We start from the raw sequence: 52,879 nt of genomic DNA on the forward strand, positions 1-52,879 counted from the left end.
TCCCACTGATGCGGCGGCGCTGCAATTGCCGGTCAAGGAGCAAGGCTTCACCTGTATCTACGCCTTCGATGGCGGCACCGGGCCCGAGCGCAAGTGGTATGGCTGCGGCTTTTTCGACAGTCGCGAACCGCCGCGCGCCGCTCAGGGAACGATGAACAACAAGAACGCCGCGCTGGCCTACGGCACTTGCGCGGAAGCCGGCGTGACCACCGCCGAGCAGTGGACCAACAAGTACACCGGGTTGATGAAAGGGCCGATCCAGTACGGCCAGTGTTCCTGGAACGCGGAAAAGCCCAGCGACTGGAATGCGATGATCCGCGTCCACGAATCGCGGGTGAACACCACCAACAAAGACCCCTTCGCCTTCAGTGCGCAGGTCAACGAATTCATGTTGAAGAACGCTTCGTCGACTAACGACGGCAGCGAGAATATGAAGTACATCGACGCCTTCATCTACAACGTCAACAGCACGCAGAACTTCGCCACCCGCGGCGATCAGGCGCCGCCGAAACCGGAAAACGGCTTGAACAGCGCGCGCAACTTCCAGAAGAAACTCCAGGCTCAGGGGTACAGCGTGCCGGTCCTGCGACTGGACTTCACCAAACCGCCGGAGCAGCGTTTCAGCTACGTTGCGGCGGATCAGGCGATTGATCTGACAGGCGCTGGCAACGGGCAAACCACGCCGGCTCCGGTGCCTCGCTACATTGCCTCGGCCAACTGGGTCGAACGTCACGACCCCGGCACGGGCAAGAAGGAGTGGACCCTGAACGTCACGCCCACCGCTCAGGGCAAAGCGATTCAGGCCAGCGATCAGGAGGCTCTGTACAAGGAATTGTTCGCGCTGCGCGGTGCCGACAGCCAGTGGCGCGACAACGAAAAATCCGCCGGCAGCATGCGTCAGCAACTGAGCTGCCTGGTGCAGAACTACCCCGGCAAGACCGAGTGGAATCTGGAGCCGTTTCGTCCCGTGGTCACCCCTCAGGAAGCGGCGAAAGCCGGTTGCAATCCGCTGCCGGTGAAGGCGCCGCAATACATCGCTTCCGCCGATTGGGTCAAACGTTACGACCCGGGCACCCGTCAGGACGAATGGACCTTGAGCATCGTGCCGACAGCCGCCGGACGTGCCTTGCCCAACGAACAGATCGACGCCTTGTACCAGCAGTTGTTCGCCCTTCGGGGTGCCGATGGCAACTGGCGCGACAACGAAAAATCCGTCGGCAGCATGCGCCAGCAATTGAACTGCGTACTGGTGAATTACCGCGCCAAGACGCCATGGAATCTTGAACCCTTCCGGCCTGCGCTCTCGGACAACGAGACACGCTCGGCAGGTTGCAACCCGGTTTCGCGTTAAGCCCGCCCGATGCAGCAGGACGTCGCATCGGGTTGAGCAGGGAAGGTCAGAAGCACCATCAGGGAGAAACACGTCATGAAAGAGCGCTGGAACAGGATCGTCCCGTTACTCGCGGTTCCATTGTTTCTGCACGCGACCTCGGCCAGTGCCGAGTCCTGTGAAGAAACCCTCAAACGCGTTGAAAGCTTGTACAACAAAACTGTTGCCAGTTGCGGAGGAGATCCGGCGTCGGACTGCTCGGGTCTGTTGATCCGGGGCACGCACCGGGCCGACCCGGCGAAAGGGCAGAAGTGGGATGTGTGGAACCCAAGCCCCAAAGCGGTCGAACTGGGCACGTTTGCCGCCTCCTACATGCGGGCTGATGGTATCAGCTACGAAGACCCCGGCATGAGCACCCAGAACGGGTACATCATCACCCCGGTCGATATGGTGCGCGATCCGGAAAATCCGGTGCATGTTTACTGCGCATTTCCCAACGATGCCTGGACCGATTTTCGCGACGATCGCGGCTGCGGCAACAACAAGAACACCAGCCCGACCGAAGCGGTCTGCCAGGCCATGGCGCCGCCGATCACCAACGTCAACGCGTGGGTCGCGCACTTCACCAAGTTCAACAACAACCGCCAGCAGGATCAGCTGCAATGCGGCTTCAACATGCGCAACCCGATGAGCAGCCAGGATCGGGTCAACGCGTTCCAGAACTTCATGGGCGCCCGGCGCGTCATCAACACCCGTGAGTTTCAGACCCAGACTGAGCTGCGCCTGGGCAATCCGAAGACCGATGAATTGCCGATCCTGGCGTTTTTCTACAGCGATTCCCGGGGCTTGAACGATGCGCTGGCCAACCAGCGCGATTACAAGAACAAGACCGGCAAGGACCGCAACATCGTCAAGATCGACTTCCCGAGAACCCCGACCGCCAAGGCCACGTTTTCATGCATGCAGACGGCAGCACCACCGGCGCAACAGTTCTGCGAGAAGTACATCGAGTCCAGCACCTGGGTTCAGCGTGACGACCCTAAACTCGGGCCGAAAACCTGGTCTCTGGAAGTCGTGCCGACCGCCTGCGGTCGCGCGATCAAGGACGACCAGACCGACCGCATGTTTGCCGAGCTGTACAACAAACACAAAAACGACGAGCAATGGCGCCAGTACAGCGTCAACGGCGGGTCATTGCGCCGGCAGCTGGTTTGTCATCTGGCAGCAACGTTTGATGGCAAGCCTGTGAGGAACAAGCCGGAGTGGAACCTTGAACCGGCGCGGCCGTATGTGGATCAGGCGACGGCGGTGGCGCAGCGGTGTAATCCGTACTGAGTTTTTTTTGCGATGAAGTCCGGTCTGCTGATGCCGTGGGTGTCGGCAGACCGTTCTGTTTTCCGCTGGTCAAACAGCGTATTGACATATCGAATAATCTCGATATTCTCGCGGCATGGACCTGATCGAAGTATTCAAAGCACTCTCAAACCCGGTACGGCTTGAAATCCTGAAAGGCTTGAAGGACCCCGTAAAGAACTTCCCCCCGCAGGACGAGGGCGACGTTCACACGGTGGGCGTGTGTGTGAGCAGTATTCAAGAGGGCATCGGACTCTCGCAGTCAACGGTGTCCGGTTATCTTGCAACGCTGCAGCGCGTGGGCCTGGTTGAAGTCAGGCGCATCGGTCAGTGGACCTACTACAAGCGCAATGAAGCCAACATCAGCGCTTTGGCCGAGGTCATAGGGAAAGAGCTGTAAAAAAATTTACCGCATGATATCGAGATATCTCGATATCCCTTATTGTCGATACGAGGATTCACCATGAAAGCGATGCTGCTTGAATCATTTGGCAACCCGGAATCGTTCACGCTCTGCGACGTGCCCAAACCCGTGCCGGAAGCGGGGCAAGTGTTGGTCCGGGTACACGCCACCTCGATCAATCCATTGGATTATCAAGTCCGACGCGGCGACTATCCCGACCTGGTGCAACTGCCTGCCATCACCGGACATGACGTCTCCGGCGTAGTCGAAGCGGTCGGCCCCGGCGTGACGGCTTTCGCCCCCGGAGACGAAGTCTGGTACACGCCGCAAATCTTCGACGGCCCCGGCAGCTATGCCGAGTACCACGTGGCGTCCGCCAGCATCATCGGCAAAAAGCCTTCCTCGCTGAGCCATCTCGAAGCGGCCAGCCTGAGCCTGGTCGGCGGGACGGCGTGGGAAGCGCTGATCGTGCGGGCGGCGCTCAGAGTGGGGGAGAGCATTCTGATCCACGGCGGCGCGGGAGGCGTCGGACATGTCGCTATTCAGCTCGCCAAGGCGATGGGTGCCAAAGTGTTCACCACTGCGCGCGAAGCAAACGCCGAGTTCGTCCGCCGCATGGGCGCCGATGTGATCATCGACTACGAAAAGGACGACTACGTCGACGCCATCCTGCGAGAAACCAATGGCCTCGGAGTGGACGTGGTATTCGACACCATCGGCGGCGACACACTCTCGCGCAGTCCCGACGCCCTCGCACAACTTGGCCGCGTGGTCTCGATCGTCGACATCGCCAAACCACAAAACCTCGTTCAGGCCTGGGGCAAGAACGCGAGCTATCACTTCGTCTTCACCCGCCAGAACCGCGGCAAGCTCGATGAATTGAGTGCCCTGGTGGAGCGCGGTCAACTGCGACCACATGTTGGCGCGGTGTATTCGCTTGCGGAGATTCCGCTGGCCCATGCTCGGTTGGAAAGTCCCAATAACGGTCTTCAAGGGAAGATTGCGATTGCGGTCGAGCCGGGGCTTCGGGCAGGTTCTGTGGGGGATGCGTCATGATTTATGAGATCGCTTTGTTGCCTGTTCACGCAGAACGTGTTGATGAGTTCCGGCGTGCATTTGCCGAGGTCGCGCCTTTGCTCCGCCGCGCGAATGGGTATGGCGGGCATATGCTTGCGCAGGGGATTGAAACGCCGGAGCGGTTCAATTTGATCGTGCGGTGGGAATCGCTTGAGGCTCATGCGGAGTTTGAGGCGGGGGAGGATCACAGGGTCTTTATGTTGGGGCTGGAGGAGTATTTTTCGGAGGAGCCGCAGGTTTATCACATTGAGGGGGCGGGTTTTAGTGCGGGTGAAGGTGATGGGGGGCTTTGGCCCGGAAACTGAAACAGGAGCCCTTCAGAAAAAGGGAGCAGATTCACTACCTGAATCTGCTCCCTTTTTTGTTCGTTAAGCTCAACCGTTGGCGTTTGCTCTCTTTTCCGCCGTCACGATGCAAGCCTTGTAGAAATTGGAATGGAAATCGCTGATCGCTTTCTGCTGCAAGCTCTCGCTTGAGTATTGAGGAATCTCGTACGCCTCGCGGATCAACGACTTGAACACCTCACCCACGTACTCGTTCTGCTTACCTGCCGCTTCGGCCAATTCCAACACCGAAGCCATGGGCACGCCTTGCTGCCTGGTTTTCATGACCTGTTTGGCCGAGTTTTCTATTCGTTGGCACTCTTCGAGCTCTTCCTGCGGTACGGGAGAGGCAAGAGCGGAAAAACTGATGGCGAAGGTTACTGCTGCTGCCAGACATTGTTTGTACACGATGTGTCGTCCCTGGTTTTGAGGCTGAACCTTATCATTCGTGGCTCGGCGCCACCATTGCAGGAAGGGAGAAAGAGCGCCAAGTGCTGGCACGCGGCCACGCCTTGCGTCCCCCGATTTCCGCTGTCACCCTTCGGCCCGTTCTTCAAGGATCAGAAGAAGGAATCAAGGATTGAGTGGCTACATTCCCAACCCGCCTAAAAACTATCGCAACAAAGGAACCGACCCCGTCGATATTCATGCCCAGCGTTGGGCGGAATACGAGAAACACGGGAAGGAACCTGCATCGGCTCGTGAAAAAATCGGCGTTGCCCTGCGGATCGGAGTGTTCTTCGATGGTACGGGGAATAATGCCAATAATGCTGCGGCCGGGCTTTTGTGTGGTGCTCATCATCCGATTGCGGCTCAAGATATCGATGCGAGTTGCAAGCCGTATATGAGTGATCCGGATAGTAGTTATGGCAATGATGTCAGCAATATCAAAAAGCTGAGTGAGCTGTATGACACGCCTGAGGCAGCCGAAGGTGAGGGCACGCGAAAACGTGCTTTTCGCATGGTGTATGTCGAAGGGATCGGCACCCTTTCAGGTGAAAAAGACAGCACCTTGGGAGCTGGTACTGGGCGTGGCGAAACCGGAGTTGCCGGTCGTGTTCAATCTTCGTTCGTATTGATCAAGCAGCGGATCAAGGAGGCGCTGGACGAAAATCCGGGCTGTGAAATTGTCTCCCTGACATTCGACACCTTCGGCTTCAGCCGTGGTGCGGCAGCCGCTCGGCATTTTGCAAATGAAGTCGTGCGCGGCAAACAGGGTCCTTTAGGAGAGATCCTTCGAAATAACGCAGCTTCCTTGAGTTCGACTTTCAGCGATCAATATAAAAGCGATATCAATATGGGATTTATAGGCCTGTTCGATACCGTTCCTTCCATTGCTGGCTGGTCCAATTTGGGCAACATCAAAAGCCCCGTTGCAACAGGTATCAAGCTTTATCTGGATCAACGCTATTTCACTGATGTCCTCCAATTGGTCGCGCGTGATGAGTGCAGGGGAAATTTCGCCCTCAGCTGTGTAACGCCAGATCACCAGGAGATTATTTTGCCCGGTGTTCATTCCGATATTGGTGGGGGCTACCTCGAGGAAGCGGATGAGTGCGTACTCGTCAGCCCGATGCAGACGCTTGAGGTGTCGCTTAACACTGATGTCGTAACCACCTCGATTTATCAAGATGCTTTAACTGTGAAAAATCAGTGGCTCGCCAATGGCTGGCCTTCAGAAATGCTGGAAATCGTCACGCCACCGCCACTCCTTATGCCGAATAGTCCACAGGATCGATCTAGTCCACAGATCAAGCGCGTCTATGCCGCCGTTCAGCTCAAACGCCCTGTGAGCGGGATGCTTTCCAGAGTGTGTTTACGCGTGATGCATCAACAGGCGAAAGCCAAGGGAGTTCGCTTCAACGATATTCCTGAGACTCCCGAGTTTTCTATTCCTGCGGAGCTTCAAGCTTTGTGTGATCGTTTTGTCTCTGGCGACTACAGCACCACCCCACAAGAGGAGCAAATCCTCAAACTCAAGTACATTCATACGTCAGCCAACTGGAACCACCCACTTGGCCGAAGGGATGGAAGTGGCGTGAAAGCGGTTTACATCAACGCTCCCACGTCAGATGCAATTCGAGTAAAACACCCGCACGTACCTGACTGGACGCTTTGGTAATGAAGCTACTTGTAACCCTGCTGTGCACACTGCTCACGACCGGTTGTTCCGCAGACCCGCTTTCAGCGAAAAACGACCCAAAATCCCCGTGGTGGGAGCTGGGTTTCACAGAGCCTCACTACATGAAGGTTTGGGTGGAAGATACTTCGGTAGAAGACATCAAAGGAAAAACGTTCCTACGCACCGGCGGGGGATCCGCCTCGGGCGGGCAACCAGAGGATGGCACAGAGTCAGCCCGAGGTTGGCATGGCGTAGGCGGCTCTGCAAAAGCAGTGGTAGGGGCCGATCTTCCCAAGCGTATCTTTGTTCGTTGGCAATCTATTGTGGAGCCTCAGACCTATCGTGTTTGGGTTGATATACCGGAAGAAGCCAGGCAGTTGATGCTGACATCTGTCAACCAGCGATGCGCGAAAACGCCGGAGGAAACGGCGACCTATATTTCTTCAGTTTATCTGGGGTTGGCGCCGGGCGGAGTTGTGCAAGTGTGGGTTAGGGACTCTTGTCATCACCCGGTCAAAGTGGCTAGGGCGCAAGCTGAGATTGAACCGCTGGGTCCAAGCCAAGGCAAAAACCAGGGACGTTACGCCTATCCGGTCAGTGAAAAATCCAAGCGTTATATCGAAAAATTCGGCATTCCTTATGGCAGTTGGTAATTCTTGGAAAACGGGGGTGAGTCGAAGAAGATAGGACGGATCTCTTGATAAATAGATGCGTCCTGTTTTTTGCATGTTTTTTTTGAAACGATCCTTCTACAGTGATCGAATACTGGATGCCACTTTGAAGATAATAAAAGCTACTCGCTTTGATGACGTCGACCACGACCTCGGGTATGAGTATCGTGGTTATAACTATGAAATACAGAGCGAAGAGGACATGTTTCTGATCAGGATTTACGATGACGAACCCGGACAGGCAACGGTAGTGCGCCCGACATCGATGTCTAAAAATAAAAAGCTCAGAACGCTAGTCGAGCTCTTACAATCCGAGCTGGGAGTGTCCAGGGTTTCGCTTTACCAGGGGGATATAGGGTGTTGAACCGAGATCGATCTTGAAAGTTTGACATTCCTTCCCGCCTGAAGCCGGCTGGAGGGATTGCCAAGCGTCTGTAGATACTTCTGGTAAAAATCAGTCAGAAAGTAATTTCGTCCCTGTTTGAAAGGTTGCGAAAAGTTGAAGGCGTCCAGCTGGATCAAACGGAATAACGAAAAAATTTGCAGGTTTATCTCTTGTTGAACATTTCATACACCAATTTAGCCAGCTCCTCTGGTGATGTTGTCTCTTTTCTCAACACTTCATAACCGCGATCTCGCGCAACGATAGCCAGTTTTCCTGAGTCGGAAATTTCAATATATGGCCCGCCAAACTCATCGGCTTCAGTAGTGAGCGGGAAGCTGTTGTACGGATTTCTCTGTTCAATCGCATATTTAAAAAAGCAATCGATTGTTTGTTCAAGCTTCATGGCCAGGTCCTCTTTTTACTTTGTTGGCGTCCGAGAGCAACGTCAGAGAGGAACTTACAGTTCGTCAGCAGTTGATATCAACCGCTGTACTCCCCAACCGCTCCCCATTAACCACCACATGCACCGCATGTATCCCCGCATAGTGCTTCCGCGTAGTGAAATCCTTAATCACCTGCCGCCGCGCAACAACCTCACTCCCAAACCCCGCCAACTCCAACATCTTCAACTTGAAAACCTTGGCCGATGTCCCGCCATTCGCCTTCACATAGTCAATCGCATAATCAATCACCAACCGCTGCTCCACTGGCACAAACGACTTCACCGTAAACGACAAGGTAATCGTCTCCCCAAGCCGCACAATCGCCGGTTCCACCTTCACATCCAGCAACTCAACCTCAGCCTTCGCCCCTGCGCCTATAACTGCTAGCGCCCGCAAATCCCCCTGTTTGATCAAACTCCGCAACGCATGCTTGGCAATCCACGCCGTTTGCTTGTTCTCCAGCGACCACCCCTCAACCGTATCCAGCACCCACTCCGGATGTTCTTTCGTCACGTCATTCAAATGATTCGCCACGGACTTGCGCACATACAAACTCTCATCCGCCTTCAACCGGTCGAGAATCCCGGCAGCCAACAGCGGATCAGCCTGCACCGATTCCAGTCGAAACGACCACGGCAGACGAGGGCGGCTGCCTTCGCTGGCAAGTCTTCGGACGTGGTGGTTTTCGTCTCGGGTCCAGTCGTGCATCAGTTCCAGCGAGCGTTCCAGGTCGCTGCGCAGGAAGTGGCGGATGGCGAATTCGGAGGAGCCGAAGGTGGTGAAGTACTTCAGGGCGTCCATCGATGTATCGAACGCGTGCGTGCCGTAGCTCGCGACGTAGTGCGGAAGGCACATGCTGACGAAGCCGCTGTTCAGGCGTGGGGCAAGTTCGCGTAGTACGTCGAGGGAATCTGCGTAATCCAGCGGGAGCACGTGATGCAGGCTTTCGCTGACGCGGGCCATGCGTTGCATGACGGAGAGATCGGCGAGGCCGTTATGGGCGTGTTTGAGAAATGCTTTGGCCTTGAACGCCGGGTACACGGCGCTCATTTCTGTGGCGATGTGTTGCAGGCGTTCGGCGTTGAAGATTTCTTTGAGGGCCGGGGCGGCGGTTTCGGTTGTGCTCATGGTCAGGTCATCGGGGTGCTGATGAACGCTTGGGTACTTTCGGCGTACGCGGTGTATTGGGCGATGCGCGGGAAGCGATCCGCGTCGATCTGGTCGGGGACGACGAGGCCGGTGAAGCTCCAGGCGACGGCGAGGGTGATGCCGTCCTGTTGGAGGGGGCCGTCGGTGGGCAGCGGGTGTTTTTCGAGTTCGTGTTCGAGGGCGGTGAAGGCGGCGGCGAGTTGGCCTTCGACGCGTTCGACCCACGGCTGGTACTGGATGTCGGTCGGGCGCAGGTTGCGTTCGTAGTAGAGCTGCACGGCTTTTTCGCAGGCGGCGAGACCGAGGCCGATCAGGCGCAGGGCTTTGACCCGTTGCGACAGGTCAGCGGGCAGCAGGGTTTTGCCGGACAGGGATTCGAGGTAGTCGAGGATCAGGGTCGAGTCGATCAGTACTTCGCCGTCATCGAGCACCAAAGTCGGGGCCTTGACCACCGGGTTGATCTGCTGGAAGCGCTCGAAATGGCGAAACACCGATACCGGGTCGTGTTCCAGTTCGACCCCCAGGCATTTGGCGGCAATCGCCACGCGGCGCACGTAAGGGGAGTCCAGCATGCCGATCAGTTTCATGACGCGTTCCTTCAAGTCGAACCGGGGAGGGCATAACGTAGCTGAGGTTGGGGGGATTTGTCAGTCTTTGCGAGGGGGCGGGTTTTGCGGTCTGCGACCGTAACGAATTGCGACAAAGCGCCGCTCGTCCGACGTTTGTCTTCTATATACAGCCGCTCGACTGAATTTCTTGCTATAAACGCACTCCGATGAGCGCTGTGAAGCCTGTGTCAGAGCAGTTTCCGGGCCTTGTCGGACAAATTCCCGGTATTTACAGTTGCTGAGGCCTCAAACGGGCCTTAGACTGCCGCCCCTTCGTAAATTGAGTGCCGGGTGGCGTTTGCAATAAACGATGCCTTTCCGATGACCGCAGGCGGTTCGCCGGAACGCTCCCTAATTCGCCTTAATGCACGTTTTTTATAGAGATATCAATGACAAAGGACAAGTTGCTGGCCATGCCGGCAGATGACTACATGAATGCCGAGCAACACGCTTTCTTTCAAGAGCTGTTGCAGAACATGAAAGTCGAAACCCATGAGCGCATTGAGCAGAACCGTATTGCCATCGAAAGCCTGGACACCCCGGCTGACCCGGCGGACGCCGCATCGGTGGAAGAAGAGCGCACCTGGCTGGTAAACGCGATCGATCGCGACCAGCGCATGCTGCCGCAACTCGAGCAGGCCCTTGAGCGTATCAAGGAAGACAGCTTTGGCTGGTGCGACGACAGCGGCGAGCCGATCGGCCTGAAACGCCTGCTGATCAGCCCGACCACCAAGTACTGCATCGAAGCTCAAGAGCGTCACGAGCAGATCGACAAGCACCAGCGTCAGGCCTGATTCCTGAGGCGACCCCTTCAATGCGGGTCGTCGCGAAAAGATCGCAGCCTTTTGCAGCTCCCCCGGGAACTGCAAAAGGCTGCGATCTTTGCTTTTTCTCGTCTGCCGGAAAGTCCCCGCACGATTCCATTGACCTGCCACAGACCCACGACTAACGGACCATGGATAATGGCGTTGTAGTGGCGTTTAATGCAGTCACAACAATGAGAACAAGCGTGGGGTAACGAAATGACGAGAGATGGATCTCTGGTTGCGGCTCTGCCTGCACCAGTTGTTTTGCCGAAGAATCGCTGGCTGACGCCGACCCTGCAAAGCATCGCCCTGATGCTGTTGCTGGCCGGGATGAGCCTGGGCGAATGGCCCTTGTACGTCGGCATGCCGCTGGCGGTACTGATTGTCTGGCTTCCGCGCCTGCGTTCCCGGGCGGTCCCCGATGCGCAACCTGTCGACAGCAGCAGCGCGATGTCCGAGCTGACTCGCGATCTTTCCTACACCACCAGCCATAACGCGCTGTCAGCTGCCGGCGTGGCATTTTCCGTCAAGGAATTGGCCGGCAAGCTGCAATCGCAACTCGACGCCGCCGCGCAGATCGTCAACAACGCTGAAGTCATGATCGCCACTGAGCAGGCCACTTCGCAGCTCAGCCGCGAGGCATTGGGCGCTGCCAGCGAAGCCCATCACAGCAGCGCAGCGGGGCGCACCGAACTGGTGGATTCGATCTCGCGCATGCATCAACTCAGCCAGCGCGCCAATGCCAGCCGCGAACTGATCGAAGCCTTGAGCCAGCGCAGTGATGACATTCAGCGCGTGACGCTGGTGATTCAATCCATCGCCAGCCAGACCAACCTCCTGGCATTGAACGCCGCCATCGAAGCGGCCCGGGCCGGTGAGCACGGTCGCGGTTTTGCGGTGGTGGCGGATGAAGTGCGCGGTCTGGCGGCCCGTACCGCGACGGCCACCGGCGAAGTGGGCGAGATGGTCGCCGACATCCAGCAACGCACGGCGCAGGTGGTGGAGCAGATTCGTCAGCTCTCCGAGGATTTGCACACGGGTGTCGAGCAGGTCGAACACACCGGTCAGCACCTGGAAAACATCGCGCGACTGGCGGCCGGGGTGGAAACCCAGGTCGGCGAAATCGCCCGAGGCGCAGAAACCAATCGTGAACAGCTCGACAGCCTGTTCACCGCCATCGAGCAGATGCGCAGCGATCTGGCGATCAGCGACCAACAGACCCGGCGCCTGGCCGAGGCGGCCGTGCAGATGGAAGGGCAGGCAGAAACCATCAGCGAACGTCTGGCTGAAGTCGGGCTGGATGACTATCACCAGCGCATCTACGACCTCGCCCGCGAAGGGGCCAGTCAGATTGCCGCGCGGTTCGAGGCCGATGTCGAGCAAGGGCGTATCAGCCTTGAAGACCTGTTCGACCGCCAGTATCAGCCGATTCCCGATACACAACCCGCGAAGTTCCAGACCCGTTTCGATCGCTACACCGATCAGGTGCTGCCGGCCATTCAGGAACCATTGTTGCCGCGCCACGAAGGTCTGGTGTTTGCCATCGCCTGTACGCAGCAGGGTTATGTGCCGACCCACAATCAGGCGTTCAGCCAGCCGCTGACCGGGGATGCACAGGTCGACACCGTCAACAATCGCACCAAACGCAAATTCGCCGACCGCACCGGCATCCGCTGCGGCAGCCATCAGCAACCGGTGTTGTTGCAGACTTACACCCGCGATACCGGCGAGCTGATGCATGATTTGTCGGTGCCGATCATGGTCAAGGGCCGGCATTGGGGCGGGTTGCGTCTGGGCTATAAACCCGAAAATCCGCGCTGAGGTATTGTTGCCGGAACTGCAATTAAGCTGTGCAGCGGCGTCGCTGTTTCCTCTTGATCCAAATCATTAACATGCCTACATAGTTAGGTTGCTAATGAAGTTGGGAGGTCAGCATGCAATGCAGAGTCGATGTCGCGGTGATGATCGGCAGCGGTGTTCCCGCCGGGCTGCGCGCGATGGGGCAAAGTGTCTGCTGGGTGGTGCTGCTCAATGGCGAGCAGCGCGGCACCGCTTTTGCCAGTCGCGACGAAGCCGAGGAGTGCAGGGCGGCGTGGCTCGCGCAATTGGGCGCCAGAGCCGGAGACAGCCTGCACTGATTGAAATCATTTGCCCCGGTGCAGGCGCACGTTAAGTTCATCGACCATCACCGCTTCTTCACCATCAGCACGCAGCCATTCCTTGAGCAATTGCGCCTGCTGCGGGCTCCAGAATTCGGCGTCGATCAGTTTGGTACCGGCTTCCAGCGGATGGGCTTCGATGAAGTCGTCGATCGCCGTTTCCTCCGAAGGCAGCCCTAATTGATCGAACAGGGTTGTCAGGTTGTAAGCAGGCAGTTCCATGGTGTGCTCCTTGAAGGATGGCGGGGTCTGTCACTCTCTTTATCTGAGGTGCTCGCTGGCCAGGAGTTCGATTCGCGATTCCAGTGAACGGGCGAGGGCGCAGGCGGCGTTGTGATTCTCGCGGAAACCTCTGACAAGCCCCGTCGACTTTTCCCTGATATGGAAAAAGCCGTTGCCCGCCGGGATCACCTGAAACAAAGGTGCCTGACCGCAAGACTCGATTGTAGGAACTGTCTCGAACACTGGAGCGTTCAAGGCAAAGGCGGGTTCGTGAGTCACGGCAAAATGCGTCATAGTGCACATATGAAGTCCTTTTCATGGATTGACCCGCATTTACAGGGTGTTGCGGGTAGTCGCGAACAGCATCGCTGCTCTAGAATCGCCAACACCTGTTGACGGCATGGCGCTATCTAAAGCAATTTTTTGCGTGCGATATGTCGGAAAAGTGATTTTCTTGGTGAGTTTTTTCCCTAAAGTTCGTAGTCAGTTTTCTCTGGCCGGCCGTGACGAGTTTTCCTTCAACATTTGGAGAACGTCTTTGCAGGTTTCGCGAGTGGCATTCCAGTAGTCTTGTGCAACTCGCGTTGAATGAGCACTCCGCTCGCTCAGGCGTATATTCGAGTCATCGCGCAACACCTTCGGCCAGGCCGACTTTTTCTGCCGTGCGCGCTTTTCGCGTACGGCACTCTTTTCAAGTGTGGGGATGTTTCTTTGGCAGTCAGTAACCTCGATATGCATGCTTTGTTCGTGCTGGGTGATTTGCGGGCAAAGCTGGTCAAGCAGTTTCAATCGCGTTTTGTTTACATCACCGAGCAGAACGCCGAAGGCATTTACGTTGCCGAGATCGACACCGAAAGTGCATTGGTGGTCGATGACAAACCTGGCCTCAAGCTCAAGGTCGGCGATCATTTCAGCGCATCGGTGCTGCCGAGCCGTGAAGGCGGCAAGATGGACATCCGCTTTCGCGAAATCAAAATGACCGTGTATGGTCTGGGCGACTACGCGTTTGTCACCACGGCCGACGGCCATGCCATCGTGTTCAAGGAAGGCCACAGCGCGGTCACCGTGTTTGCCGCCAACGAGCAGTTGCAGGAAGGCCTGACCAAGACCCTGAAAGCCGTCACCGCCAAAGCCGCCAAGTGGCGCAAGGGCGAACTGGTGACGTTCAAGGCCAGCGAGTGAGCCGCGCCGATTTCCATTTGCAGAACCTCGACAGCGCCCGTGAGGAAGCACGTCGATTGTTCACGGCAAAGGCTGAATTGAAGGGCGCCTGGCTGGGATGGGTCGCCTCGCAGATCTATGCCTTGCAGCCTGCGGAATACGCCAGCATGGTCAGACGCGAGCTGAAGAGCCTGCAGGAAATTTCTGAAAAGTAGCCTTGTCCGTGTCATGCCCCTGAAAAAGCAGGAACCTCGTCTACAGTCAGTTGACTGAGTATTCAGAGGCTTGCGGTCTTCTGTCAGGCCATCCTGCTATTGCTGTGAACAGCACGAGGTGCAAAAGCATGAACGGATTTCGACGGTTGCTGGCCGCTGGCATCACCACCTTCGGCTTGATGACGGCGGTGCCTGCGGTGAGCGCGGCGCAGGCGCCGATCCACTTTGCCGACCTGAACTGGGAAAGCGGAAGCCTGATCACCGATGTCCTGCGCATCATCGTCGAGAAGGGCTACGGCCTGCCGACCGACACCTTGCCGGGCACCACCATCACTCTTGAGACCGCACTGGCCAACAACGACATTCAGGTCATCGGCGAAGAATGGGCCGGACGCAGTCCGGTGTGGGTCAAGGCCGAGGCCGAAGGCAAGGTCGCCAGCCTGGGCGACACGGTCAAAGGCGCCACCGAAGGCTGGTGGGTACCGGAATACGTGATCAAGGGCGACCCGGCCAAGGGCATCAAGCCACTGGCGCCGGACCTGCGCAGTGTCAGCGATCTGAAGAAGTACAAGGACGTGTTCAAGGACCCGGAAACCCCGAGCAAGGGCCGGTTCCTCAACAGCCCGATCGGCTGGACGTCAGAGGTGGTGAACAAGCAGAAGCTCACGGCTTATGGCTTGCAGGACGATTTCGTCAATTTCCGCAGCGGCTCCGGTGCGGCACTCGATGCCGAAATCAGCTCATCGATCCGTCGGGGCAAACCGGTGCTGTTCTATTATTGGTCGCCGACGCCTTTGCTCGGCAAGTTCAAACTGGTTCAACTGGAAGAACCGCCGTTCGATGCCGAGGCCTGGAAGACCCTGACCGACGCCGATAATCCCAATCCGAAACCGACCCGTTCATTGGCCTCGAAGCTGTCGATCGGGGTGTCCACACCGTTCCAGAAGCAGTATCCGCAGATTGCCGAGTTCTTCAGCAAGGTCGATTTTCCGATTGATGACCTGAACAAGGCGCTGGCCGAAATGAGCGAGAAACACACGGCGCCCCGGGACGCAGCGGTGGCGTTCATGAAGGCGCATCCGGATGTGTGGCAGGCGTGGTTGCCGAAGGACGTGGCGCAGAAGGTCCAGGTAGGTTTGTAGCGGTGTGGCGAGGGCGTCAGGCCCTCGCCGAGTTGAATCAGAAGCGGGTTTGCACAGCCAGCTCCAAGGTGCGCGGTGTGCCGAGGTAATACGCCGGCGACACATGGGCGAACTCGGCATACACCTCATTCGTCAGGTTGCGTACCCGCCCGGTCACGGTGGTGTGCGAATCCACCTTGTAGCTGAGGAAGCTGCCAAACAGCGTGTACGACGGCACGGTCATGGTGTTGGCATTGTCGGCGAACACCGACGCCACGTACCGTGCATCGACCCCGCCTTGCCATTGCGGCGAGAAATCGTAGGTCAGCCACAGATTGCCGACCCGGTCCGGCACGTTGGTCGGTGTATTGCCCTTGCGGGAAACCACTACGCCCGCAGCGTTCTTCTCGTTGAACTCATCGTATTGCGCATCGACCCAGGCGAAGTTGCCTTCGGCCAGCAACTTGTCGGTGATCCGCAAGGAACTGGCAATCTCGATGCCCTTCGAAGTCTGCTGGCCGACCGGAATGCTGCTGGTCGGGTCCAGTGGATCCGTCACCGCGAAGTCCTTGCGCTCGATGGTGTAGGCGGCCACCGTCGTCGAACCGCGTCCGTTCAGGTAGTCGAACTTGCTGCCGATTTCCCATTGCTTGCCGGTCGAGACATCGAAGTCCTGGGTGCCATTGGGTTGCTCGGCGGCGGTGCTGTATTGCACGTACACATTGGCTGACGGAATGAACTGATACGTCAGGCCGGCGCGCCCGGTGACCGGCTCCCAACTGCGTTTGAGATGGCGCGGGTTGCTCGCGGTCACCGTGCGATGGTTGGTCACGTCGAGGTCGATATCGTCGTAGCGCAGGCCGGTGAGCAACGAAAGCTTGTCGGTCAGTGCCAGGCGGTTTTCGGCAAACAGCGCTTTGGTCGTGACTTCGTTGGTCTTGTCGCTGACAAAACCCGGCATCGTTCCGGGGATGTCATAGAAATGCCCCGGTCGGTAGTTGTTCGGGTCCACCGCGCTGGCGCCTTTGACGTTCAGCGGCGAGTTGGTGGTCTGATTGACCTTGTACTCGAAACCGCCGGACCAGGTGGTGTCGAGGCCGAACAGGGTGTTGTCGTGGCGCAGTTCGAACTGGTTGCCGTTCTGCTCGCCCTGGTGTCGAACCTGATACGCAGTGGAGCGGTTCACCGCACTGTTGTCGGCGTTGTATTGATAGGTTTCCAGGTTGCGGTAATCGCGCTGGCTGTCGAGGTGATAGAGGGTGTTGCGCAGGGTGGTGCTGTCGTTGATCCGGTAGTCGATGATCGAGCGCACCCAGATCGTCCGCTGCTCGTAGCGGCCGTCCTCGACGTTGTAGTTGTTGAAGCGGTTGTGCTTGTCGATCTTCAACTCGCCGGCCTTGGGGTTTAGCACCGGGGTGCCCCAGTAAGGGCTGTCTTCGTGTTCATCCTGATATTCCAGGGCCAGGGTGTGCGACAGGTTTGGCGTCAGGTCGCTGAGCAAGGAGAACGCCACGCTCCAGGCATCGCGTTCCTGGCGGTCGATGTAGCCGTTGCTGGTGTTGTGACTGACGTCGAGACGCGCGTAATGCTGCATGTCGGCGCCGGGGTCGGTCAGCGCGTGGTTGAGGCCGAACGCGGTTTCGGTTGTGTCGTAGGTGCCGTAGCTGACCCGACCTTCTGCGGCCTGCTCGTCGCGGGTGGCCAGTTTGGTCACGTAGTTCAGCGAGCCACCGACCGAGCCGGCGCCGTTGATCAGCGATGACGGGCCGCCGACCAGTTCCACCCGGTCATAAATCCACGAATCCACGGGGCGCGCCAGTCCGCCGGAAACGTTGACACCGTTGAACATCTGGGTGATCTGGCTGCTGGTGAAACCGCGATAGGAGACGAATCCGCCAAAGCCTGGCGGGGCACTGGCGTTCACCCCCGGCAAGGTGTTGGCAGCGTCCTGGAAGTTTTGCGAACCGTGACGTTCGATGTCATTGCGGTTGGCTATCGCCACCGAGGCCGGAGTGTCGCGCACGCTGAGGCCAAGGCGCGAGGCCATGCCGCTGGACTGGTCGAGGCTCAGGCCCGGTTCGGCGCCGGACTCGCCGTCAATGGTGATCGGCGCCAGATCCACGGTGGATTGCGCCCAGACGTTGACGGACAGGCAGCCGCACAGGCTCGCCAGCAAGGTAAGTTGTTTCATCGATTGAATCCTGAATGCTTGTCTAGGAGTCAGCGCACAGGCGAACGCCGCGCGTTGGCGCAGTGGGCTGACAAATCAAAAAGGCAAGGACACTCAGGCGAGCGGTGGGGCGCGAGGATTGGCCGAAGGCCAGATGAAGCGGGCAGGGAGGTCGGCGCTGACGATGACCGGCAGCGGCGGACTGTGTTGTTCCGGCAGGATCGCCAGGGTCAGACTGGAGTTGAACGCCGGGCCCATGCCGCCGGTGGAGCACAGCGGGCATCCGAAGGCCTTGGCCAGGGTCGGCAGTTTTTCTTCGGCGGGATTCGAGGCGAGCGGCGCCTGGGTGCTCGGGTCGACGGCGCAGAACTGGCCGCCGATACCGTTGAGCTGCATGCCGACCATTTGTCCGTGACCGATGCTGCAGGCGAACACGTTGAACAGGACGCAGCAATAGAGCATCCAGGCCAGCAGTGAGCGATCGGTACGGGTGAATTTCATGGGGCGGCACTTTACCGCACCGCCGACCGGTCGTGCACATGGAAAAATGCCGACTAGGATGTTTTGTTCAAATCCCTTTAAAGGATTCTCGACCATGACCTTTGTGTTGGCTCAATGGCTGGTGACGATATTTGCGGTGATCAGCCTGATGCATGTGTACTGGGCGATGGGTGGACAGTGGGCGGCTGTGGCGGTGGTGCCGCAGGTTCCGGTGGACAACGGCGGGCTGACGCTCAGGCCGGCGTTCAAGCCGTCAGGCTGGATCACGCTGGTGGTGGCGGCAGCCCTGCTAGTGATTGCCGCACTGGTGTGCATGCGAGTGGGGTGGTGGCTGCCCGCCGTGCATCACTGGGCGCTGCAATGGGTGATCAGCGCGATTGCGCTGCTGATGTTTGCGCGGGCGATCGGCGATTCGGAGCTGGTGGGGTTTTTCAAGGAAGTGAAGGGATCGCGGTTCGCCCGGCTCGACACTTGGGTTTACTCGCCGTTGTGTCTGATATTGGGAGCCGGGCTGTTGGCTGTTGCCTGGATCTAGCTGCCGGTTTCAGTACGCCGGCTGCTGACCTCGGCCGGCACATCATCCCCGGCCATACGCTTGCGGAACAACGCTGCCCGCGCCAATAGCAAGGTGGTCACCGGTACGGTGATCGACAGCAGAATCGGGATCAGCCATGCGTGCAGCACCGGCCCGGACTTGAGCGCGGAAAAACAGATGATCGACGCCAGTGCCACGCACCACGCGCCCAGCGTCGAGGCCAGCGCCGGAGGGTGCATGCGCTGGAAGTAATCCTTCATCCGCAGCAGGCCGGTTGCGCCGATCAGGGCGAAAATCCCGCTGAGGACCAGCAGGATCGCCACCGGGATTTCCACCCAGAGAGACAGTTCAGCGTTCATTCGATCACCTCGCCACGCAGGAGGAATTTCGCCAGGGCAAACGAGCCGACGAAGCCGAACAGTGCGATCAGCAGCGCCGCTTCGAAGTAGGTGTCACTGGAATAACGAATCCCCAGGGTCAGCATCATCAGCATGGCGACGATGTACAGGTAATCCAGCGCCAGTACCCGGTCCTGCGCCGACGGGCCTTTGAACAGGCGCACCAGCGTGAGGACCATGGCCAGGGAAAACAGGAACAGCGTCAGCAGAATCGCGTTCGACAGCAGCGGGCTCATTCGAAAATCTCCATCAACGGCCGCTCGTAAGTGACCTTGAAGTGCTGGATGAACTGCGCCTCGTCATCCAGATCCCAGACGTGCAGCAACAGAATGCTGCGATCCAGCGCCAGTTCCGACCACACCGTGCCGGGCACGACCGTACAGATCATCGACAGCGCCGCCAGACCGTTGGCATCGCGCAGGTCCAGCGGCACCTTGATGAAGCGTGAACGAAGCGGGCGACGCCCGGCGTTGAGTACGCCCCAGGCCACCTGCAGGTTCGAGACGATCACGTCACGCCCGACCAGCAGAAACAATCGCAGGATCGTGCCCGGGCGGCGGATGTGAATTTGTTGCGGGCGCAGTTTGCGCATCATCAGCGGGGCACAGAAACCGAGTACGGCACCCAACAGCAGATTGCCCGGGCTGACCGACAGGTTCAGCACCAGCCACAGCAACCACAGCGCAAGCGACAACCACGGAGCAGGAAACAGACGCTTCATGGTTGCACCTCCAGCAGCGCAGCCTTGGCTTCCGGGCTCGGCACGGCGCGGGTGCCGAGCACCGCCATCACGTATTGCTGCGGATTGTTCAGGGCATCGGCCGCTGCCTGGGTGTAACGCAGCAGCGGTTCAGCCTTGAAGGTCAGCGCGATGCTCAGGCCGAGCAGCAGGAAAATCGGCGTGCATTCCAGTTTGCGCAGCAGCGGCGATGGTCGCTCCTCTGGCGACCAGAAGCGCTGGATCCCCAGACGCGAGAACGCCATCAGCGAGCCGAGCCCGGTAAGGATCAGCAAGGCCAGCAACGCCCAGGCAGCATTCGAGATCGGTTCGCCCGCGCCGAGGCCCAGCGGGTTGAGCAGGGCGCCGATCAGGCTCAGCTTGCCGATGAAACCGGACAGTGGTGGCATGCCAATGATCAGCAGCGCGCAGGCAATGAAGCTCAGACCGAGGAACGCCATGGTCCATGGAATCACCTGACCGACCACGGCTTTCTGATCGTCGTCGAGGTTGATGCCCTTGACCGGACGCTGCCATTCCTGCGGACGTGGCAGCAGTTCGTTTTCATCTTCCAGCGGTACTTCGATGGCGGTGCGCGAACGCTCGATCAACTCGGCCAGCAGGAACAGCGCGCTCAACGCCAGGGTCGAGCTGACCAGATAGAACAGTGCGGCGCCGATCAGGTTCGGCTGGGCGAAACCCACGGCCGACAGCAGAATCCCCGCGGACACCAGAATGCTCAGGCTGGCCATGCGTTCCAGACGTTGCGCGGCAATGATCGCCACGCCTGCGCCGGCCATGGTGGCCATGCCGCCGTAGATCAGCCAGTCACCACCAAAATACGCCGAAGCACCGGCCTGGCCCGAGAACAGCAGCGTCCACAGACGTAAAAGGGTGTAGACGCCGACCTTGGTCATGATCGCGAACATCGCCGCCACCGGCGCGCTGGCCGACGAGTAGGCCGGCACCAGCCAGAAATTCAGCGGCCACATGCCGGCCTTGGCCAGGAACGCCACGGCCAGAATCCCCGCGCCGGCGTGCAACAGGCCACGGTCTGCTTCCGGCACCAGCGGGATCTTCAGGGCCAGATCTGCCATGTTCAGGGTGCCGGTCACACCGTAGATCAACGCCGCGCCAATCAGGAACAGCGACGACGCCAGCAGGTTGATCGAGATGTAATGCAGCCCCGACGACACCCGCGCCCGGCCCGAGCCATGAAGCAACAGGCCGTAGGACGCGGCCAGCAATACCTCGAAGAACACGAACAGGTTGAACAGGTCCGCCGTCAGGAACGCGCCGTACAGGCCCATCAACTGAATCTGGAACAATGCGTGGAAGCTCGACCCGGCGCCGTCCCAGCGAGCCATGGCGAACAGCAGGGCGCTGACGCCGATGATCCCGGTCAGCACCAGCATCAATGCCGACAGGCGATCGACCACCAGCACGATGCCGAACGGCACTTGCCAGTTGCCCGGCAGATAAACGCCGATGGAGCCGGGCACGCCGGTGGTCTGGGTCCATTGCAGCAGCATCACCGAGATGCCGAGGCCCAGGAGGCTGGAGAACAGGTTGATTTTCGCCTTCAGCGGTCGGTGCTTCTCGCCGAGCATCAGCATGATGGCGGCGGTCAGCAGCGGCAGCAGGATCGGTGCGGCGATCAGGTGAGTCATCGCCGTCATTCCTTGGGCTCCCTTCCGTCAACGTGGTCGGTGCCGGTCAGGCCCCGTGAGGCCAGCAACACCACCAGAAACAATGCGGTCATGGCGAAGCTGATGACGATGGCCGTCAGCACCAGCGCCTGGGGCAGCGGGTCGGTGTAGTTGAGCAGATCCTGCGGCACGCCGTCCTTGATGATCGGCTCCTTGCCGATGAACAGGCTGCCCATGCTGAAGATGAACAGATTGACGCCGTAGGACAGCAGGCACAGGCCCATCACTACCTGGAATGTCCGTGGCCGCAGGATCAGCCAGACCCCGGACGCGGCGAGTACGCCGATGGCGATTGCGATGACTTCTTCCATCAGACGGCTCCTTTGGCGGCAGCGGTTTTGTGGCCCCGGACCGATTGGTGGGCGAGGGCGGTGAGGATCAGCAAGGTCGAGCCGACCACCACGGCGTAGACGCCGATATCGAAGAACAGCGCGCTGGCGATATGGATGTCACCCAGCAGTGGCAAGCTGAAATGCCAGGTGTGGGTGGTGAGGAACGGATAGCCTACCGCCATCGCCCCGAGGCCGGTGACGGTGGCGAACAGCAGGCCGGTGCCCATCCAGCGCAGCGGTCGCAGGCTCATTTGCGCCTCGACCCACTGGGTGCCGGCGACCATGTATTGCAGGATGAACGCCACCGACATCACCAGGCCGGCGACGAATCCGCCACCCGGCTGGTTATGCCCGCGCATGAACAGGTAGAACGACACCACCAGCGCAATCGGCAGCAGCAGGCGCACCAGCACCGCCGGCACCATCATGAAGCCGAGCGCGGTGTCGCTGGCCGAGCGCGGGTTGACCAGATCGGTGACCACGTCGGGGGCGAGCAAGCGCTGCTGGGCCGGCAGTTGCAGGCTTTCTTTCGGCGGGCGGAAGCGACGCAGCAGGGCGAACACAGTCAGGGCTACGGCAGCGAGCACGGTGATTTCGCCAAGGGTGTCGAAACCACGGAAATCCACCAGCATCACGTTGACCACGTTGCTGCCACCGCCCTCGGGCAGGGCACGGCTCAGGTAGAACGAGGAAATATCGTTCGGCGTTTGCCGGGTCAGCATGGCGTAGGACAGCAGCGCCATGCCGCCGCCGACGGCAATCGACAGCAGCAAGTCGCGCAGACGCCGTACCCGCGCCTTGCGCAGGCTGCTAGGCAACGGTGAAACCTCTTCGATCCGCCGTGGCAGCCAGCGCAGACCGAGCAGGATCAGCACCGTGGTCACCACTTCGACCACCAGTTGCGTCAGGGCCAGATCCGGTGCCGAGAACCAGACGAAGGTCACGCATGTCATTAGCCCGCAGACGCTGACCATGGTCAGGGCGGCGAGACGGTGATACTTGGCCTGCCACGCGGCGCCGAGGGCGCAGGCGATTGCCAGCAGCCACAGGGTCACGAACACGATCGAGCCAGGAATCTTCGGCCGATCGCCCCAGCTCAGACTGCTGTGCAGCATCGGGATCAGGCCGGCCAGCACTGCCGCCAACACCATCAGGAACAGCTGGGCTTGCAGACGCTTGGTGCCGATCCGCCGCTCCACCCGCCGGGCCAGACGCATCATCGCAACCAGACTGCGCTCGAACATTCGCTTGCCGTTGAGGCGGCCCGCCAGCGGCGGATACTTGAAGCGGCCGCGCTTGAGCTGGTTGCGCAGTAGCAGATACAGCACGATGCCGCCGGACATGGCGATCAGGCTCATGATCATCGGTGCATTGAGGCCGTGCCAGATCGCCAGGCTGTACTCCGGCAGCACGCCACCCACCACCGGCAACGCGGCAGCGGCCAGCAACGGGCCTACAACCTGGGCCGGGAAAATCCCCACCAGCAAACAGGTGAACACCAGCAACTCAACCGGTGCACGCATCCAGCGCGGCGGTTCGTGCGGGGTGTGCGGCAGGTCGGTGGCAGTCGGGCCGAAGAACACGTCGACGGTGAAGCGCAGCGAGTAGGCCACGCTGAACGTGCCGGCGATGGTTGCCACGATTGGCAGTGCGGCTTCCACCCAGGCGGTGGCGTTGATGAATACGGTTTCGGCGAAGAACATTTCTTTCGACAGGAAACCGTTGAGCAGCGGTACGCCGGCCATGGACGCACTGGCGACCATCGCCAGGGTGGCGGTGAACGGAATCAGTTTGAACAGGCCGTTGAGCTTGCGGATGTCGCGGGTGCCGCTTTCGTGGTCGATGATCCCGGCGGCCATGAACAGCGAGGCTTTGAAGGTCGCGTGGTTGAGAATGTGGAACACCGCCGCCACAGCGGCCAGCGGACTGTTCAGGCCCAGCAGCAGCGTGATCAGGCCGAGATGGCTGATGGTCGAGTAGGCCAGCAGTCCCTTGAGATCGTTCTGGAACATTGCGCAGTACGCGCCGAGCAATAGCGTGGCGGCACCGGCGCCGCTGACGATGTAGAACCATTCTTCGCTGCCGGACAGCGACGGCCACAGCCGGGCCAGCAGGAAAACCCCGGCCTTGACCATGGTCGCCGAGTGCAGGTACGCCGAAACCGGTGTGGGCGCCGCCATTGCGTGGGGCAGCCAGAAGTGGAAGGGGAACTGGGCGCTTTTGCTAAGAGCGCCGATAAGAATGAGGGGAAGCAGGATGGGGTAGAGGGCATGTGCGCGAATCAGATCGCCGGCGGCCAGGACCTTGTCCAGGTCATAGCTGCCGACGACATGGCCGAGGATCATGACCCCCGCCAGCAGGCACAATCCCCCCGCACCGGTGACCATTAACGCCATATACGCACCACGGCGCGCGTCGTGGCGGTGGTGCCAGTAGCCGATCAACAGGAACGAGAAAAGGCTGGTCAGCTCCCAGAAGAACACGATCTGGATCAGGTTGCCGGAGATCACCAGCCCGAGCATGGCGCCCATGAACGCCAGAAAGAACGCGAAGAAACGCGGCACCGGATCGTCCGGCGACATGTAATAACGGGCATATAAAGAGACGAGGGTGCCGATGCCCAGCACCAGCATCGAGAACAGCCAGGCGAAGCCGTCCATGCGCAGGACGAAGTTCAGGCCCAGGCTGGGCAGCCACGTGAACTCTTCGCGAATCACGCCGCCGTGGGCGATCTGCGGGTACAGCAGCGCGACCGAGACAGTGCCGATCAGTGCGACCAGACCTGCCAGCAGGGATTCGGCGTTACGTGCGTTGTGCGGCAGCACGGCTGCCAGACAGCTGCCCAGAAAAGGCAGAAGCAGTAGAACTATCAGGGACATAGGCTTCTAATCTGCGGAAGTTTGTGAAGCATCATACGTGCCAGCTCCCGGATCGCCAAACGCGAGGATGTCTCTGAATCCTACAAAGTAGCCGTAAAACCCGCGTTTAGCCTTCGGTCTCGTGCTCCAATTCTTCCGTGACCGTTTGTGTCTCTTTGCCTTTGGTCTTCAATTCACTGACGATCACCGCCGCCACGATCAGTCCTGCGCCCACCAGTGCAATCGCTGGGAGACGCTCTCCTGCGATACGACCGACGATCCCGGCCCAGACTGGTTCACCGGCGTAGATCAAGGTCGCGCGGGTCGGCGAAACACTTTTCTGCGCCCAGTTCATCGCCACCTGAATCGCCGCACTCATCGCGCCCAGGCCCAGGGCAGTGCTCAGCAACAGCCACGAGAAATCCGGAATTGCCTCACCAGTCGGCACCACCATCAAAAACGACAGCACCGAAGTCGTCGCCAGCTGCACCACGGTTACGCGGCGCACATCGACTTGCCCGGCATAGTTACTGATCAGGATGATTTCGGCCGCTATCGCGATGGCGCTGATCAGCGTGGCGATTTCACCGGGGCTGAAATTCAGCGAAGCACCGGACGGCCCGGACAGCAGCATCAGCCCGGTGAACGCCAGCATGATGCCAATGCTCGGCATCAAACCCGGGCGCCGACCGAGGACCAGCCATTGCAGCAGTGGCACAAACGGCACGTACAGCGCGGTGATGAACGCCGACTGACTGCTGGGAATGCTCTGCAAACCGACAGTCTGCAAGCCATAACCGAGCAGGATCGCCACGCCGATAAAGGCGCCGGCCTTGAGTTCGAACAGGGTCAGTTCCCGCAGGTGTTTCCAGGAGAACAGCGCAACAATGCCAGCTGCGGCGGCAAAGCGCAGGCCGACGAAAAACATCGGACCGCTGACGGTCATCGCGTGCTGCACCAGCAGAAAAGTACCGCCCCAGAGCATGGTGATCAGCACCAGCACGCACTCGGCTTTGCTGAACCGGGAAAACCGCAGGGGAGTTTGGGGGGAGTTGGCTGACGTCATGACCTTGCGCACTTTTAAGGTGGAGACGCACAATGCGCCAAATGTTGCGCAGTATACTGCCCAACCCCAGCCAGTGAGCAATATAGTGCACAAAGATTCTGTACAACGGGCTTCGGTCCTGCAACACGTCAGCCAGAACGTCCGGCGCCTGCGCCATGCCGCCGACATGAGCCAGACGGCCCTCGCGGAAAAGTCCGGGGTCAGCCGGCGAATGCTGGTGGCCATCGAGGCTGGCGAAAAGAACGTCAGCCTGACCACCCTCGATCGCGTCGCCGAAGCTCTCGAAGTGGCCTTCAGCGATCTGATCCAGGCGCCTGACAACCGCGATCCCGGCCGTATCAACGAACTGGCCTGGGCTGGCAGCATCCCCGGCAGCAAAGCCGTTTTACTGTCCAAGGCCAACGCCACCCGTGCGGTTGAACAGTGGGAATGGTGCCTGCAACCGGGCGAGGTCTATCCCTCGCAACCGGACGCCGAAGGCTGGAGCGAGCAGATTTTCGTGTTCGAGGGCTGCCTGACGCTGATGCTCGGCGATCAACCCCAGCGCATCGCGGCCGGGGAGTTTTTCATGTTCGCCAGCAACCAGCCGCACACCTATCGCAATGACGGGGAAGTGGCCGCGCGCTTCGTGCGCAACGTGGTGATCTGACTGTTGCAGGGCCGACAGCGGATAAACAGTTTGCTCCATCCTGCGTGCAGACTGCTTTAGGTTGTTATCTCAATATATTGATAAATAAAGAAAATATATTCAGGCATGACTCCTGCTATGGGTTCTGGATCCTCATCCGGAAACCACGGAGTCGCCTCACATGACCGCTTCAAATCACACCTCCAAACGCCTCCTGCAAAACAGGAGTGCCATTTGATGACCCGCGAAATCCGTCTCAACGCCTTCGACATGAACTGCGTCGGTCACCAGTCGCCGGGCCTGTGGGCTCACCCTCGGGATCGTTCCTGGCAGTACAAGGATCTGGAGTACTGGACCGATCTGGCGAAAATTCTCGAGCGTGGCAAGTTCGACGGCTTGTTCATCGCCGACGTGCTGGGCATCTACGACGTGTACAACGGCAATGGCGAAGCAGCCATCCGGCAGGCGGCGCAGGTGCCGGTCAACGATCCGTTGCAACTGATCCCGCCGATGGCGCTGGTCACCGAACACCTGGGTTTCGGCCTGACCGCGTCGTTATCCTTCGAACATCCGTATCCATTCGCCCGACGCCTGTCGACCCTCGATCACCTGACCAAGGGCCGCGCCGGCTGGAACATCGTCACCTCTTATCTGGAGAGCGGCGCAAAGAACATCGGCCAGCAAGCTCAGACCGAACACGACGCGCGCTACGACTTCGCCGAGGAATACCTGGAGGTCTGCTACAAACTCTGGGAAGGCAGTTGGGAAGAGGGTGCGATTCTGCGGGATCGCGAGCGGCGGATTTTCAGTGACCCGAGCAAGATCCACGAGATCCGCCACCACGGGAAACACTTCCAGGTGCCAGGCATTCACCTCTGTGAGCCGTCGCCGCAACGCACGCCGGTTCTCTATCAGGCCGGCGCGTCGAGCCGAGGCAAGCAGTTTGCCGCCGAGCACGCCGAGTGCGTTTTTGTCGCTGCCCCGTCGAAAGTGCTGCTGAAGAAAACCGTGGCCGACATTCGCCGCCGCGCCGCCGAGGCCGGGCGCGATCCGTCGAAGATCCTGATCTTCAACCTGCAAACCGTGATCCTCGGCGAGACCGACGCCAAGGCCAAAGCCAAGTTCGAAGAATACAAATCCTGGGTCAGCTACGAAGGCGCGATGGCGTTGATTTCCGGCTGGACCGGCATCGATTTCAGCCGTTTCAAACCGGACGAACCCCTGAAGCACGTGCACACCAACGCCATTCAATCGGCGGTCGAGGCGTTTTCCACGGCGGATCCGAACAAGGTCTGGACCCCCAACGAACTGGCTGACTGGGTCGGCATCGGCGGCTTCGGCCCGTTGTTCGTCGGCAGCCCGGAAACGGTGGCGGACCTGTTGCAGGAATGGGTCGACGAAACCGACGTCGACGGCTTCAACCTGGCCTACGCGCTGACCCACGAAACCTTCATCGATGCCGTCGAATTGCTGGTGCCGGAGTTGCAGAAGCGCGGTGTCTACAAGACCGAGTACGCGCCGGGGACCTTGCGCGAGAAGCTGTTTGGCGAAGGGCCGAGACTGCCGGAGATTCACCCGGGCAGCGGCTATCGAAACCTCGGCGAGCTGCATCGGCAGGAGAAAAAAGTCGCGTCCGTCTAGACGCCTTCGCGGCGTCTGAATGACACTGGCCCGAGCATATCCTCAGCTGTGAGAACGGCATGACTCAAACCGATACGACCGCACTGCGTCACGCCGACATCCTGATTGTCGGCGGCGGCCTCAGCGGCACGATGCTGGCGGTGCAATTGCTGCGTTTGCCGGGGCGCAGAAAGATTCTGGTGATCGAGCCCCGGGCCGAACTGGGCCGGGGCGAAGCGTACAGCGCGGTGGAGCTGGGCCACACGCTCAATGGCAACGCAGCGCGGATGAGCGTTGACCCGGACAATGCCGATGACCTGACCCAGTGGCTGACCGATCACATTGCCGGTGGCGGCTGGCCGGAGTCGGATCAGCAACATGTGCCGGTCAGCGAACTGTTCCCACCACGCGGGTTGTTCGGCGTCTACGTGCAGCAGCGCCTGGCCGAAGCGCAGCAGGTGGGCGCGCAGCACGGTTCGACGGTCGAGCATGTGCGCGCCGAAGTGGTCGATGTTCAGACCTCCATCGATTCCGTGCAGCTCACCTTAAGTGACGGCCAGCAATTGCAGGGCGCTCATGCAGTGCTTGCAACCGGGATGTTCCCGGCTGCCCGCACCCCGCAAAAAGAATCCAGCGGCCTCAACGCGGCGGCACTCGATCCGTGGGATGTCGCGGCCATGCGCCAGCTCGATCCGCAATCAACGGTGCTGATCATCGGCTCCGGCCTGACCATGGTCGATGCCGTGGTGTCGCTGGAGCAGGCCGGGCATCGCGGGCCGATCGAGGTGTTTTCCCGGCACGGGCTGTTGCCTCATGTGCGTCGGCAGCCGCCCGCGTGGGTGGACTTCCTCGCCGAAGATCACGGCATCCGCACACCACGCCAGTTACTGCACGAATTGCGCCGACATTGTCGCGACGCCATCGCTCAAGGCATTGACTGGCAGGCGCCGCTCGACACCGTGCGTGCGCACATCGGCCGGTTATGGAGTCAGGCCAGCGATGTGCAGCGCCGGCAATTCGTGCGGCATGTCCGGCCGTGGTGGGAAAGTCATCACCATCGTTCGCCACCGCTGAGCGCTGAATTGGTCGAGCGTCTGCATCGAGAAGGACGATTGCGCATTCATGCTGCGTCTTACAAGGGACTTGAGCCGGTATCGGGCGAGGGCGTGAGTATCCGCATTCGTCCTCGCGGTGAGGCCAAAACCTGCGTGGTGCAGGGCGCGGCGTTGATCAATTCCAGCGGCATCGAATACGACTGGCGCCGGGTCGCGCGACCTTTGCCACAGCAATTGCTGGCGCGCGGTCTGGTTCGTCCGGGGCCATTGGCGCTGGGCATCGCGGCCGCGGTAGACGGCGCTGTACTGGATGAAGAGGGCTGCGTCTCGACCCGCCTGTTCGCCATGGGCCCGCCGTTGCGTGGCATGTGGTGGGAGAGCACCGCCGTCACCGATGTGGCGTCGCAGGCCAAGGCACTGGCCGCGCGATTGGTTCGCTGATACCCAAATGCAGGAAACCCCGCTTCGGCGGGGTTTCCTGTTTCTGGCAGCTCAAACCTATCACTCAGTAGCGCTGATATTTGGAACCGAATTCCGGGCGGTTTTCTGCGACGTACAGCTTGGCCTGTTCAGCGTTTTGTTGCAGGTTGAGGTTGCCCTTGTGTTCGGCATCGATGCTGACGGTGTCGACGTTCAGGGTGCCCGACTGGCCAACGGTCGCCGACGCGACAACCGGGGTGCTGGCGTGTGGGGCTGCTATGGCGGAGGTGGCGCCGATCAGGGAAACGATGAAGCCGAGTGCGATGATGTCTTTCATGATGTTGCTCCAGAGAGTGGGGAGAAGATGGAGCCCACTCTAGTGCTGGAGGGTTTTGATGTGAAAACACCCTTGCGCATAGTCGTTATCGAAGGCGTTGATGCCTGATCAGCGCGGTAGGGTATTGCTCAGCCAGCGCTGGCGCAGCTGCTCCAGACGGCCGTCGGCCCGCAATGTATCCAGCGCCTGCTGCCAGCGTGCGACCTGTTTCGGATCGGTCTGCGGCGAAAAGGCAATGTAGGTGTTCTGTTTCATCAACGGGATCTGGTACTGCAAGCGTCCCGGCTCCATGCCTTGCTCGCGGGCAAGGGCGGCCTTGGACCAGGTATCGGAGACCACGAAATCGGTACGCCCCAGGCTGAACAGTCGCATCATCTGCTCCGGGGTTTCGACGCCGTAGAGGTTGTTCAGGTCTTGCCCTTGCAGGTAGCTGTAGACCAGCCATTTGCGCGGCACGGTGATCCGGCCCAGGTGATCGGCTTCACGCAGGCTGTGCACGGGAGGCTGGAGATTGTCGCGGGCGTACAGCGCGGTTTCGACTTCGATCAGCGGCCCGACCCATTGATAGCGATCGTCGCGGTCGTCGGTACGCAGCACGGTGAATACGCCGGTGTCGGGCGTGTCGCTGGCCATGCGCAGGGCTCGCAGCAGCGGGACTTGTTGCAGATGGATGCGGTCGCCGGTCTGGGTCGCCAGGGCCTGCACCACGTCAACACCGAATCCTGCGAGCTGATTACCTTGCATGAAATGCAGGGGCGGATGGTTGTCGGTGAGCAGTTGCAGATCCGCCGCGGTGGCCGTCAGGGCCAGCATGGACAGCAGACAGGCGGCAAATCGTTTCATGGATCGTCCCTGAACAAATCAATCGCGCAGCTTAGTACGAGCCATGACGGCTGTCGTGGGGAAACAGCGGGGCTTTTGTGTCAGAGAACAAGGCTTATCGGTAGTGAACGCTGCGGGGGCAGAGCGCCCCCGGCAGGAATCGACAACGGCGGGTACATACGATCAGTAGCGCTGGTACTTCGAACCGAACTCGGGACGGTTCTCGGCGACCAGTACGCTGCGGGCCGAACGCTCGCGCAGTTCCTGCAAGCGGTCGGCGCCACCTTCAGCGACGCGTTCGCGCAACTCTTGCAAACGGTCAGCACCGCCTTCGGCTACGCGTTCACGCAGTTCCTGCAAGCGGTCGGCACCGCCTTCAGCGACGCGTTCACGCAGTTCCTGCAAGCGATCCGCGCCACCTTCGGCAACGCGATCCTTCTGCAGGTTTTCCGAGCCGTATTCGGCAACCAGCGGTTGGGAGCTGGCGGATGCCAGGTCGGCCAGGGCCAGGCCGCTGAGCAGGCTGATTGCGAGTACCAGGGATTTCGAGGACTTGAACATGGTGCTTCTCCTTGCGTTTGAGATGAATGAACCAGTGCTTTCTGGTGGGTTCATTCAAACGCGAGGGTGTATCGCTGATATGTGGTGTTACGGCCCGAAAACACGGGTTACGTATCTGCGCGGCGAATTTATACAGAGTGATACAAATCCGTCAGGATTCGGCGAGCATCTCCACGGCGAAGGAGAAAACATAACCCTCGTTGCGCACGGTCTTGATGTAGGTCGGCTCGCGAGAGTCGTCCAGCAGACGTTGACGCAGGCGACTGACCAGCAAATCGATGGAGCGGTCGAACAGGTCGGCGTCGCGACCCTGAGTCAGATTGAGCAACTGGTCGCGGCTGAGCACCCGTTGCGGATGATCGAGAAATACCCGGAGCAGGCGATACTCGGCGCCACTGAGAGCGACCATGGTGTCGTCTTCATCGAGCAGGTGGCGGGCGGTGGTGTCCAGGCGCCAGCGGCCGAACGCGAGCAGGCGCCCGGTTTCGGTGATCAGCAGATTGGGTGGCAGCATTCGCGTGCGGCGCAGCACGGCGTTGATCCGCGCCAGCAATTCGCGGGCAGCGAAGGGTTTGGTCAGGTAATCGTCGGCACCCATTTCCAGGCCGAGGATGCGGTCGGTCTGGTCGTCGCGGGCGGTGAGCATCAGGATCGGGATCGCCTTGTGCTTGCCGGCGCGCAGTTCGCGGCACAGCACCAGCCCGTCATCGCCGGGGAGCATGATGTCGAGCACGATCAGGTCGACCGTGTTGGCTTCCAGAAAACTGCGCATCTGCCGGCCATCGGCGACCACGGTGCTGCGCAGGCCGTTCTTGGTCAGGTAATTGCCGACCAGCTCGCGGATCTCGCGGTCATCGTCGACGATCAGGATGTGGTTGATGTGATCCATGGTTCGCTCTTTTTATAAGGAGTGCCCGAAGCGTTGCGCTTCGGGCTGGTCGCTTCGGGTCAGGACACCACGCGATAGCACGGCACATACGCCGCGCCGCCCGGCAGTTTCATCCGGTGCTGGGCGACGAAGGCTTTGAGCAGCAGATCGAGCGGCTGCATGATCGCGGCGTCGCCACGGATCTGGTACGGCCCGTGTTCCTCGATCAGGCGAATGCCCTTGTCCTTGACGTTGCCGGCGACGATCCCGGAGAACGCGCGGCGCAGGTTGGCCGCCAGTTCATGAGGTGGCTGGTCGCGGTGCAGCTTGAGGTTGGCCATGTTTTCGTGGGTCGGATCGAACGGGCGCTGGAAGCCTTCGTCGATCTTCAGCAGCCAGTTGAAGTGGAACGCGTCGGCGCGTTCGCGGCGGAACTGCTTCACGGCCTTCAGGCCCGCGGTCATCTGCCTCGCCACTTCGGCCGGGTCGTCGATGATGATTTCGTAGTGCTTTTTCGCCGCTTCGCCGAGGGTGGCGGTGACGAAGGCGTCCAGTTGTTCCAGGTATGGCGCGGCATGTTTCGGCCCGGTCAAAATCACCGGGAACGGCAGGCCGGCGTTGTCCGGGTGCATCAGGATGCCCAGCAGGTACAGGAATTCTTCGGCGGTGCCGGCGCCGCCCGGGAAGATGATGATGCCGTGGCCGACGCGGACGAAGGCTTCCAAGCGTTTTTCGATGTCCGGCAGGATCACCAGCTCGTTGACGATCGGGTTCGGCGCTTCGGCGGCGATGATGCCCGGTTCGGTCAGACCGAGGTAACGGCCACCGTGAATCCGCTGTTTGGCGTGGGCGATGGTCGCGCCTTTCATCGGGCCTTTCATCACGCCGGGACCGCAACCGGTGCAGATGTCGAGGCTGCGCAGGCCCAGTTCGTGGCCGACTTTCTTGGTGTATTTGTATTCTTCGGTGTTGATCGAGTGGCCGCCCCAGCACACGACGATTTTCGGCTCGACGCCCGGGCGCAGGGTGCGCGCGTTGCGCAGCAGGTGGAAGACGTAGTCGCTGATGCCCTGGGAGGTGCTGAGGTCGATGCTCAGGGCGTCGAGTTCGTTTTCGGTGTAGACGATGTCGCGCAGGGCGCTGAACAGCATTTCCCGGGTGCTGGCGATCATTTCGCCGTCGACGAAGGCGTCGGCCGGGGCGTTCAGCAGTTCCAGGCGCACGCCGCGATCCTGCTGGTGGATGCGGATTTCGAAGTCCTTGTAGGCTTCCAGAATGGTTTTCGCGTTGTCGACATGGGCGCCGGTATTGAGGATGGCCAGGGCGCACTGGCGAAAGAGGGTGTAGGTGCTGCCGGTTCCGGCCTGGCTCAGTTGCTGAACTTCACGTTGGGAAAGGGTTTCGAGGCTGCCTTTTGGGCTGACCGAGGCATTGATTACGTGTCGTTGGGTCATGCAGTGATCCTTAAAACGATGTCATTGCCGGCATGGCCAATGGCATCCGAATAGTGTGTATCCATGAATGAAGATGGCACGATCTGCGTGGTATCGCCATGTCCCCGTTGGACTTTGAAAAGATGAAAAGGCGCTCCAGCATAGCTAAATCCGCCTCAGAGGCGATAATGCGCCGGCCTCTTTTTATTTCAAGCCATGGAAGCCTGTCGCGATGTTCGAGATTCAACCGATCGATGCCATCACTTATCGCCAGCAGACCCGGCGCAGCACGCTGATCATCGCGGTGCTGTTTCTGGTGCTGGCGATGGCGTTTTCGACGGCGGCGGTGGCGCTGTTCGGCGAGCCGGGCGGGGATAACCTGCGGTTCAATGTCGGCGGGGTGTTTGGCGCATTTCTGCTGACAGCGGCGTTGCTGCGCGGGCGTTTCTGGAACCAGACCTGGATGGCCCCGGCGGTGTACGGCTGGCGGCTCAAGCGCAGCCTGATGAGCGTCACCAACGTGATGCATCAGGTGACGGCAGCGGTGGAGAAGGGTGATCCGGTGGCGATGAAGGTGCTGCGTTTCTATCACCTGGGGCTGACCCAGATGCATGAACTGGACGGTAACTCCAGCGATCACGCGCAATTGCACCGGGAAGTCGAAACACACAAGACGCGGATGAAGGCGCTCGGTCTGGATACCGATCAGACGCGCCTCGATCCGGCCTGGCTGGAAACCTTGAAAGCGCGCTAAAACGGAATGCGTGCGGCGCGCCGGAGTTTCCAGCGACGGATCAGGCGCCCGTAGACCAGCAGGTTGACCACCAGCACCACGCTGCCCAGCACCAGCTGAATCTGCGGGGTCAGCCCCGCCGGGTAGATGATCGGCCAGATGTAATGTTCGATGAATCCGCCGGCGTATTCGGTCTGCCCGGCGGCGTGGCGCATCAGGTTTTCCCAATAGGTCAGCGGACAGGTCAGGTGCAACACCTCGACCGCCACGCCCCAGGCCGCCGCCGGCAAATGCAGCCACATCAGCCGCGGCCACTTGAGCACCAGCAGCCCGCCGAACAGCACGAATAGAATGAACAGCAAATGAAACAGCACCAGCCCGTCGGCGGCTATTCGATACAGCATGTCGTCTCCCTGACGCGTGTGTGAATGGTTGCCATGTTACGCCGGTAAACGACTGACGGAAGGAAGGATTTGCGCCAACTGCGCAAGATTGTTCAAGCCACCCACGGGCGTTTGCTGGCAGAGTCCGGGGTCTTGTCTCACGGTTGAAGCGTGTTATGTCCGACTCATTAATGCCGCGCAGTGCTTTTCTTCGCGGAGCCGCGGCGATCATGCCGTTATCCCTGGCGACCGCGCCGTGGGGGCTGCTGGCCGGCTCCATGGCGATTGAAGCCAACCTCACGCCGCTGCAAGGGCAGGGCCTGTCGAGCATCGTGTTTGCCGGCGCTGCGCAGTTGGTGGCGATCGGCATGCTCAAGGGCGGCGCCGGGATTTTCTCGATTCTGCTGACCACGCTGTTGCTGACCTCGCAACATTTGCTTTATGGAATGAGCATGCGCCACGTGATTTCGCCGTTGCCGGGGCGTTGGCGCATCGGTCTGGGCTTTTTGCTCACCGATGAACTGTTCGCCCTGACCAGTCAGCATGATCGCCAGCAGTTCAACCGCTGGTACGCGTTGGGCGTGGGTCTGACGTTTTACATCGCCTGGAACCTCTTCACCCTGGCCGGCATCGTGCTCGGCAGCAGCATTCCGGGGCTTGAGCACCTGGGGCTGGACTTCTCGATTGCCGCCACCTTCATCGCATTGATCACCCCGGTGGTGCGCAATGTGCCGACGGTGGTCTGCGTGGCGGTGTCGCTGTTCTGCTCGGTGCTGTTCAGTTACTGGCAATGGGGTTCGGCGCTGGTGTTGTCGGGGCTGGCTGGCATGACCGCCGGGTTTATCTGCAACAAGCTGTATCGGGAGCGTACATGATGGTCTGGGCAGTGATTATCGGCATGGGGATTCTGGTGTTCCTCAACCGTTACGTGTTTCTCGAACCGCGCCTGCCGGTGCGTCTGAGCAGCAACGCGCGGCAATTTCTCGGTTTTGCCGTGCCGGGCATGTTGACCGCGATTTGCGGGCCGATTGTATTCATGCCGGACAAACAACTGAATCTGCAGTGGGATAACCCTTATCTGCTGAGTTCACTAGTCGCAATCGGCCTGGTGATCTACACGCGTAATACATTGCTTAGCATGCTATTGAGCATGGCGTTCTTCTTTCTATTGCGCTGGTGGCTTTAAGTTCTACGCTTAATGGGTGAATTCCATTAGCGAGGTGAACATGGCAACCGAGCAGAAACGTCCCGAAGAAGATGACGAACCGAGTGAAGAAGAGCTCGAGCGGGAGAAACACAAGGAGCAGACCTGGAAGCATGACGACAGCCGCGAGTTGTCCGACCGTGATCAGGAACGCCCGCTGAAACCCTGAACGCCACAACGAAAAGCCCCGCGATTGCGGGGCTTTTCGTTCATCAAAGATCGTCCAACTGCGTGAAATCGGGGTGGGAGGCCCGATAACCCAAGGTCTTGTCGATCCAGGCATTCAGCTCGTTGACCATCACCGGCGGGTGGCAGGGATAGTTTTCGAGGGTGGCGCGCAGGATGCGGTCGATATCGGGTACGTCACGCAGGTTTCGAGTCTTTATGTAGTGGCCGATAAAACAGTCGAGTTGAAAGCGTTCTGTCGTGGACAGATGAATACACTCCAGGCCTGTGACCTGTTTGATTGCAAAATCGTCGCGCAACTTAATTCTCTGCAAGGCTTGTTAAGTTTGTGGGGTATTCCTGGTTTTGCTGACTCTTTGGTCAACTGGTATGCCAAAAGGAAATGCGGCGCGCATGCTATCCGTAGTGTTTGTAAATGTATGTATGACGGTTGAAATGTCAGACAGGCGGTTAGTTCAATCAAACGACTGTTTATGTTGAATGTTTCGCGTTTGAAACACCGGGTGTAACGCGCAGGATTCAATTCGTGGATTCCTGCCCTTGATAACGCACCACGCCGGCATTTATTTACGTCACCGCTTCAATCAATTCCGCACCCTGATTGCGGGAGTTGCCCACCGCTTTGCCGACTTTGTGCCATTGGAACGCTTCGCTGGGTTCGGCTTCGAACAGCAGCATCTGCTCGGCGCGTTCGGTGGGCGTGGCGGGATCGAGCCATTCGTGCACCCGATCGGCGCACAGCACGATCGGGCGCCGGTCATGCACATCGAGCAAGCCGCCTTCGCTGTTGGCGGTGATGATGACGAAGCCGTCGTCTTCCCGTGGAGGTTCGCCGGGTGTCGGAAATTGGCCGATGGCGGCGCAGAAAACCGGTTGATGATCGGCGCGACGAATCAGCCAGGGCTGTCGGCTTTTGTCGGGGGCATCGACCCACTCGAACCAGTTGTCGACCGGCACGATCAGCCGATGACGCCAGATCGCTCGAAAGAACGGCCCGTGTGCGACTTTTTCCAGCCGCGCGTTGATCGGTGCGGCGCGATCCTTGGCCCAGTGCGGACGCCAGCCCCAGCGCAGATTGTCGGCGTATAGCCGTTGTTCGTGTTGATGGAGGATCGCCAGCGACGTCGTGGGTGCAGCGTTGTAATGCGCCAGCGGTGCGTCGCCGACGTGATTGATCAGCGCATCGGGAATGCTCAGCACCGCGACGAAATCGTGGATGCCCCGGTATTGCGACAGTCTTCCGCACATTGGCCGACCCTCCGGCGAACAGCTGCCTGAAGGTTTGAGCTTAGTTGCACGGTTCAATCCTTGCTGCCCTGGCCGGTGAACGCGTCGCGCCAGACCAGCCAGCGGCGTTCCAGTATGGCCAGCAGGCCGTCGCTGAGTTTGCCCAGCAGCGCCAGGACGATGATCGCGGCCAGCACGATGTCCGGCCGCGACGTTTCGCGACCGTCACTGAGCAGGTAACCCAGACCTTTGGTCGCGGCGATCAGTTCGGCCGCCACCAGAAACATCCACGACAGGCTCATGCCGCTGCGCAATCCTGTGAACAGGCCGGGCAGGGCGGCGGGCAGCAGAATCCGTCGCACCAGTTGCAGCGGACTGAAACCATAGATGTGCCCGACCTCTACCAGTTTGCGGTCGATGTTGCGGATCGCCGCGACCACGTTGACGTAAACCGGGAAGAACGCGCCGATGGCGATCAGGACGATTTTCGAGGTCTCGTCGATCCCCAGCCACAGCAGCAACAGCGGCACCCAGGCCAGGCTGGGAATCGAACGCAGCGCGGCGAAGGTCGGTTCCAGATAGGCCTCGGCTTCGCGGCTGAGGCCGACCCACGCGGCAAACACCAGCGCCAGACTCGCGCCGATGGCAAACCCCAGCAGCACGCGAATCAGGCTGGCACCGATGTGTTTCCACAAGGCGCCTTCGGCCAGATCGGTGAGGGTCAGGGCGATCTCGCTCGGCGCGGGCATCTGGTAGGACGGCAGCCAGCCAATGCGTACGATAAATTCCAGGGCGATCACGATCAGCATTGGCAGCGCCAGGCCTTTAAGGCGCCGGCGCCAGAGTGGATTCAACGGCAAGGGTTTTCGGCGTGGGGCCGACAAGGCGAGGCGGGCGGGAAAGTCGTTGCTCATGGACGGTTCTCCGCTCACGACAAATCCGCGACGGGCGCGGATTTGTTATGAGCCTGATCGGTTACTGGGCGGCGGCGACTTGCTGGAAACCGGTGTCGATCAACTGATCGATGACCTGATCGACATTCACCCCACGGCGCACCAGTTCTTCGGAGACCAGAATCGGCGCGGCGGCTTTCGACGCCAGCACATCCTTGGCGGTCAGTTGCGGGCTGCTCAGGTCGGTGCGCGACAGTTGCAGCTTGGCCACATCCAGCGGCAGACCGGATTCGCTGGCGAGCAACTTGGCCAGTTCTTCGGGGTTCTTCACCGACCACTCGCGGGCCTGCTCATAGGCCTTGATCACGGTGTCGATGGTTTGCGGGTGCTGCCTGGCGTATTGCTCGGTAACGCTGACCACGCCGTAGCTGTTGAAGTCGCGATTGCGGTACAGCAGGCGCGAACCGGCCTGCACCTGACTGGCGGCCATGTGCGGATCGAGGCCGGCCCAAGCGTCGACATCGCCTTTCTCCAGGGCGGTGCGGCCGTCCGGATGTTGCAGGTGCACCAGTTCCACGTCGTCCTTTTTCAGCCCGGCCTGTTGCAGGGTGCGCAGGGTGAACAGGTACGGATCGGTGCCTTTGGTGGCGGCGATTTTCTTGCCCTTGAGGTCGCCGACGGACTGGATCGGCGAGTCCTTGCGCACCACCAGCGCGGTCCATTCGGCGCGGCTGTAAACGTAGACCGATTTGATCGGGCTGCCATTGGCCCGGCTGAGCACGGCAGCGAGGCTGGCCGACGAGGCGAAATCCACGCCGCCGCTGTTGAGGTATTCCAGCGAGCGGTTGCTGCCCTGGCTCAGCACCCAGCTGACTTTGCTCTGGGGCAGGGCTTTTTCCAGGTAGCCCAGGTGTTTGAGCGCCAGGCTGACCGGCGAGTAATAGGCGTAATCCAGATGCACTTCGGCCGGCGGCGCTTCGGCAGCGTGGGCGAGCGGTTGCAGGCTCAGGGCTACTGCGCAGGCCGCGAGCAGCGTTTTGACGCGGGAAAACGGTAAGAGGGATTTCATGGGCACGCTCCGGCAAGGCAACAGATTCTTATGTCCAAAAAGATATTTTTATCGAATGCTTCCTGCATGAATGGAATATTGCAGGCTCTGTGCCATGTGCGCCTTGTCCCGTATTTACGGGGTCTAACGCCGGTTTTGCAGGTTTGAAGTGTTGCAGGGAGAACACTGTGCCGAGCCACTGTTGCTCGGCCAACAGTGCGGCGGGAAGGTGCTGAGCTTATGCGCTAATCGAATTTCAAATCTGATTTGTAAGAGCGTTATGGTCTATAAAAATCCCTTCTGCAGGACTCGCCATGAAGCTCTCACGTTTCCTACGCGCCGCGTTGACCAGCGCACTGTTTGCCACGCCATTGACCTACGCCGCCGAACCCTTGGTCCTGCACGTCGGTGACCAGAATTACTACAACATCCGCGCGTCCATAGAAGCGTCCGGCGTGTTGAAGGACGCGCCTTACACGGTCGACTGGAAACACTTCCAGGCCGCCGCGCCATTGGCCGAGGCGTTGCAGACCGGGTCGCTGGATCTGGGTTTTCTGGGGGATTCGGGATTTTTGTTCCTGGCTGCCAAACAGGCGCCGGTGAAACTGATCGGTGTGTCGCGACAGAACCCGGACACCATCGCCCTGTTGGTGCCCAAGGATTCTCCGGTGAAAACCATTGAGGACCTGAAGGGCAAGAAGGTCGCCTACTGGCCGGGTGCCTGGAGTCAGCAGTTGACCTTGCGGGCGCTGGAGCAGGGCGGTTTGCCGGAGAATTACGTCGACTTCGTCAAATTGATGCCGATTGATGCAGCTGCCGCGCTACCGCAAGGCAGCATCGATGCGTTCCCGGTCTGGGAACCGTACATTTCCCAGCAGATCGTGTTCTCGGGTGCGCGGCCGATTCTCACGGCGAAAAACCTGATGCCGGGCTTGAGCGCCATTGCGGCCTCGGCGCCGTCCATCGACAGCAAGCGCGAAGCGATCGCCGATTTCCTCGGGCGCCTGAAGCAGGCCCGGGCCTGGGTTGACAGTCACACCGACGAATACGCCGACCTGTGGGCGAAGAAGGCCAACCTCGATCAACAGGTTTCGCGGCACTGGTTGCGCCAGGCGCACATGACGGTCGGCCCGGTCGATCAACAGGCTGCCGCCGATCTGCAAAGCACCGCCGACTTTCTGTTCAAGGTCAAGGCGCTGCCGGCTCCGCTGGCCACGGCGGGGATCATCGACAGCTCGTTTCAACAGGCACTGGCACGCTGAGCGAGCGCCGGAACCAAACCCTGTGTATCTTTATCCAACCTCGGCCCATCTCAATGGGTCGCAGGGAGGCAGCAGCGGCGAAGGAGTTTTGCCAATCGACAACATGACCGCAACGGTCGGGCTCAAGGCAAAACATGACACAGTGGTTCAAGCTTTTCTGCGCGATGGCGGTGGCCGTCGGGCTGGCCGGATGCATCGCCGCTCCCATCGAAATGACCGCACAGACCGAAGCCCGGCTCAAAGAGCAGGCGCCTGTGCGCTTTCTGTTGACCTTCGATGACGGGCCCAGCGCTTCCAGTTTTTTCAACCCGACCGACACTGTGCTCGACAGCCTCAAGGACAACCCGCTGCAATCGGGGATCAAAGCGGTGTTTTTCGTGCAGACCCGCGCGCCACGAGCGGGCAACAGTGAGATCGGCCGGCGGGTGATGCGCCGCGAGCACGCTGAAGGGCACATTCTGGGCTTTCACACTGCGACCCATTGGCACACCAATCATCGATTGCTCGACCCGGATGAGCTCGAAACCACGTTGACCAACGGCTCGGCGGACATCGCGGCGATCACCGGCGCGCCGCCGACATTGCTGCGTCCGCCGTTCTGGAACTACGACAAACGCACCTTCGCCGCCTATCAGCAGCACCACATGCAGGTGTTGCTGACCGACCTGAGCGCCAACGACGGCAAGATCTGGGGTTTCAACGCCAGCCCCCGGCGGCGGGCAAACATGCTGCGTCAGCTGTCTGAGGTCCGGGAACGGATTGCCCTTGGCGAATTGCCGACGGTGGACGGGGTGATTCCGGTGGTGGTGACCTTCCATGACCTCAACCGCTACACAGCCCGCCACACCCGCGAGTACTTGCAGATTCTGCTCGACAGCGCCGCCGCCACCGGCGTGCGACTGGCAGACAAACCGTTCTATGAGGATCGCACGGCGCTGGAAAAAGCCGCGCTGGCGCGCACGGTGGGCGAGTCGTCGAAACCGGTGAACCTGCCGGGAATCTGGAACTGGATCTGGGACCATGACGCCCATTGAGAGCGGCGACTTGAAGATGTGAAGCGGTTGGCAAATTTTGCGGGTGTCGGTGAGAGCAAGGCGACAAAAGCTCATCTATGCTGATCGGGTCGCCCGAGCCTGCGCCTGTGAGGCGTGCCCCCATGATTGCCATTACCGACATTTGCCGCATCGTCGAATCCGGCTTTTCGCCGCTGTATTGCGATTGCACCGAAACGGCGCAGGGACTCTTGCAGATCAAGGTTTACGAACCCGACAGCGGGCGGGTCAACCTGTTGCTCAACGGGGTTTCGCCGGAGCATCTGGTCACCATTCGTGACATCTCCAATTTCATCGGTGAATTGCGCACCGAGATGAGCGCCGGTCGCCGGGCATTCGCCGGTTGAGGGTTAAAGACGTCGCTGAAAGGCGCGGACGATGCTCAGCGTGGCGTCACTGACGTTCAGATTCTGCACCGCATCCAGCGGGTGCCAGAGACAGTCGACGATTTCATTCAGCGGGCGAACCTGATCAATGTTCAGCACCGAAGCCTCGTAGACGTGGTGGCGGGTGCTGCCGTTCTGCAATTCCATCAGATAGAGCATGTCATCGCTGTCCAGCCCGGTTTCCTCCTTTAGTTCTCGGACGGCGGCTTGCGCGCGGGTTTCTCCCGGTTCGACGGTGCCCCCCGGAAGCGTCCAGCGGCACCTTGGTTTGCGCACCAGGAGAATGTGTCGATCCTGCTCGCAGATGACGGTTGCTCGTACTTTCATGTGTTACCCGATTGCCGGTTGTCATAAATCTGTCATGAATTAGCAATATTTGGGCCGCTACCGGTTTAGAGCTTCTGAGTGCCTGGCAGCGGCAAAAGTGCCGGAGACTTGACGCGGCTGCGGTGCGACGTTCGGTCGGCACGTCAGAGTGTTGCGGGTGTAAGGTGGAAAAGTTCGTTACCAGACAGGAGGTGCCTATGAGCATGGCGATGCTGAACAAAATGCACATGAATGGCTACGACGTACTCAGCGTGAACAATGGCCCATGGCGGGTCTGCACGCAGGGCGACCGGCTTGCTTCGTTTGCCAGTCGCGAGGAAGCGCTGGCGTATGCCGCCGCGCTGCCGGGGTACAAAAGCCGCGCACGCGGTCGCAAGACAGACTGAAGGTCTGTGAAGAAAAAGCCCCGGTTGACCGGGGCTTTTTGCTGTGGGCAGGGTGAGGTTCAGTGGACTTTGGTTCGGCTGATGGCGCGGGCTTTCACTTCCCGGGCGTAAAGTTGCAGGCGTTCTTCATCGCTTTGCAGCACCTCGCAGGATCGCAGTACCGCCTGGGCGTCCGCCTCGTTGCCCGACTGGCGCAGTTGCTCGGCGATGCGCTTGAGGTCCACCGCCGACCATCTCAGGTCCGATGCCACGCTTTGCAGGTCACGCTGAAGTTCGTGTTCGTATTCATTGAGCCGCATGATCACCTCCGGAACATTCTCGGTAAAACAGAGTAGCCGCATTTTTCCGGTGTGGGGCAAGGTCTTCTGTCGGTGAGCTGAATGGCCCGGTTTTCGGGGAATACAGGCAGAGCGCTACGATGGATGTCCGAACAGTTACAGGGTACATTCGCGTTTTTTCAGAAGAAGGAATCACCATGCGGATGTTGATCGGGGGGATGCTGATGGCGGCATTGGCCGGTTGTTCGCTGCCTGCGTCACTGGTGCCGGGCGAGCCGAATGTCAGCAAGATCAGCGGCAAGACTCCCAAGGACTACGCCGCGTGTGTATTGCCGCTGTGGCAGCAGGACGTTGCCAAGACGTCCCAGACAGCGATTTCCAATGGCTACCGGATCACCGCGCCGAGCATCGTCACCGCCGACGAGATTCTCGATGTGGTCAAGTACAAGGACGGCAGCCGCGTTTCCCTGTACCAGGGGCCGCCGTGGGCGAAGTCCGGGTCGTTGCGCAAAGCGGTGCGCGACTGCCTGTAAGGTCGAATAAAAAAAGCAGAAACCGGTGATCGGTTTCTGCTTTTTTTTGCCTGCTGATCGAGCTCAGTCCGAGATGTCGGTAAGCGGAATGCCGGCGCCGCCGGTCTTCTTTTCCCGACGATCCTGCATCCAGTCTTCCACCTGGCTGTTGAAGCCCGCCGGCGCCTTGCGCCCGACCTTTCTGGCGATGTCGAGGATGGTCTGCTGGGCGAGGGCTTCTTCCATGCGCTTTTGCGCGGTCATCATCGCGGCGTGAATCGAGCAGGTGCCGTCCAGCGCCCAGTCCGGCGGCGAGCCATCGAACAGTGCGCAGCGTCCGCGAATGTCCCGGCATTCGAAAATGTTCTTGGGACCATCGATGGCATTGACGATATCGAGCAGGGTGATTTCATCCGCCGGACGCGCCAGGGTGAAGCCGCCGCGCACACCGCCGGTGGATTCCACCAGTTTGCCTTTGGCCAGTTTGGTGAAGATCTTCGCCAGGTAATCCAGTGGCACCCCTTGCAGCTCTGCCAGGTCGCGCACGCTGGCTTCACGACTGTCACCGCCGCTGCCCACCAGAAAGGCCAGGCAGTGAATGCCGTACTCGACCCCCGCACTGTAAAGCGACATAACTATCTCCGACTGTATTTGTCGCCGATGTTATCAGGGTTGTTCGTGGCAAACAAATCGGGAACGCCTTGGGTTTTTGGCTCTGAGGATCCCGTTTTTCTTGGTTTTCAGCTAAATCAATGAGTTGTGGAGGGCGGATACGCTCAATCTGAGCTATCGAAGTTTTCGATGCTAATCATCACAAAATCTGACTTGTCGGATTTAAAGGCGACCAATACAGTCGCCGTTATCCGGTGAGCAGCCTTCCGCGTTCTTGAAAAATACAGACGTGTCCGCTCCCGATGATGTGAATCCTTCAACCTCATTCAGTGACTTGGCTTCGTGCCTGGAGAGAACAATGAAACAGCACATTCTGGTAATCGGCGCAGGTTTCGGTGGCATGTGGACGGCATTGAGCGCCACGCGTCTGGTCGACATTCACAATCGGGACAACATCGAAGTGACCGTGTTGGCGCCGCAGGCCGAGCTGCGCGTTCGTCCGCGTTTCTACGAGCCGAATGCCCACACGCTGGCGGCGCCGCTGGGCGATCTGTTCGATGCGGTTGGCGTCAACTTCATCAAAGGCGCGGCGAACACCATCGACGTGCAGGCGAAAACCGTGGGCTACACCGATGCAGCCGGTGCGCAGCAGGTGTTCAACTACGACAAACTGGTGCTGGCCTCCGGCAGCGGCCTGGCCCTGCCAGACACCCCGGGCGTGGCGCAATACGCGTTTGATGTCGATCAGATCGAAGCTGCGATCCGCCTGGAAAACCACCTGGATTCCCTGATCGGCCAGCCTGAAAGCCAGGCACGCAACACGGTGGTCGTCGCCGGCGGCGGTTTCACCGGTATCGAAACCGCCACTGAAATGCCGGCGCGTCTGCGCGCTGTGCTGGGCGCTGATGCCAAGGTTCAAGTGATCATCGTTGACCGTGCGCAGAAAGTCGGCGCTTCCATGGGCGAAGCCATCAGTGTGTCGATTGCCGAAGCGAGCGAAGAGTTGGGCGTTGAATGGCGACTGGGTGTGTCGGTGCTGTCGGTCGATGAAAACGGCGTGACCCTGTCGGACGGCCAGCGCATCGACGCAAAAACCGTGGTCTGGACCACCGGTGTACGTGCCAGCTCCCTGACCGAGCAGATTCCTGCCGAGCGCGATCGCCAAGGTCGCCTGCACGTTGATGCCAACCTGAAAGTCATCGGCCAGGACGACATCTTCGCCACCGGCGACGTGGCTTACGCGGCCACCGACGATGTCGGCAACTTCGCCCTGATGACCTGCCAGCACGCGATTTCTCTTGGTCGTCACGCCGGTAACAACGTCGCAGCGCAGATCCTCGGGGTCGACCCGAAGCCGTACAGCCAGCCGAAATACGTGACCTGCCTCGACCTCGGCGCCTGGGGTGCGGTGTACACCGAAGGCTGGGATCGTCAGGTGAAACTGGTTAAAGAGGAGGGCAAGTCGCTCAAGACCCAGATCAACACCCAGTGGATCTACCCGCCGGCGGCTGACCGTGCCATCGCGCTGGCGGCTGCGGATCCGATGATCCCCGTCGTCGCGTAAAAACGGCGTGGCACAGAAAATCCCGCCCGGTTGATGCCGGGCGGGATTTTTTCGTTCAGATTGCGCAAACCCCTCCGGCAAGGACCACCCGACCGAACTCGGCGTTGGCCTCCTGAGGTGTGATGGCGAGCAGTTGGTCGAGGCGAATTTCCTGTTGCGCGCCTTGTTGCTCGATCACCAGGAATTCTTCTTTGTCGCTGCTGGTTCGCGTGGTCACGGCCCGAGCCATCAGTTGCTGACCGTCAATCAACTCGATGTCCAGCTGATAGCCGCGCAGGCAGGCGATTTCCAGGTAGTCGTACAGATCACAGTTCAACGGCTGATAACGGGTCATGGTGCTACTCCTCGAAACCTTGCAGAGTGATGATGAAATAGCCGTCTTCGGCGATGGCCTTGGCGACCTGCGGATTGGCCGGCTCGCTGTGGCAGAACAGACACTGGCTCTGGGAAATGTCTTCGTCCTGCAAGCCGTTGTCCATCAGGAACTGCCGGGCGTAGGCCTTCGCCGCTTCGGCTTCGCGATCGGTCAAAACATCGAAATGAAGATAGCGGCCATCTTTGGTGCGCACGTGGGTATCGAATACTTTGACGAACATTATTGGCTCTCCTGCATTTTCCAGGTGCCGGGCAGCGAGAGGTTGCCCGAGGCGATGTCGTAGACGCTGCTGACACACAGCAGCGGGTTGTGCAGGTCGGCATTGACCTTCAGCGCTGCGGTGACGCCGTCATAGTTGAAGCTTTGCGGGAAACCGACGGCAGCCAGCGGCACGCGGATCTGCGCGGCGTTCTGTTTCACGCTCAGGTCGTAGCCGGGGGAGTCGATGTAAATCGGCGCGCCGGGCCAGGTCGCAGGTAGTTTCGGTTTGGCGTCCTTGGGGATGTCGCGCACTTTCAGGCCACCGGGGCCGCAGCTTTCATCCTTGCTCAGGACCACCCAGTGCGAGTGCCAGAGGCCGCCGTCGTTGTCCTTCTTGCCGTCCTTGTTTTCATCCAGCTGCGGGGTGTCATCGAAGTCCGGGTGCGAGGTCAGGGCGAGGGCGAGGATGCCGGAGTTCGCTTCAAAACCGACGGCGCCGCTGTCCAGGCTAGTGGGCCAGACGTAGCTGTAAACCTCGGCGCCGGCGAATGAACCCTTGGCGGTCGGCACGCGGCTGCCGGCCTTGCCATCGACCAATTGTTCGAAGACCAAGGTGTTGCCGTCCTTGAAAACACGGGTGTGGACCAGATCGAACGCGGCGTCGGTTTTACCGGGTTCGCTGTGAATGCCTTCTGGTCCGTGGGCCCAGGCTTGTGTTGCCAGAAGCGTGCTGATGGTCAATGCCAATGTGCTTTTCATGGGATGCCTCGATGTGCGGTTTAAGTTTCGAATCGATACCGCAATCCTAAGGTGGTACTGTTTTTTGTCAATAAGGTTTTTAAACGATACTATTTATCGATCCCATTGAAACAGGCGATGACCGTGTTGTTTGACCTGCTGGAAAGATTGTCGAGCCTGACCCGCGTGTGGTTTCGCGAGCACCCGCTGCTGGCCGAACTGCAACCGATTCAACTCAGCGCGCTGCTGTATCTGGCGCGGTGCAACCGCTATTCGAATACGCCGCTGGCGGTTACCGATTATCTGGGCCTGACCAAGGGCACCGTGTCGCAGTCGCTGAAGGCGCTGGAGACCCATGGTTTTCTGACCAAGGTTCCGGACGCCCGAGACAAGCGCAGCGTGCATCTGGAATTGACGACCACTGCGCGCGAGCTGATCGATGCGGTCATGCCGCCAGATTTCCTGAGCAATGCCGCGCAACGCATGGGCGCGCGTGCCGGCGATCTGGAGGTATTGTTGCTGGAGTTGCTGCGCAACATTCAACACAGCGAAAACGTACCCAGTTACGGGCTTTGCCGGACTTGTCGTTTTCACCAGACATCCACTGCCGGCGCCGTCTGCGGATTGACCGGCGAAGCGTTGGCCCCGCCGGAAATCGAACTGATCTGTCGCGAGCATCGCCTGCCCGAAGAAACCCCCGCCTGAATCCTCCCCCGCCGGGGCTATGACTAAACCTCATGGCCCCATGATTTTTAATGGTTACGGCCGGCCCGATCCCCGGTGTTAAAAAATCGCAAACACAGCTCATCAATAACAACCAGAGAGCGTTTGCAGCCATGTCCCGATTCTCCCTTCGCGTCTCCCCACGTCCGTTATTGATCCCGTTGGCCATTCGGTCTGCGTGAGCTGTCGATCACCCCCAAAAAATCCCTCTGCATCGCAAAGAGTAATGACTGATGAAAGAACTCGACCTGTACATCGGTGAAGGTTTCGAAGGCCCGGGCGTGAACGCCGCGCACATCAATATCCTGATCGGCCCGCGCAATGGCCCGGCAGGGCAGGCGTTTGCCAACAGTCTGGCATCGCCGAGCCAGGGCCATTGCCCGTTCATGGTGATCGCCCAGCCGAACATTCCGGTCAAGCCGATGACCCTGTATGTGAACAAAGCTGCGATCAGCAGCGACCTACACGGCAACGCGACGTGGGGCGCTTCCCAGGCCGGCATCGCCAAGGCAGTACTCGAAGCGCTGCTCGACGGCACGCTGCCGCCGGAAGCCGAAGATGAGTGGGCGATCGTCACCGCCAACTGGGTCAACCCGGCCTGCGATGACCTCGATGCGGTTTACCTGAACAACTACAACGCCTGCCGCACCGCGATCCGCGCCGCCCTGACCGGCAAGCCGGAAACCGCGCAGCTCAAAGATGTGGTCAACCACATCAGCAACCCTTTCTACACGCCAAAAGCCTGAGGTCCGCGCCATGCAATACATCCGTTTGGGCAACTCCGGCCTGCAAGTTTCCCGCCTGTGCCTGGGCACCATGAACATGGGCACCCCGGACTGGAAACCGTGGATCTTCAATGAAAAACAAAGCGAGCCGATCGTCGCTCACGCCCTGAACAACGGTGTGAACTTCATCGACCTGGCGGACTTCTATTCCGCCGGTGTCGGCGAGGAAGTGGTAGGGCGCATCGTCAAGCGTCTGGCCCGTCGCGAAGACCTGGTGATCACCACCAAGGTCGGCTACGGCACCCGCAACGCGATCAACGCCAGCGGCCATTCGCGCAAGCACATCATGGACAGCATCGATGCCTCGCTGAAGCGTCTGGACATGGATTACGTCGACGTGTTCATGCTGCATTACTTCGACGTGAATACTCCGGTCGAGGAAACCATGGGCGCGCTGAACGACATCGTGCGTTCCGGCAAGGCGCGCTACATCGGCGTCTCGACCATGCTCACCGGCCAGCTGGCGAAAATCCTCATGGCCTGCGAGCGCAATGGCTGGGTCAAGCCGATCAACATGCAGCTGCAACTGAACTGCGCCTATCGCGAAGAAGAGCGCGAGATGATTCCGTTCTGCCGCGATCAGGGCATCGGCGTCTCGGTGTTCAGCCCGCTGGCCCGTGGCCTGTTGACCGGTGATGTGCAATCGACCCGCAACCAGACCGACTTCTTCACCCAGCAGATGTACAGCGACGAAGCCTCGTTCGAAATCGCTCATTCGGTGCAGCGCGTGGCCCGTGCCCGCGGCGTATCGAACGCGCAGATCGCCCAGGCCTGGGTCGCCAATCATCCGGGCGTGGACTGCATGCTGGTCGGCGCCGACACCACCGCGCAGTTCGACAGCGCACTGGCGGCGTTGGAAACCAAACTGGATGCCGAAGAGCTGCACGAGCTGGAACGCAACTACACCCCGTGCGACGTGATCAACGATTACACCGCCGGCAAACGCATCCTGCGCACGGCCCGTCCAGGGCAGGAACGCTTCACGTTGCAGGGGGCGGTGGCATGAGCGAATTGATCCGTCACGGCAACTTTATCGACGGTCAGTGGGGCCAGGGCGGCGCCACTTACCGGGTGCGCAACCCGGCCAACGGTGAGTTGATCGCCGACGTGCAAAAGGCCGGCGCCGAGGAAACCAACCTCGCCGTTGACGCCGCCAATCGTGCCTTGCCAGCGTGGCGCAAACTCACGGCCAAGGAGCGCAGTCAGCGCCTGAAACGCTGGAGCGATCTGATGCTCGCCAACCAGCAGGAACTGGCGACCTTGCTCAGCCGCGAACAAGGCAAGCCGCTGGCCGAAGCCAAGGGCGAAGTGGTTTACGCTGCCAGTTTTCTCGAGTGGTTCGGTGAGGAAGCCAAGCGTGCTTACGGTGACGTGATCCCGAGCCACAAGGCCGATGCGCGGATCATCGTGACCAAGGAAGCGATCGGCGTGGTTGCAGCGATTACTCCTTGGAACTTCCCGCTGGCGATGGTCACCCGCAAGGTCGGCCCGGCGTTGGCGGCGGGTTGCACGATGATTCTCAAGCCGTCGGAAGAAACCCCGCTGTCGGCATTTGCCCTGGCGGTGCTGGCCGAGCAGGCCGGGATTCCAGCCGGTGTGTTCAACATCGTCTCCGGCGATGCGGTGGCCATCGGCGGCGCGCTGCAAGCGTCCAGCGTGGTGCGCAAACTGTCGTTCACCGGCTCGACCCGCACCGGCAAATTGTTGATGCGCCAGGCCGCCGACACCCTGAAAAAGGTCTCGCTGGAACTGGGCGGCAACGCGCCGTTCATTGTCTTCGACGATGCCGACATCGACGCGGCCGTCAAAGGCGCGATGGCCTCGAAATTCCGCAACACCGGGCAGACCTGCGTGTGCGTCAACCGCTTCTTCATTCAGGACGGCGTCTACGAAGCCTTCACCGGCAAACTTGCCGAAGCCGTGGCGGCGATGCGCGTGGGCAGCGCGCTGGACGGCGAGACCGAGCAAGGTCCGCTGATCAACGCCGCCGCGTTGGCCAAGGTTGAAGCCCACGTCAGCGACGCGCTGGAGAAGGGCGCCACGCTGTTATGCGGCGGCCGTCGTCATGCCTTGGGCGGCACGTTCTACGAACCGACCATCCTCACCGAAGCCAATAGCGACATGCTGATCGCCCAGGACGAAACCTTCGGCCCGGTGGCCGCGTGCTTCCGCTTCAAGGACGAAGCCGAGGTGCTGGCGCGCGCCAACGACACGCCGTTCGGTCTGTCGGCGTACTTCTACAGCCGCGACATCGGCCGCGTCTGGCGCATGGCCGAAGGGCTGGAAGCCGGGATGGTCGGCATCAACGAAGGGATCATCTCCACGGAGGTGGCGCCGTTCGGTGGCATCAAGGAATCGGGCCTTGGGCGTGAAGGTTCGAAGTATGGTCTGGATGACTATCTGGAGATCAAATACCTGTTGATGGGCGGTCTCTAGACCTCCCCGAACCCTGTGGGAACTGGCTCCTGCAGGGTTCCTCCCAGAGCTTTCCGTTTCTCCGTCAATAACAACAATTGGAGACGAACATGTCCGCTCAACCCGTAAAGATCGATGACCTGCCCATCGGGCGCTTCCACCTCAAGATCGCTGGCCTGACCTTCGGCGCGCACTTCACCGACGGCTATATCCTTGGCCTGATCGGCATCGCGTTCACCTTGCTTAGCCCGCAGATGCAGCTCGACGCGTTCTGGCAGGGCCTGATCGGCGCGTCGGCGCTGATCGGTCTGTTTCTCGGCAGTCTGTTTTTCGGCTGGATCTCGGACAAGGTCGGCCGGCAGAAAATCTTCCTGGTCAGTTTCGTGCTGATCACCATTGCCTCGGTGATGCAGTTCTACGTCGAAACCGCCATGAGCCTGTTCCTCTGTCGAGTGTTGATCGGCATCGGTCTGGGCGGGGATTTCAGCGTTGGCCACGCAATGCTCGCCGAGTTCGCGCCGAAGAAACATCGCGGCGTATTGCTGGGCTCGTTCAGCGTGATCTGGACCTTCGGCTACGTCGCGGCGACCTTTGTCGGCACCGCCATGCTCAGTCTCGGTGACGATGCCTGGCGCTGGATGCTGGCGTCGTCGGCGATCCCCGCCGCGTTGATTCTGATTGCCCGTATCGGCACGCCGGAGTCGCCGCGCTGGCTGGTCAATCAGGGCCGGGTGGCCGAAGCCCGTGCCATCGTCAAAAAGCACTTGGGCGATAACGTCGAGCTGGATGAAACCCGCTCCACGGAAACCCGCTCGGGCTATGCGGTGCTGTTCAGCCGCGAATACCGCAAGCGCACGGCGTTCAACTGCCTGTTCTTCGTCTGCATCGTCATGCCGTACTTCGCCATCTACACCTTCCTGCCGTCGATCCTGCAGAAAATGGGCCTGGCCGAAGGCTTCGGCACCGAACTGATGCTCAACATGCTGCTGATCCTCGGCGCGTTGATCGGCATCTGGTGCACGATCAAATTTACCCGGCGCGGGTTCCTGATCAACTCGTTCATCATTCTGGCGGTGGCGTTGTTTCTGCTGGCGGTGTTGCCGGGCAGCGCGGCGTGGCTGATGGTGCTGGTGTTCGGCGTGTTCACGCTGGTGCTGTCAGCGGTGAGCAATCTGGTGGGTGTGTTCCCGGCGGAGAGCTTCCCGACGGAAGTGCGGGCCAGCGGGATTGGTCTGGCGACGGCCGTCAGCCGTCTCGGTTCGGCGGTCAGTACGTTCCTGTTGCCGGTGAGTGTGGCGGGGATTGGTCTGAGCCCGACGATGGGGATTCTTGCGGCGATCCTGGGGATTGGCGCGTTGTTGTCCTGGGCGTGGGCACCGGAGACCAAGTCGTTGACGTTGAGTCAGGCGTGCAAGGCGCAGAGTCCGGTGGAAGTCGGAGTTGTATCTGCTGGTAAGGTTGCCTCGCCGATCTGAGTTTTTGCGGTGCGGGGTAGTTGGTGGTTGTGTTCGAGAACCACCCCTCACCCCAGCCCTCTCCCCAGAGGGGAGAGGGGGAAAGGGAGCAGATCTTCATGGTTTTCGAGGCCTGAGTTCGGCTCGATAGTTCAGGTCGATGTATTTCAAATAAGCAACTCGGTAGGTTCCCTCTCCCTCTGGGAGAGGGCTAGGGTGAGGGGCTTTTCAGGGGTTAGACACAATGCCGAGCCACTCGGTAAACAGCCTCACCTTCGACAACCCCTGCTTGTCATTCGCCACATCCAGCCAATACCCATAAGGGCCGATCACCTCAATCGGGGTGATCGGCAGCAGGCTGCCGTTGGCCAGTTCCTTTTCGATCATCTGCCGGTCGATCACCGCCAGACCGCCACCAGCCAACGCGGTGTGGATCACCTGGTCCAGGGTGCTGAATTCCAGCCCTTGCCCTGCATCGATGTCATCCCGGCCCATGGCCGCCAGCCAGTTTTCCCAGACCTTCAAGCGCTTGCCGTCGTGCAGGATGTGCAGCAA

General features: G+C 60.0%; 64 protein-coding genes (2 of these 64 cut by a window edge). 32 read left to right on the top strand and 32 right to left on the bottom strand.

The genetic code is table 11. From position 1 onward, the window contains the following. From CAF90_RS01130 to CAF90_RS01150, 5 genes are all read left to right on the top strand, one after another. Positions 1-1,351: the 3' portion of a DUF2599 domain-containing protein gene (locus CAF90_RS01130; RefSeq protein WP_085602880.1), read on the top strand. 341 nt of this gene lie to the left of the window's left edge; 1,351 of the gene's 1,692 nt are visible here — the last part of the coding sequence; the start codon falls outside the window, past its left edge; its stop codon occupies positions 1,349-1,351. A 75-nt stretch (positions 1,352-1,426) separates the two neighbouring features. Next, on the top strand, positions 1,427-2,665 hold the full coding sequence (locus tag CAF90_RS01135; protein ID WP_085602882.1) for a DUF2599 domain-containing protein: 1,239 nt from the start codon (positions 1,427-1,429) through the stop codon (positions 2,663-2,665). 115 nt (positions 2,666-2,780) lie between these two features. Next, on the top strand, positions 2,781-3,083 hold the full coding sequence (locus CAF90_RS01140) for a helix-turn-helix transcriptional regulator (protein ID WP_007950555.1): 303 nt from the start codon (positions 2,781-2,783) through the stop codon (positions 3,081-3,083). Positions 3,084-3,146: 63 nt separating this feature from the next. Then, the gene (locus CAF90_RS01145; protein WP_085602884.1) at positions 3,147-4,142 is read left to right on the top strand and encodes a zinc-dependent alcohol dehydrogenase family protein; all 996 of its coding nucleotides are present in this window, start codon (positions 3,147-3,149) and stop codon (positions 4,140-4,142) included. After that, positions 4,139-4,468 (top strand): antibiotic biosynthesis monooxygenase, encoded by a 330-nt coding sequence (locus CAF90_RS01150; RefSeq protein ID WP_085602886.1) that lies wholly within the window; start codon positions 4,139-4,141, stop codon positions 4,466-4,468. Before CAF90_RS01145 ends, CAF90_RS01150 begins: the two co-directional genes overlap by 4 nt. A gap of 69 nt (positions 4,469-4,537) precedes the next feature. On the opposite strand, the gene CAF90_RS01155 is transcribed toward CAF90_RS01150, so the two are convergent. Further along, a complete protein-coding gene (locus CAF90_RS01155; protein ID WP_256578412.1) occupies positions 4,538-4,987 on the bottom strand; it encodes a hypothetical protein in 450 nt (149 codons plus the stop codon). Between the two features lie 79 nt (positions 4,988-5,066). Here CAF90_RS01155 and CAF90_RS01160 point away from each other — a divergent pair, with 79 nt between their 5' ends. Together CAF90_RS01160 and CAF90_RS01165 are read left to right on the top strand one after the other, a co-directional pair. After that, on the top strand, positions 5,067-6,608 hold the full coding sequence (locus CAF90_RS01160; RefSeq protein ID WP_085602889.1) for a DUF2235 domain-containing protein: 1,542 nt from the start codon (positions 5,067-5,069) through the stop codon (positions 6,606-6,608). After that, positions 6,608-7,261 carry a DUF2931 family protein gene (locus CAF90_RS01165; protein WP_085602891.1) on the top strand — a complete coding sequence of 218 codons (654 nt, stop codon included), beginning with the start codon at positions 6,608-6,610 and terminating at the stop codon, positions 7,259-7,261. The genes CAF90_RS01160 and CAF90_RS01165 overlap by 1 nt, the downstream gene beginning before the upstream one ends. Before the next feature lie 566 nt (positions 7,262-7,827). Here CAF90_RS01165 and CAF90_RS01175 read toward each other — a convergent pair. The 3 genes from CAF90_RS01175 to CAF90_RS01185 form a co-directional block, all read right to left on the bottom strand. Further along, complete coding sequence (locus tag CAF90_RS01175) at positions 7,828-8,067, bottom strand: hypothetical protein (protein ID WP_085602893.1); 240 nt, start codon at positions 8,065-8,067, stop codon at positions 7,828-7,830. A gap of 64 nt (positions 8,068-8,131) precedes the next feature. Continuing rightward, a complete protein-coding gene (locus CAF90_RS01180) occupies positions 8,132-9,235 on the bottom strand; it encodes a DNA alkylation repair protein (RefSeq protein WP_085602896.1) in 1,104 nt (367 codons plus the stop codon). A gap of 2 nt (positions 9,236-9,237) precedes the next feature. Next, positions 9,238-9,843 (bottom strand): glutathione S-transferase, encoded by a 606-nt coding sequence (locus CAF90_RS01185; RefSeq protein ID WP_085602898.1) that lies wholly within the window; start codon positions 9,841-9,843, stop codon positions 9,238-9,240. Between the two features lie 410 nt (positions 9,844-10,253). Between CAF90_RS01185 and CAF90_RS01190 the strand changes: the two genes are divergently transcribed. From CAF90_RS01190 to CAF90_RS01200, 3 genes are all read left to right on the top strand, one after another. After that, positions 10,254-10,658, top strand: a complete 405-nt coding sequence (locus tag CAF90_RS01190; protein ID WP_039767046.1) for a TraR/DksA C4-type zinc finger protein — start codon at positions 10,254-10,256, stop codon at positions 10,656-10,658. A 609-nt stretch (positions 10,659-11,267) separates the two neighbouring features. After that, positions 11,268-12,491, top strand: coding sequence for a methyl-accepting chemotaxis protein (locus CAF90_RS01195; protein ID WP_371915854.1), 1,224 nt, complete (start codon positions 11,268-11,270; stop codon positions 12,489-12,491). A gap of 113 nt (positions 12,492-12,604) precedes the next feature. Continuing rightward, on the top strand, positions 12,605-12,808 hold the full coding sequence (locus CAF90_RS01200; protein WP_085602902.1) for a hypothetical protein: 204 nt from the start codon (positions 12,605-12,607) through the stop codon (positions 12,806-12,808). A gap of 6 nt (positions 12,809-12,814) precedes the next feature. On the opposite strand, the gene CAF90_RS01205 is transcribed toward CAF90_RS01200, so the two are convergent. Both CAF90_RS01205 and CAF90_RS29645 read right to left on the bottom strand, forming a co-directional pair. Further along, entirely contained in the window at positions 12,815-13,051 is a 237-nt protein-coding gene (locus CAF90_RS01205; protein ID WP_007950543.1) for a DUF2789 family protein, read from the bottom strand. Between the two features lie 39 nt (positions 13,052-13,090). Then, entirely contained in the window at positions 13,091-13,354 is a 264-nt protein-coding gene (locus CAF90_RS29645; protein ID WP_085602904.1) for a hypothetical protein, read from the bottom strand. A 408-nt stretch (positions 13,355-13,762) separates the two neighbouring features. Between CAF90_RS29645 and CAF90_RS01215 the strand changes: the two genes are divergently transcribed. The 3 genes from CAF90_RS01215 (at position 13,763) to CAF90_RS01225 (ending at position 15,569) form a co-directional block, all read left to right on the top strand. Further along, entirely contained in the window at positions 13,763-14,233 is a 471-nt protein-coding gene (locus CAF90_RS01215; protein ID WP_007950541.1) for a hypothetical protein, read from the top strand. Continuing rightward, positions 14,230-14,427, top strand: a complete 198-nt coding sequence (locus tag CAF90_RS01220; protein ID WP_085602906.1) for a hypothetical protein — start codon at positions 14,230-14,232, stop codon at positions 14,425-14,427. The genes CAF90_RS01215 and CAF90_RS01220 overlap by 4 nt, the downstream gene beginning before the upstream one ends. A 128-nt stretch (positions 14,428-14,555) precedes the next feature. Further along, positions 14,556-15,569, top strand: a complete 1,014-nt coding sequence (locus tag CAF90_RS01225) for an ABC transporter substrate-binding protein (RefSeq protein ID WP_085602908.1) — start codon at positions 14,556-14,558, stop codon at positions 15,567-15,569. A 37-nt stretch (positions 15,570-15,606) separates the two neighbouring features. Here CAF90_RS01225 and CAF90_RS01230 read toward each other — a convergent pair whose 3' ends face one another. Together CAF90_RS01230 and CAF90_RS01235 are read right to left on the bottom strand one after the other, a co-directional pair. Next, entirely contained in the window at positions 15,607-17,739 is a 2,133-nt protein-coding gene (locus CAF90_RS01230) for a TonB-dependent siderophore receptor (RefSeq protein ID WP_085602910.1), read from the bottom strand. A 93-nt stretch (positions 17,740-17,832) separates the two neighbouring features. Further along, positions 17,833-18,219, bottom strand: coding sequence for a DUF2946 domain-containing protein (locus CAF90_RS01235; RefSeq protein ID WP_085602912.1), 387 nt, complete (start codon positions 18,217-18,219; stop codon positions 17,833-17,835). Between the two features lie 94 nt (positions 18,220-18,313). On the opposite strand from CAF90_RS01235, the gene CAF90_RS01240 reads away from it, so the two are divergent. Further along, entirely contained in the window at positions 18,314-18,754 is a 441-nt protein-coding gene (locus tag CAF90_RS01240; RefSeq protein ID WP_085602914.1) for a DUF3995 domain-containing protein, read from the top strand. Here CAF90_RS01240 and CAF90_RS01245 read toward each other — a convergent pair. The 7 genes from CAF90_RS01245 to CAF90_RS01275 form a co-directional block, all read right to left on the bottom strand. Then, the gene (locus CAF90_RS01245) at positions 18,751-19,113 is read right to left on the bottom strand and encodes a Na+/H+ antiporter subunit G (RefSeq protein ID WP_064379433.1); all 363 of its coding nucleotides are present in this window, start codon (positions 19,111-19,113) and stop codon (positions 18,751-18,753) included. The genes CAF90_RS01240 and CAF90_RS01245 overlap by 4 nt on opposite strands. Continuing rightward, positions 19,110-19,388, bottom strand: coding sequence for a K+/H+ antiporter subunit F (locus CAF90_RS01250; RefSeq protein WP_007910754.1), 279 nt, complete (start codon positions 19,386-19,388; stop codon positions 19,110-19,112). Before CAF90_RS01250 ends, CAF90_RS01245 begins: the two co-directional genes overlap by 4 nt. Beyond that, on the bottom strand, positions 19,385-19,873 hold the full coding sequence (locus CAF90_RS01255; protein WP_085602916.1) for a Na+/H+ antiporter subunit E: 489 nt from the start codon (positions 19,871-19,873) through the stop codon (positions 19,385-19,387). The genes CAF90_RS01250 and CAF90_RS01255 overlap by 4 nt, the downstream gene beginning before the upstream one ends. After that, positions 19,870-21,549, bottom strand: coding sequence for a monovalent cation/H+ antiporter subunit D (locus tag CAF90_RS01260; protein ID WP_085602918.1), 1,680 nt, complete (start codon positions 21,547-21,549; stop codon positions 19,870-19,872). The genes CAF90_RS01255 and CAF90_RS01260 overlap by 4 nt, the downstream gene beginning before the upstream one ends. Further along, positions 21,546-21,890, bottom strand: coding sequence for a Na+/H+ antiporter subunit C (locus CAF90_RS01265; RefSeq protein WP_003192163.1), 345 nt, complete (start codon positions 21,888-21,890; stop codon positions 21,546-21,548). Before CAF90_RS01265 ends, CAF90_RS01260 begins: the two co-directional genes overlap by 4 nt. After that, positions 21,890-24,790, bottom strand: a complete 2,901-nt coding sequence (locus CAF90_RS01270) for a monovalent cation/H+ antiporter subunit A (RefSeq protein WP_085602920.1) — start codon at positions 24,788-24,790, stop codon at positions 21,890-21,892. The genes CAF90_RS01265 and CAF90_RS01270 overlap by 1 nt, the downstream gene beginning before the upstream one ends. 106 nt (positions 24,791-24,896) lie before the next feature. Next, positions 24,897-25,835, bottom strand: a complete 939-nt coding sequence (locus tag CAF90_RS01275; RefSeq protein WP_085602922.1) for a DMT family transporter — start codon at positions 25,833-25,835, stop codon at positions 24,897-24,899. Between the two features lie 85 nt (positions 25,836-25,920). Between CAF90_RS01275 and CAF90_RS01280 the strand changes: the two genes are divergently transcribed. The 3 genes from CAF90_RS01280 to CAF90_RS01290 all read left to right on the top strand — a co-directional run bounded on the left by CAF90_RS01280 (position 25,921) and on the right by CAF90_RS01290 (position 29,579). Then, the gene (locus CAF90_RS01280; RefSeq protein ID WP_007950529.1) at positions 25,921-26,484 is read left to right on the top strand and encodes a helix-turn-helix domain-containing protein; all 564 of its coding nucleotides are present in this window, start codon (positions 25,921-25,923) and stop codon (positions 26,482-26,484) included. A gap of 216 nt (positions 26,485-26,700) precedes the next feature. After that, positions 26,701-28,104, top strand: coding sequence for an LLM class flavin-dependent oxidoreductase (locus tag CAF90_RS01285; protein ID WP_085602924.1), 1,404 nt, complete (start codon positions 26,701-26,703; stop codon positions 28,102-28,104). Between the two features lie 59 nt (positions 28,105-28,163). Next, on the top strand, positions 28,164-29,579 hold the full coding sequence (locus CAF90_RS01290; protein ID WP_085602926.1) for an FAD/NAD(P)-binding protein: 1,416 nt from the start codon (positions 28,164-28,166) through the stop codon (positions 29,577-29,579). 64 nt (positions 29,580-29,643) lie between these two features. Here the strand turns inward: CAF90_RS01290 and CAF90_RS01295 are convergent, their stop codons facing one another. The 5 genes from CAF90_RS01295 to ppnN form a co-directional block, all read right to left on the bottom strand. Beyond that, on the bottom strand, positions 29,644-29,895 hold the full coding sequence (locus CAF90_RS01295; RefSeq protein WP_085602928.1) for a hypothetical protein: 252 nt from the start codon (positions 29,893-29,895) through the stop codon (positions 29,644-29,646). 108 nt (positions 29,896-30,003) lie between these two features. Then, positions 30,004-30,738 carry an ABC transporter substrate-binding protein gene (locus CAF90_RS01300; protein ID WP_085602930.1) on the bottom strand — a complete coding sequence of 245 codons (735 nt, stop codon included), beginning with the start codon at positions 30,736-30,738 and terminating at the stop codon, positions 30,004-30,006. A gap of 162 nt (positions 30,739-30,900) precedes the next feature. Then, positions 30,901-31,278, bottom strand: coding sequence for a hypothetical protein (locus CAF90_RS01305; RefSeq protein ID WP_085602932.1), 378 nt, complete (start codon positions 31,276-31,278; stop codon positions 30,901-30,903). 151 nt (positions 31,279-31,429) lie between these two features. Further along, positions 31,430-32,167, bottom strand: coding sequence for a response regulator (locus CAF90_RS01310; protein WP_039766999.1), 738 nt, complete (start codon positions 32,165-32,167; stop codon positions 31,430-31,432). 59 nt (positions 32,168-32,226) lie between these two features. Then, positions 32,227-33,600 (bottom strand): nucleotide 5'-monophosphate nucleosidase PpnN, encoded by a 1,374-nt coding sequence (gene ppnN / locus CAF90_RS01315; RefSeq protein ID WP_007950520.1) that lies wholly within the window; start codon positions 33,598-33,600, stop codon positions 32,227-32,229. A gap of 211 nt (positions 33,601-33,811) precedes the next feature. Here ppnN and CAF90_RS01320 point away from each other — a divergent pair, with 211 nt between their 5' ends. Then, positions 33,812-34,333 carry a DUF3087 domain-containing protein gene (locus CAF90_RS01320; protein ID WP_085602934.1) on the top strand — a complete coding sequence of 174 codons (522 nt, stop codon included), beginning with the start codon at positions 33,812-33,814 and terminating at the stop codon, positions 34,331-34,333. Here the strand turns inward: CAF90_RS01320 and CAF90_RS01325 are convergent. After that, complete coding sequence (locus CAF90_RS01325; RefSeq protein WP_007950517.1) at positions 34,330-34,716, bottom strand: DUF2784 domain-containing protein; 387 nt, start codon at positions 34,714-34,716, stop codon at positions 34,330-34,332. The genes CAF90_RS01320 and CAF90_RS01325 overlap by 4 nt on opposite strands. Before the next feature lie 155 nt (positions 34,717-34,871). On the opposite strand from CAF90_RS01325, the gene CAF90_RS01330 reads away from it, so the two are divergent. Genes CAF90_RS01330 through CAF90_RS29490 form a run of 3 tightly spaced genes read left to right on the top strand, consistent with a single transcriptional unit; the run spans position 34,872 to position 36,068 of the window. After that, positions 34,872-35,570: an AzlC family ABC transporter permease gene (locus tag CAF90_RS01330; protein WP_045121617.1), complete on the top strand. Its 699-nt coding sequence runs from the start codon at positions 34,872-34,874 to the stop codon at positions 35,568-35,570. Next, the gene (locus tag CAF90_RS01335) at positions 35,570-35,881 is read left to right on the top strand and encodes an AzlD domain-containing protein (RefSeq protein WP_166742327.1); all 312 of its coding nucleotides are present in this window, start codon (positions 35,570-35,572) and stop codon (positions 35,879-35,881) included. Before CAF90_RS01330 ends, CAF90_RS01335 begins: the two co-directional genes overlap by 1 nt. A 40-nt stretch (positions 35,882-35,921) precedes the next feature. Then, positions 35,922-36,068, top strand: coding sequence for a hypothetical protein (locus CAF90_RS29490; protein ID WP_166742325.1), 147 nt, complete (start codon positions 35,922-35,924; stop codon positions 36,066-36,068). 43 nt (positions 36,069-36,111) lie between these two features. On the opposite strand, the gene CAF90_RS01340 is transcribed toward CAF90_RS29490, so the two are convergent. From CAF90_RS01340 to CAF90_RS01355, 4 genes are all read right to left on the bottom strand, one after another. Next, positions 36,112-36,384 carry a hypothetical protein gene (locus CAF90_RS01340; protein ID WP_085605099.1) on the bottom strand — a complete coding sequence of 91 codons (273 nt, stop codon included), beginning with the start codon at positions 36,382-36,384 and terminating at the stop codon, positions 36,112-36,114. A gap of 268 nt (positions 36,385-36,652) precedes the next feature. Beyond that, a complete protein-coding gene (locus CAF90_RS01345) occupies positions 36,653-37,333 on the bottom strand; it encodes an SOS response-associated peptidase (RefSeq protein WP_085602936.1) in 681 nt (226 codons plus the stop codon). Positions 37,334-37,386: 53 nt separating this feature from the next. After that, positions 37,387-38,226, bottom strand: a complete 840-nt coding sequence (locus tag CAF90_RS01350) for an ABC transporter permease (RefSeq protein WP_085602938.1) — start codon at positions 38,224-38,226, stop codon at positions 37,387-37,389. 61 nt (positions 38,227-38,287) lie between these two features. After that, positions 38,288-39,274 carry an aliphatic sulfonate ABC transporter substrate-binding protein gene (locus tag CAF90_RS01355; RefSeq protein ID WP_085602940.1) on the bottom strand — a complete coding sequence of 329 codons (987 nt, stop codon included), beginning with the start codon at positions 39,272-39,274 and terminating at the stop codon, positions 38,288-38,290. A 293-nt stretch (positions 39,275-39,567) separates the two neighbouring features. On the opposite strand from CAF90_RS01355, the gene CAF90_RS01360 reads away from it, so the two are divergent. The 3 genes from CAF90_RS01360 (at position 39,568) to CAF90_RS01370 (ending at position 41,914) form a co-directional block, all read left to right on the top strand. After that, positions 39,568-40,515 (top strand): ABC transporter substrate-binding protein, encoded by a 948-nt coding sequence (locus tag CAF90_RS01360; RefSeq protein ID WP_011334669.1) that lies wholly within the window; start codon positions 39,568-39,570, stop codon positions 40,513-40,515. Positions 40,516-40,649: 134 nt separating this feature from the next. Further along, positions 40,650-41,549, top strand: a complete 900-nt coding sequence (locus CAF90_RS01365; RefSeq protein ID WP_085602942.1) for a polysaccharide deacetylase family protein — start codon at positions 40,650-40,652, stop codon at positions 41,547-41,549. A gap of 122 nt (positions 41,550-41,671) precedes the next feature. After that, entirely contained in the window at positions 41,672-41,914 is a 243-nt protein-coding gene (locus CAF90_RS01370; protein ID WP_007950507.1) for a DUF1652 domain-containing protein, read from the top strand. A 3-nt stretch (positions 41,915-41,917) separates the two neighbouring features. On the opposite strand, the gene CAF90_RS01375 is transcribed toward CAF90_RS01370, so the two are convergent. Beyond that, positions 41,918-42,280, bottom strand: a complete 363-nt coding sequence (locus CAF90_RS01375) for an NUDIX hydrolase (protein WP_085602944.1) — start codon at positions 42,278-42,280, stop codon at positions 41,918-41,920. 197 nt (positions 42,281-42,477) lie between these two features. On the opposite strand from CAF90_RS01375, the gene CAF90_RS01380 reads away from it, so the two are divergent. Further along, the gene (locus CAF90_RS01380) at positions 42,478-42,666 is read left to right on the top strand and encodes a DUF2188 domain-containing protein (RefSeq protein ID WP_085602946.1); all 189 of its coding nucleotides are present in this window, start codon (positions 42,478-42,480) and stop codon (positions 42,664-42,666) included. A gap of 59 nt (positions 42,667-42,725) precedes the next feature. Here the strand turns inward: CAF90_RS01380 and CAF90_RS01385 are convergent, their stop codons facing one another. After that, positions 42,726-42,965, bottom strand: a complete 240-nt coding sequence (locus CAF90_RS01385; RefSeq protein ID WP_007950501.1) for a hypothetical protein — start codon at positions 42,963-42,965, stop codon at positions 42,726-42,728. Positions 42,966-43,141: 176 nt separating this feature from the next. Here CAF90_RS01385 and CAF90_RS01390 point away from each other — a divergent pair, with 176 nt between their 5' ends. Continuing rightward, positions 43,142-43,477 (top strand): hypothetical protein, encoded by a 336-nt coding sequence (locus tag CAF90_RS01390; protein ID WP_085602948.1) that lies wholly within the window; start codon positions 43,142-43,144, stop codon positions 43,475-43,477. A gap of 63 nt (positions 43,478-43,540) precedes the next feature. Here CAF90_RS01390 and CAF90_RS01395 read toward each other — a convergent pair whose 3' ends face one another. Beyond that, positions 43,541-44,089: an Rrf2 family transcriptional regulator gene (locus CAF90_RS01395; protein WP_007950499.1), complete on the bottom strand. Its 549-nt coding sequence runs from the start codon at positions 44,087-44,089 to the stop codon at positions 43,541-43,543. 337 nt (positions 44,090-44,426) lie between these two features. Here CAF90_RS01395 and CAF90_RS01400 point away from each other — a divergent pair, with 337 nt between their 5' ends. Continuing rightward, complete coding sequence (locus CAF90_RS01400; protein ID WP_085602950.1) at positions 44,427-45,632, top strand: NAD(P)/FAD-dependent oxidoreductase; 1,206 nt, start codon at positions 44,427-44,429, stop codon at positions 45,630-45,632. A gap of 55 nt (positions 45,633-45,687) precedes the next feature. Here the strand turns inward: CAF90_RS01400 and CAF90_RS01405 are convergent, their stop codons facing one another. From CAF90_RS01405 to CAF90_RS01415, 3 genes are read right to left on the bottom strand one after another with little or no spacing between them, the layout of a single operon-like run. Then, the gene (locus CAF90_RS01405; RefSeq protein ID WP_085602952.1) at positions 45,688-45,966 is read right to left on the bottom strand and encodes a Rho-binding antiterminator; all 279 of its coding nucleotides are present in this window, start codon (positions 45,964-45,966) and stop codon (positions 45,688-45,690) included. A gap of 4 nt (positions 45,967-45,970) precedes the next feature. Continuing rightward, on the bottom strand, positions 45,971-46,228 hold the full coding sequence (locus CAF90_RS01410) for a DUF2024 family protein (RefSeq protein ID WP_007950496.1): 258 nt from the start codon (positions 46,226-46,228) through the stop codon (positions 45,971-45,973). After that, positions 46,228-46,968, bottom strand: a complete 741-nt coding sequence (locus CAF90_RS01415; protein WP_085602954.1) for a hypothetical protein — start codon at positions 46,966-46,968, stop codon at positions 46,228-46,230. The genes CAF90_RS01410 and CAF90_RS01415 overlap by 1 nt, the downstream gene beginning before the upstream one ends. Positions 46,969-47,085: 117 nt before the next feature. Here CAF90_RS01415 and CAF90_RS01420 point away from each other — a divergent pair, with 117 nt between their 5' ends. The 5 genes from CAF90_RS01420 to CAF90_RS01440 all read left to right on the top strand — a co-directional run bounded on the left by CAF90_RS01420 (position 47,086) and on the right by CAF90_RS01440 (position 52,345). Continuing rightward, positions 47,086-47,652 carry a MarR family winged helix-turn-helix transcriptional regulator gene (locus tag CAF90_RS01420; RefSeq protein WP_085602957.1) on the top strand — a complete coding sequence of 189 codons (567 nt, stop codon included), beginning with the start codon at positions 47,086-47,088 and terminating at the stop codon, positions 47,650-47,652. A gap of 251 nt (positions 47,653-47,903) precedes the next feature. Continuing rightward, positions 47,904-48,416, top strand: a complete 513-nt coding sequence (fae, locus tag CAF90_RS01425; RefSeq protein WP_007950493.1) for a formaldehyde-activating enzyme — start codon at positions 47,904-47,906, stop codon at positions 48,414-48,416. Between the two features lie 10 nt (positions 48,417-48,426). After that, on the top strand, positions 48,427-49,461 hold the full coding sequence (locus CAF90_RS01430) for an aldo/keto reductase (RefSeq protein WP_085602959.1): 1,035 nt from the start codon (positions 48,427-48,429) through the stop codon (positions 49,459-49,461). Then, a complete protein-coding gene (locus tag CAF90_RS01435; RefSeq protein ID WP_085602961.1) occupies positions 49,458-50,891 on the top strand; it encodes an NAD-dependent succinate-semialdehyde dehydrogenase in 1,434 nt (477 codons plus the stop codon). The genes CAF90_RS01430 and CAF90_RS01435 overlap by 4 nt, the downstream gene beginning before the upstream one ends. Before the next feature lie 89 nt (positions 50,892-50,980). Continuing rightward, the gene (locus CAF90_RS01440; protein WP_085602963.1) at positions 50,981-52,345 is read left to right on the top strand and encodes an MFS transporter; all 1,365 of its coding nucleotides are present in this window, start codon (positions 50,981-50,983) and stop codon (positions 52,343-52,345) included. A 207-nt stretch (positions 52,346-52,552) separates the two neighbouring features. Here CAF90_RS01440 and CAF90_RS01445 read toward each other — a convergent pair whose 3' ends face one another. Next, on the bottom strand, positions 52,553-52,879 hold the end of the coding sequence (locus tag CAF90_RS01445; RefSeq protein WP_085602965.1) for a LysR substrate-binding domain-containing protein. The gene runs 549 nt beyond the window's last position; only the last 327 of its 876 coding nucleotides appear in the window; its start codon lies off the right edge, out of view; its stop codon occupies positions 52,553-52,555.

This window comes from Pseudomonas sp. B37(2017) (assembly GCF_002112885.1).
Lineage (GTDB): Bacteria > Pseudomonadota > Gammaproteobacteria > Pseudomonadales > Pseudomonadaceae > Aquipseudomonas > Aquipseudomonas paraglycinae.

Coding starts and splice junctions, on each gene's coding strand:
- CAF90_RS01135 (WP_085602882.1), top strand. CDS start 1,427: ATGAAAGAGCGCTGGAACAGGATCGTCCCGTTACTCGCGGTTCCATTG.
- CAF90_RS01140 (WP_007950555.1), top strand. CDS start 2,781: ATGGACCTGATCGAAGTATTCAAAGCACTCTCAAACCCGGTACGGCTT.
- CAF90_RS01145 (WP_085602884.1), top strand. CDS start 3,147: ATGAAAGCGATGCTGCTTGAATCATTTGGCAACCCGGAATCGTTCACG.
- CAF90_RS01150 (WP_085602886.1), top strand. CDS start 4,139: ATGATTTATGAGATCGCTTTGTTGCCTGTTCACGCAGAACGTGTTGAT.
- CAF90_RS01165 (WP_085602891.1), top strand. CDS start 6,608: ATGAAGCTACTTGTAACCCTGCTGTGCACACTGCTCACGACCGGTTGT.
- CAF90_RS01175 (WP_085602893.1), bottom strand. CDS start 8,067: ATGAAGCTTGAACAAACAATCGATTGCTTTTTTAAATATGCGATTGAA.
- CAF90_RS01180 (WP_085602896.1), bottom strand. CDS start 9,235: ATGAGCACAACCGAAACCGCCGCCCCGGCCCTCAAAGAAATCTTCAAC.
- CAF90_RS01185 (WP_085602898.1), bottom strand. CDS start 9,843: ATGAAACTGATCGGCATGCTGGACTCCCCTTACGTGCGCCGCGTGGCG.
- CAF90_RS01190 (WP_039767046.1), top strand. CDS start 10,254: ATGACAAAGGACAAGTTGCTGGCCATGCCGGCAGATGACTACATGAAT.
- CAF90_RS01195 (WP_371915854.1), top strand. CDS start 11,268: ATGATCGCCACTGAGCAGGCCACTTCGCAGCTCAGCCGCGAGGCATTG.
- CAF90_RS01200 (WP_085602902.1), top strand. CDS start 12,605: ATGCAATGCAGAGTCGATGTCGCGGTGATGATCGGCAGCGGTGTTCCC.
- CAF90_RS01205 (WP_007950543.1), bottom strand. CDS start 13,051: ATGGAACTGCCTGCTTACAACCTGACAACCCTGTTCGATCAATTAGGG.
- CAF90_RS29645 (WP_085602904.1), bottom strand. CDS start 13,354: ATGTGCACTATGACGCATTTTGCCGTGACTCACGAACCCGCCTTTGCC.
- CAF90_RS01225 (WP_085602908.1), top strand. CDS start 14,556: ATGAACGGATTTCGACGGTTGCTGGCCGCTGGCATCACCACCTTCGGC.
- CAF90_RS01230 (WP_085602910.1), bottom strand. CDS start 17,739: ATGAAACAACTTACCTTGCTGGCGAGCCTGTGCGGCTGCCTGTCCGTC.
- CAF90_RS01235 (WP_085602912.1), bottom strand. CDS start 18,219: ATGAAATTCACCCGTACCGATCGCTCACTGCTGGCCTGGATGCTCTAT.
- CAF90_RS01240 (WP_085602914.1), top strand. CDS start 18,314: ATGACCTTTGTGTTGGCTCAATGGCTGGTGACGATATTTGCGGTGATC.
- CAF90_RS01245 (WP_064379433.1), bottom strand. CDS start 19,113: ATGAACGCTGAACTGTCTCTCTGGGTGGAAATCCCGGTGGCGATCCTG.
- CAF90_RS01250 (WP_007910754.1), bottom strand. CDS start 19,388: ATGAGCCCGCTGCTGTCGAACGCGATTCTGCTGACGCTGTTCCTGTTT.
- CAF90_RS01255 (WP_085602916.1), bottom strand. CDS start 19,873: ATGAAGCGTCTGTTTCCTGCTCCGTGGTTGTCGCTTGCGCTGTGGTTG.
- CAF90_RS01260 (WP_085602918.1), bottom strand. CDS start 21,549: ATGACGGCGATGACTCACCTGATCGCCGCACCGATCCTGCTGCCGCTG.
- CAF90_RS01265 (WP_003192163.1), bottom strand. CDS start 21,890: ATGGAAGAAGTCATCGCAATCGCCATCGGCGTACTCGCCGCGTCCGGG.
- CAF90_RS01270 (WP_085602920.1), bottom strand. CDS start 24,790: ATGTCCCTGATAGTTCTACTGCTTCTGCCTTTTCTGGGCAGCTGTCTG.
- CAF90_RS01275 (WP_085602922.1), bottom strand. CDS start 25,835: ATGACGTCAGCCAACTCCCCCCAAACTCCCCTGCGGTTTTCCCGGTTC.
- CAF90_RS01285 (WP_085602924.1), top strand. CDS start 26,701: ATGACCCGCGAAATCCGTCTCAACGCCTTCGACATGAACTGCGTCGGT.
- CAF90_RS01290 (WP_085602926.1), top strand. CDS start 28,164: ATGACTCAAACCGATACGACCGCACTGCGTCACGCCGACATCCTGATT.
- CAF90_RS01295 (WP_085602928.1), bottom strand. CDS start 29,895: ATGAAAGACATCATCGCACTCGGCTTCATCGTTTCCCTGATCGGCGCC.
- CAF90_RS01300 (WP_085602930.1), bottom strand. CDS start 30,738: ATGAAACGATTTGCCGCCTGTCTGCTGTCCATGCTGGCCCTGACGGCC.
- CAF90_RS01305 (WP_085602932.1), bottom strand. CDS start 31,278: ATGTTCAAGTCCTCGAAATCCCTGGTACTCGCAATCAGCCTGCTCAGC.
- CAF90_RS01310 (WP_039766999.1), bottom strand. CDS start 32,167: ATGGATCACATCAACCACATCCTGATCGTCGACGATGACCGCGAGATC.
- ppnN (WP_007950520.1), bottom strand. CDS start 33,600: ATGACCCAACGACACGTAATCAATGCCTCGGTCAGCCCAAAAGGCAGC.
- CAF90_RS01320 (WP_085602934.1), top strand. CDS start 33,812: ATGTTCGAGATTCAACCGATCGATGCCATCACTTATCGCCAGCAGACC.
- CAF90_RS01325 (WP_007950517.1), bottom strand. CDS start 34,716: ATGCTGTATCGAATAGCCGCCGACGGGCTGGTGCTGTTTCATTTGCTG.
- CAF90_RS01330 (WP_045121617.1), top strand. CDS start 34,872: ATGTCCGACTCATTAATGCCGCGCAGTGCTTTTCTTCGCGGAGCCGCG.
- CAF90_RS01335 (WP_166742327.1), top strand. CDS start 35,570: ATGGTCTGGGCAGTGATTATCGGCATGGGGATTCTGGTGTTCCTCAAC.
- CAF90_RS29490 (WP_166742325.1), top strand. CDS start 35,922: ATGGCAACCGAGCAGAAACGTCCCGAAGAAGATGACGAACCGAGTGAA.
- CAF90_RS01345 (WP_085602936.1), bottom strand. CDS start 37,333: ATGTGCGGAAGACTGTCGCAATACCGGGGCATCCACGATTTCGTCGCG.
- CAF90_RS01350 (WP_085602938.1), bottom strand. CDS start 38,226: ATGAGCAACGACTTTCCCGCCCGCCTCGCCTTGTCGGCCCCACGCCGA.
- CAF90_RS01355 (WP_085602940.1), bottom strand. CDS start 39,274: ATGAAATCCCTCTTACCGTTTTCCCGCGTCAAAACGCTGCTCGCGGCC.
- CAF90_RS01360 (WP_011334669.1), top strand. CDS start 39,568: ATGAAGCTCTCACGTTTCCTACGCGCCGCGTTGACCAGCGCACTGTTT.
- CAF90_RS01365 (WP_085602942.1), top strand. CDS start 40,650: ATGACACAGTGGTTCAAGCTTTTCTGCGCGATGGCGGTGGCCGTCGGG.
- CAF90_RS01370 (WP_007950507.1), top strand. CDS start 41,672: ATGATTGCCATTACCGACATTTGCCGCATCGTCGAATCCGGCTTTTCG.
- CAF90_RS01375 (WP_085602944.1), bottom strand. CDS start 42,280: ATGAAAGTACGAGCAACCGTCATCTGCGAGCAGGATCGACACATTCTC.
- CAF90_RS01380 (WP_085602946.1), top strand. CDS start 42,478: ATGAGCATGGCGATGCTGAACAAAATGCACATGAATGGCTACGACGTA.
- CAF90_RS01385 (WP_007950501.1), bottom strand. CDS start 42,965: ATGCGGCTCAATGAATACGAACACGAACTTCAGCGTGACCTGCAAAGC.
- CAF90_RS01390 (WP_085602948.1), top strand. CDS start 43,142: ATGCGGATGTTGATCGGGGGGATGCTGATGGCGGCATTGGCCGGTTGT.
- CAF90_RS01395 (WP_007950499.1), bottom strand. CDS start 44,089: ATGTCGCTTTACAGTGCGGGGGTCGAGTACGGCATTCACTGCCTGGCC.
- CAF90_RS01400 (WP_085602950.1), top strand. CDS start 44,427: ATGAAACAGCACATTCTGGTAATCGGCGCAGGTTTCGGTGGCATGTGG.
- CAF90_RS01405 (WP_085602952.1), bottom strand. CDS start 45,966: ATGACCCGTTATCAGCCGTTGAACTGTGATCTGTACGACTACCTGGAA.
- CAF90_RS01410 (WP_007950496.1), bottom strand. CDS start 46,228: ATGTTCGTCAAAGTATTCGATACCCACGTGCGCACCAAAGATGGCCGC.
- CAF90_RS01415 (WP_085602954.1), bottom strand. CDS start 46,968: ATGAAAAGCACATTGGCATTGACCATCAGCACGCTTCTGGCAACACAA.
- CAF90_RS01420 (WP_085602957.1), top strand. CDS start 47,086: ATGACCGTGTTGTTTGACCTGCTGGAAAGATTGTCGAGCCTGACCCGC.
- fae (WP_007950493.1), top strand. CDS start 47,904: ATGAAAGAACTCGACCTGTACATCGGTGAAGGTTTCGAAGGCCCGGGC.
- CAF90_RS01430 (WP_085602959.1), top strand. CDS start 48,427: ATGCAATACATCCGTTTGGGCAACTCCGGCCTGCAAGTTTCCCGCCTG.
- CAF90_RS01435 (WP_085602961.1), top strand. CDS start 49,458: ATGAGCGAATTGATCCGTCACGGCAACTTTATCGACGGTCAGTGGGGC.
- CAF90_RS01440 (WP_085602963.1), top strand. CDS start 50,981: ATGTCCGCTCAACCCGTAAAGATCGATGACCTGCCCATCGGGCGCTTC.